Source organism: Vibrio sp. 2132-1 (assembly GCF_033344315.1).
This window is the reverse complement of the sequence record NZ_JAWPON010000026.1, coordinates 1-53,879: the sequence shown is the minus strand read 5'-3', so window position 1 is coordinate 53,879 and position 53,879 is coordinate 1. Positions and strand designations below refer to the sequence as shown.

The window sequence follows — 53,879 nt, the reverse complement described above, 5'->3', positions numbered from 1 at the left end:
GGGGTGTAGCTCCAATTGGCAGAGCAGCGGATTCCAAATCCGCGTGTTGGGAGTTCGAATCTCTCCACCCCTGCCATTTTCCCTTATGGGATATGAAAAGCCTCAACTTCGGTTGAGGCTTTTTGTCATCTAGTATTATGAAAAATAGAGATTTTCAAATCTCCTACCTATCAACCCCATCAAAAGCTCATCACAGCCGTTCATATAGCCTTTCCAAAACACTTCCGGTACATATCCTGAACTTTCAGCTTCAACCTCGTGGTGAGCTATACAGCTATGAATAGCGCTTGCGGCCACCTAGAGTGAATATTGCCAACGAACACCTTTCATAGAAATTCGAGGCTGGTATGGTCTATATCCGGTCTTGGAGATAACAGTAAGCTTAACTCTTCCAGTCACGATTTAAATCTGTTGTACTCCATTTGCTAGAAGCTTTCATTGCTTTACTGTACTCAAGTGCTTCTTTTCCAATTAGAGCTAATGTCTTAGCTTGGTTTTCCGCTGATGGTACATTTTTGTATTTTTTATCTTTCCAGTAAATCCAAGCGTCAAAGTATGGCCTGTCTCGCTCTTCAGTAATGTCGGATCTCAACTCTAGCACTTTGGCTGTGGACGGAACTTGTTCCTTGTATGCAGTTACAGGTAATTGTTTATTAAGTTGCTCAAGAAACGGGGCAGGCTTAAGGGCTATATTTGTATGACCGCCTCCTTTTAGTACTTCTAACAGATCACCAAACATGTCGCCAAAATATTCTTTTATCCAATATCCCTTAGTTACTTCGAATTTAAAGAACTTTGGATTTAAGCCTCTAGATGTTAATGCAAGTACAAACGGGCTTTCTCTTGTAGAGAAAAGACAGTCAAATGTAGCGATCCCAACCGTCACTTGAAATTGCTGAATATCTACATCTATTTCTAGCATGCTTTGATGCAGATGTTTTAGGGAGCTCATGTGCATGGAAATTTATCCTTATGATAGTGGGAGTTCTAAATTTTAAGGTAGTAGAGATATGGTTGCATGTGTATGTAGCCAGTACTGAATGCACATACAGTACAATAAAAGGACAATATGTGTCTATAGATTGTTCACTCTAATGAGCTCTTAAAGAAAGTGAGCCCAACGTGCGCTGACAATGACTCGTAAGCGGAGACAATTACAATCTCCAATTGCATAAGAGATTAGAGGAGTATCTCAAAGCTAGTTATAGTGGATAGCTGTGTTTCTGTGGGTTATAGAACTATGCATTCCTGTCGCGGTGTAGTTGTTGAAAATCGCCAACAAACAGCAATACATAGGCACTGAGGGGCTTTATGCTCTATATCCGGTCGGGTGGGAAGGGACAATAAACTTTACAGCTCCAATTTTTATCGATACCTTGTGAATTTCTTTAAAATCATACGGTTAGTGTTAATGCGAAAGAATGAACTAAAAAACAATGTGCAAAACATTATAGAGATACTTATATCTAGAGAGTCTGCGTTTTCAGGGCTTAAAAAGTATATTAAGGAGCATAAACTTGAGGCGTCTTTGTTCTCTCTTATCTTAATAATGATCTTGGCGACAATAATATCTGGTTATTTATACCCAAGTGTTGCTTATATATTTTTCATGCTCATTTATATATTTATAATCTTATATGGATTGTTATCGACAGCCACATCAGCGAAATTTTTTGTTAGTGCTACGAAATGGACTATGAAAAGTGTCAAAACAAGATTTTCAGATAACTATACTCTAGCTGAAAATCTTTCTAGATATGACGATAAATCCTTAGAGCATGTTATTACTCTATTTAATGACCGAATAGTTTTTTTACAAGGCAGAGTAGGATTTCTTGTAGGTGCACTTGATAAGTTAGGGGTCATCCCTGCGGTTATTATGCTTTATTTTAGTTACGCAAAGGTATTTACAGATAAAGATGTATTTGAAATGCCTCCTTTAGTATTAGGTATCGTATCTGGAGTTTATATTGGTGCTATTAGTGCTCGAATGGTTACTGACTCCCTATGTGAAAAAATTGCGACGCTAGAATTAGCAAGAAAGATTAGAAATAGTCACATGGATAGTAGGTTTAAAAATAGGTTGTCAAGTAATGAAACTAAAAATATCGACAACTAATGAAATAGAAAAATATTCTGAAATTGATAAAGAAATAATGAAGGATTTAAGAAAAATTCTGCATGAATGGAAGGGTGTTAACTCTGAATATTATAAAATTCATGACTGTAAAGAATCGTTGTTTGATTATACGGAAGTATCAGTTATCGGTTCTCTTATTGCAGCTATAGCAAGGTGTCCAGGTATGTTCTCACTAGCAGAATTCCAAACAGAAAAGGGGTCGTCTACTATTCAGACCTATAGAGGTCGAGGTGATCTCTATTTTGGAAGCAAAAACTACGGTGCAATTTTAGAAGCGAAGTATTTAAATAATATTGATACGTCTTCAAGACGAGCTATAGACGATATCAAACGCCATAAGCCTGATACCTATAATTACTATATAGCTCTAGGGATCTCAAAGACAACATCAAACAGGAATGTATGTTCTGCGATGGAAGAGATTCCAGAGCTTAAATTTGTTGAAGCTATCATTGCGGAACTTCAATATGGTAGTTCTAAATACTTAGCCTTGAGTTTTACCATTTATAAGGATAAGTAGTTCGAAATTCTACTGTTCTAGTAAGCTGAACGCTCTGTTGTTAGTAAACGGAACTACTCGCAAATAGATGTTAGAACTGGGAGTTGAGCTAAATTTCATATCTAGTTATAGCAATGTAGGAGTGTTGCCGATGTTTGTTTATTGATGCTGTGATGATAATTGATAGTGAGATCACAACGCTAAGCAAAACGAGAATGACGGCAATATACTATTGCTAAAGACTGCTTCTGAAATTTATCCCCGATTCCCACCATATCAACCCACCCCAACGACTTCCACATACTACCTCCCTCACATTCGAGTATAAGTGTCCCTTCAAACATATATAAAAATTAAGTGACTGATAGAAATGGGAGTATTTTGTCATGACGCTTAATAGAACAATCAACCTGACCAATTCGATAATGAAAACCTTATCTGGTCCCAGTGCTGATTCTCGCTCTAACGATTTGGAGTGGTCTGACGGTGGAGGAGATAACAGTGTAATTGGTTTAAAGGTGCTCGTTGGACGTACTCAAAATCGGCGTTTCCACCTACGTTATGTATCACCAGTGAGCCGGAAGAAATCAAGCATCACCATTGCTAGGTGGCCAGATCTCACGGTAGAAGAAGCAAGAGCTAAAGCGCGTAAGCTCAAGGTACAAATCGCTGAGGGTATTGATCCAAAAATTGAACGAGATTCTCGCTCTGCCGTTGTGATGCCTGATGTTTTCACCTTCTTCCACGAGACTTATTTACCGTGGGCTAAAACCCGTAAGAAGTCATGGAAAGATGATGAAACACGGTTCTTGCGATGTAAGTCTATCTATAAAATCCCCATGGATAGGCTCTCAGCACACGCCATCATGAAGCTTCAGTCCCTCCTCACGACTGAAACCTACAAGGGTAAACCTTACTCTGTTGGAACAAATAATCATGTTATCGCGTTAGTTAAGGTGATTTGCTCACTGTCTTCTAAGGTTCTTGATACCCCAAACCATGCGACTAAGGTTTCTTTGATGCCTGTTAATAATGCTCGGACTCGTTTTCTCGATGTAAACGAGACAGCTCTACTGATAAAGGTTGCTCGAACTTACTACTGTAAGGTGAAGGGCAATCTGATTGCGCTGTTGTGGCTAACAGGCTGTCGAATATCTGAGTTAATGGAGAGGCAATGGGATGACGTTGATTTTGATAATCGCACGCTTTTCATCAAAATGACCAAGAATAAGAAACCACATTTGGTCTATTTATCACCTCTAATGTTGGAGTTGTTTTCTGAGCTTTGGAAGTTGAAGCAGCCCGGTAATCCGCATGTCTTTCCCGGTAGTCGAGAAGGGACGCATATCTCACCACCACGTAAAGCTTTGAAGTTGATACTGGATCACGCTGGTATCGATCCTGAAGGTGTTGTTTTCCACACTGCGAGGCATTCGGTAGCGAGTAATCTACTGAACTCTGGGATGGATGTTACGTCGGTTCAGCGTGTTTTAAACCATGCTGATATGTCGAGTACCTTACATTACCGGAAATTTGATAAGACAGCATTAGAGCGTGGAGCGAATGCCTTGTCTGATATGGTCGAGAGAGCCAGTGAAAATCTAGTGTTACCTGAACCTAAGCCATCTGAAAATTAATATTAAATGAAACAGATAGCCCCTGAATAGTTAGTTCTATTCAGGGGCTTTTTTGTATCTGGAATTTAGATGGAGAAATTCAATGAAAGTTGTGAAAAGCCTTACTGATGCTGAACTGTTGAAGTTGCCTTTATCGATTAAAGAGCAACTGATGTATCAGCTATTGCTTCCTTGGTCTGGTAATCGTGATGAGGCTGGGAAATTTTGGGAGGAAGTTTCCACCTGCCTGATCTTGATTGAGCGAGGTGATACCGATCAAGACTTAGCTGACGTAGATGAAGATACCGAGGTCATTCTGTCATATGCGATAGAAAACCCCGAGTTTGTCATTTTGCTACCGAATGAGACTGAACCCTATGTCTTTGCGTGCTGTGTCCATGCTGACGATGGGAGTGGCAGTTTTGTTATGGGTTCCACGAGTAACGCTACCCAAGCGATTAAAACGTTAATTGAACTGGCTGAATAGGAGAATTTTGTATGAGCCAAAAAGTTGAAAAGGCAAACGAGGTCGATTCGTTCACCATTGTTAAAGAAGGTCAGAGTCCAAAGCTCAGTCCTAAGTCTGAGAGCTTTCTAGAGTATCAGATTGCCTACAAGGAAGATGATCAGGAGTTCTATATACGTGTTTCTAAAAACTCATCGTCGGGGTTGTTCTCGAACAGCTGGGTGCGTCTTGAAGCTATCTTTACGCTACTTGATGGTCAAGTTGGTAAAACTGTTAAGTCAGCAGCGTTGAAACCAGTAATAACAGGTGGAAGTAGTAATTCGTGTGGGTTCTTAGCGGCTATCCTGCGAACTATTTCTATCCTCGATCCTGTACCCGATAATGTGTTCTTACATCAGGTGTCTGGACGCTATGAAGTGGTGAAGACTGAGCTTCGAGCATTAGCCTCTAACCCTGACTAACCTTTCATACCTAGCTTCGTTCTGAGGCGGTTTGCTTAATTATTACAACGAGAATTTATTATGAACTTAACTCTTCAATTTGATGTTGAGCGATTTTTGCTACCGATTAGCATAGACCTTCAAAATGCTTTAAACCGTATTTGTAACGAGTCGGGAAAGGTGTCGTCTTCAACTCAAGCTGTAACCATCAACTTTCGAGAGCGTGCTTACTGTCCTGAAAATGGAGGATACCACCCTGTCGAGGTTCGTATCACTAGGCTTAATGATCAATGGGTTTTCGATTACATCACTGACTTTAGTTACTGTGGATTGATGCCTGAACTTGAGAAAGAAATCGACTTTGATTTTGGTCATGGTGTGGCTTACATCCGTTACATGGGTGAAGTTCCCATTACTGAATCCAGTGTCGCTGAGTTCTATTCGATGTGGGAAAGTAATTTCCTGTCGTATCTATCAATGGACTGCTTCGATGAAATTAAGGTAATGGCGGAAGATGCATAGCGCTTATTAGTGTTGTGATGAACAGGAACTTGACCGGAGCGAGTAAAGGAAAAATGCTCTGTGGTTTTGTCCTGTTCATCAATTCATGCAGATGAATGTGTGATGGGGTATTAGCACTTAATTGATAAACCTAACTCAAGGATTGTACATCCGTTGTACCGTGTTGGAACGTTTATGTACTGATGGAAACTCCCATTGCGTCGGTGGCAATGGGAGGGAATTTGGTGGTGCTAATTTGAAAAGTGTTATCTAGCGGATAATGATTTGGTGAGATCTTATCGGTGCCTCAGTTATAAAATTACTAATAAATATGTCATTAATAGTACCCAGCCCGGTGGCAGGTTATTATTCTGTTTAGTTACGTTTGGCGAAAAACAGCATCGTTTTGAGCCTTCCCTTAACTGGTATCGGTTCGAAGTTTCGTAAAATACCCCAGTTCCTATATCTAGCATCGAAAGCTTACAAACCTCTGCATAGTGGTTTCTTTATGAGATGGGGCGACTACAACAGAGAACCGAAACGACATTATGTCTTGGTGGTTGCATTTCATCTCAACGAACCATCAACAAACCCAACGGCGTACTTCAATCTGCTCACTGCCTTCTACTTGGTTGAGTCTAGATACGCTTGGAGCTCTTGTTTCAATAAGTAACGTATCCAGTCAGGTGATAGCACCTCTGCATGAGGTAGCCACGTTTTAAGTTGGCGTATTAACTCTGGAATGTTCTTGGTTTGGTGACTAATGAACACACCCCCTGAATCTAGTTCTTTTAACACCCTGAAGTCATCGGCATTACCTTCATTTAAGAAAGCTCCCACGCCTTTAGCGCTCATCTGTATAAGAACTTCAACGGGATTGAGTCGTTCATCTTCATATCCACAACCAGTTAGTTTCTGCTCAACGCTAGAGTCAGGAGAGTATTTATCCTCGTAGCGCACTAACTCACGAATCTTAGCCACTCTGAGTGACTCTAGGCGGTTTCTGTGTGTCCCGACAATGAACCACAATCCACGTTCATTCAACAGTTTGTAGCTGTGGAACTCATCGTAGGTTTTCCCTTCATGGCTAAAGCTAATCACGTTTCGTCGTTGTATTGATTCGATAAGCTTCTCGAACACCGAAGCACATTCACTAATGTCCTCGACTTGAGGGTTCTTGAAGAGAAAGGGCGGTGCGGTTTTGTTGTTCAATACACCATTGCTTAGATAGTGCTTACCCGAAAACAAAGTATCGAACCCCATGTTTAACAGCAGGAGAGATAGCTCATTATTGGTCTGTCTGCCCAAGAACTTAGGGTCTAACGAGTAACAAGCACCGTCACGTTGTATCGGTAAGTAGTTTAACCGTTCATTGAAGTCACGATTTAACGTCCTTCTTGTTACCCCAAATTCACGACTTAAATCTTCTAGATGCAACTTCTCACCCGTATTCAAACGGGTAAGGATGATGCCAAGTCGTTTCGCTAGTTTGTCATGCTCTTTCATTCTACGCATTGTAGATAGGTCACTCGTCAGGTGGTGTCGTGGTCGGAAAGAACCTGATTATTTCTAGCTGGTTTTCATAAGGTTACTGATATTGCTATAGCTTTCATAGGTTACTCCAAGGTATGTCTTATAAGGTATTCATCAATCATTTCAATATTTCTATATCTGAGCGACACACCCTGTCGTTCACCCTCTTTAAACTAATCATCAATCACGTTACCGCCGTCTCTTATAAGCGGTGTCATTACGTATTTAAGGAAAAACAATGAAAAAGGCAGCATTACAGCTTCTAACAGCAATCACTGTTTCAACTATGTCACTCAATGTTTTAGCTCAAGGTGGTGGCGGTGGTAGTCGCGGCGGTTCTCCATCTCTCACTAAAGAGCAACTAGAACAACACTGGAATGGTAAAGCGGGTCCACAATCCACACCAATCGCAGGCATTCTTGCTCATTGGACTGCGGATGCATGTGGAACTCTGAATGGTCAAGTGAGTGATGTCACTCAATGCGGCCCTGATACACCGAAAGGTAAAGCACAATAAGTTTTGTTGCGGAGCTTGGTTCACGACATCTCAGTTTCGAAATTGGAACTCTCTTGGCTGAGGTATCAATGAGCTCCGCAACACTCAATCAACTAACAAGAAGGAGCCTTTACATGGCGATTAAATCAATAACAACATTAGTTACAACCTGTCCTGCATGTGGTGAGCGTGCTTACGATGATGGTAGCTGTCAGGTGTGCGGTCACTCTCACTAAAGCTGCATTAACAAAACTCTAAAGGGTCATGTTCTTCATTGAGCATGGCCTTTTCATATCTATAGGAAAGGAGAATCATGATGAAAGCATATGAGCGAATCATGCCTCAACAACGATGGTTTAAGCCTAGCGTTTCAACCGGATTGAAAGGTGCACAATACGGAACGGCTCTAGGCGCTAGGTTTGGGGCTCAAGGTGTTGTTCTTGGTGGGGCTTTGGGTTTTATCAGTGGGGCATTAATCGGTGGTGTTCTGGATGATCTAGACGTTCTCTAGCTATTGAAGAAGTGGGGGTATCTCTGCTTCTTTTTTCTTACGTTGATGATTCAGAGTTCGTATTGACGACGGCTTCGATAGGTCGAGTTACGAAGATATTAAAGATAAATTTCACAACCAGTATTAGCAATGTAGAAGTGTTGCTGATGTTCGTTTCTTTATCTAGTCACGATGATTCACTTTGTCATTGCTGTGCTCATTCTGTTCTAAATTCAGCACTGTCCCATTGCACTAAAAACAATGTTTGAAATTTAGTGTAGCAGGGTTGGGTTTTGTCCCTTCTAAGTAGTACAGCTTTACGTTGTTCAGATATATCCAGTTTATAAGAAGAGATTTGTTGGTTAACATTTGTTCGATCAGACAAGAAAGAAAAATTATTTTAACGAGTGGTATCTTGTTTATGCATTCAGAACTGTTTCGTATGTTTTTTGTTCGAAGAAGTTTTACGGTAAGAAGAAGGCGCAAACCGTCTTGATTAAAATATCGCTATTCATTTTTTTGGTTTTTTAGTCATTGTATGTTTTTTTTATTGTAATTAAATCAGTGATTTAGATTTGTGTTGAGTGTTGATTATATTAATTTGGAGTATTAATGTGTGCTTTCTTTAAACAATATAGGTACTGAAAAAATGACACGTAAGAAGACCCAAAAAGAGCTCATCCTGACCCTTGATAAACATACTTTGGTATGTAAACAAATCGCTTCGATGATCCGACTTAAAGACTTGTTTATTCTTCTGGATGCAAAGGGACGACAAATCTCCCATGCCAAACTGACAGGGGAAGAAGGTAAGACGGTTGCTGATGCTAATGCATGTACTGTTGAAGTGATTAAGACGGACAGTTTTATCAATTTAAGTAAAGGTAATTACGTTCGTTGCGCTCATGTTGAAGCCGTTGAGATCTGTAATGGTCAAAAACGCAAAGGCATTTTGATTCGTGGAGAGGGTGATGCGATCCTAAGTTTCTTGCCTATCTCCAAATCGGAAATCCGCGAGAAGGTAGCTGACGCATTGCATGATGCTCTGGTTTCTTATGAAGCAGGTAAGTTTGTACAACCAGATCTAACTGAAATCCTATCAACTCACTAATCGTAAGAAGGTAATACAATGAACACTCTAAAACTGAAAGACTTAATTGAAATGATCAGAAAATGTGGTCAAGACTGTCCCCAAGGTAACCGAAAGACAATGGGAGGACTGCTCGCTCACTGTATCGAGAGTTGCGAAGATGAACACGGAACAATGCAGCAATCTGCTTATTTAATGAAGTATGTGCGTACCTGTATGAATAACAACGTTGAAAAGAAAGGTGTCGATAGCATTGGCTATTTGCAACTAATCAAGTTTGTTAAGTCATGGGCTCGCACAGCAAAGTTTAAGTAAGGGTAACATCGCTGTAATACGGTCTAGCAAACCACAGCCTTCGTGCGCACCATTCTATACCAGTCTTTTCTAAACTAGTCTCATCTCCGAGCACCTCTTTATTACCAATCTTTCTATATCCGATAACCGACGAAGTATGTCCGGTAATGGATGTACTTCGTCTTTTTTATTTTAACGAATGGATAAACAAAAGATGAAAGAGTTAGAAACGTTTCCGAAAACAGCCTATCAATTGATGCGAGAAACTGAGCGTGAGTTAGAAGACTTCCTGCAGTCAACATTCTTCGATACCAAATCATTGCTTTTAGATGATCAAGTTAGCAAGTTCGAAGTCGAGCTGCGAGGGCGTGAAGAAGCTAAAAAAGAAATAGATAAACGTATTAATCGATACTTAGAGGGGATTAAATCTGCTCCATGGGCGGCGATACGTGGTGAAGGTAAAGCTATCCACATATCGATAGATTCTGAGTGGGTCTTTAACCAAGAGACAGGTAAGAACGATATTCTTTGCTACTCATACAGTGTTCGCATTGGTGATAAGTCGTTTAGCGGTGTGAAACATACCGATATGGCGAAACTGATTAAGCAGTGTCGTGATCAAGGTCTGTCGAAAGAAGATGAAATGGATAAGCGTAAACAGCTTGCTAAGAAAGGTTATAAGAACAGCTTCGACAAATTCATCCAAGAGTTGCTGATAAAAGCTAAAGCACGTGGTTTCATCGAAGAATGGCCTGATCAGACGTTTATCTACGCCCACTTTTTACGTTCCGATGTTGCTTCGTTTGAGGAGTTTTGGAAAATCGGCACAAGTAATAAGAACCATAAAAACTCGCTAACAGTCGTTCAAGGTACTGTAACTTCAGGTCGTGGTGCTTACGGAATCGATCTGGACTCAATCGGTCGCAGTAAATACAAAATAGAAAACACCAAGTTCTACTCTTCATCAAATAACGCTTTCGAAACCAAAGTTCGCTTCATTGATACCATGTTGCTGAGTAGCAAGGCGTCGCTTGATGAGATCGGTGAGTTGGTTGGTTTTCCTAAGATGACTTTACCAGACAATATGATAGAACGAATGGATGACCTGTATTGTAAGGATACTAGTCTGTTTAATCGTTATGCTATTCGTGATGCTGATATTGCCTTGGAATATGGTTTACAGATGCAGAAGTTCGCATTGGTTGACCTTCGTGAAGATATCGGTCTGGAGCTGAATAGCCTGCCTTCGACATTAGGCAATCTTGGTGTGTCGTTGTTCCGTGATTCATGTGGTGGTGCGGCTGAGATGCATCAGTTCTTAGGGTATGAGAAGCGCAAGAATCAGTACTACCATGCTAAAAGTAATTCTATCCGCAATTCCGTTGAACTGGCGAAGACAGTGAGCCGTGAGTATACCGATGCACTAGCTGTGTCCGCATTTTATGGTGGCGCTAATTTTGGCGCGTACTTTGGCCCCACGGAGGTCGGTGATTACAACGATTTCGACCTTTCCGGAGCTTACACCACGGCTCTCGTCGATATTCTCGAAGCAGACTATTTGAATTCGTTTGAGTCTAAGGATATTGAAGATTATCTCGGTCATAAGATGGGCTTTGCTTATGTTCGCTTCAAGCATGGTGACAAGGAAAATTTTGGACTTTTGCCTTGCCGCACTTCACTTCGAGGGATTTATTATCCACTTGAAGGTGAAACGTACGTAACTGCGCCGGAACTACAATTAGCCCATGATGCTGGCGTAGAGATCGAGATACTCCATGGTCAGGTGATTCCGTGGAAGAAAGGCTCTACATCTAAGTTTAAAGAATTTACCAAGACGATTCGTAAGCAACGAGCCAAGTATAAAGAAGAGGGTAATGAGCTGTACGAGAAGCTTTGGAAGCTCATTGGTAACACTCTTTACGGTAAGGTTGGACAAGGCTTGCGTGATAAGTCAGGTTTCGATTTAGCCTCAGGTTTAAGTAGTAAAATTCCTTATTCACCAGTGACTAATGCGCACTATGCGGCACATGCCACGGGTTTTGTTCGCGCAACCATGTTAGAAGTTATACGTAAGCTCAATGAGCGTTACGGCGATGACATCAAGATAATTTCAGCCACAACAGACGGCTGGCTTTGCAATGCCACAGAAGAGCAGTTAGAGCAATGTTTAGATGGCCCATTAGCACAACGCTTCCAGCAAATCTGTACTGAAGTCAGTGGCGAAGACATGATGCAACTAAAGCACCATGCTAAACAGATAATCTCTATGAAGACTCGTGGACAATTGACTGCTGAATTGGGTGATACAAAACCGGTATGTGCTAAAGCAGGGATAAAAGCACCGAAAGGCGTAGATGAAAATGAGTGGATGGTTGAGCTGTTCTTAGATCGTTATCCGGGTCAGAAGGTTGCACGTAAACACTTAGCATCAGCACGTGACCAATGGCTAAAAGAGCTCGACCTTATTTCTATCCATACCGAACAGACACTTAACCTCGAATATGACTTTAAGCGTCGTCCTGTAAACCCTCGTATGGTGGAAGTTCGTCACCCTAAAAGCGGTGAAATGGTAGAGCATCTATCGTTCGATACGGTTCCATGGAATACCGTTGATGAGGGTTTAGATGCTCGTACCTACTTTGACGAGTGGCGTGTAAACAACTGCCTAAAAACGATGGAAGATTGGGACAATTGGATGGACTTCTATAAGGTTCGTAGTTATCTCAAGGGTACAGGTGTGAAATACCTTGAGGATGGCTCAGAGGGCATTTTCAAGGTACAGATGTTACGAGCTATCACTCAGGGTAAATGGGGACTACCAGAAGCGCCGAAACGTGCACCTCGTGGTCATTACGATAAGATGGTCGCTACGTTTGAAGCTCATGGTATTGAAGGTATCACTAAACAAGATTTAGCAAATGCTAAGGGACGTAAGCTACTGGAATCCAAACTGCCTGTAACGCCACGTATGCTGCCACTCCTATCATGGTTCGTGCGTAAGTACCCAATGGTTGATATGACATTGATTTTCCATTCTGACGAGTTTCAGGAGGCGACAACAATGCTTGAAGAATACAATCTTAACCACACTGAAAAACTTGCTGCTTAGTATCGCGTAACGCTTACAGAGCCAGATTCCGAAAGGGGTCTGGCTTTTCTTTCAATCATTGGTTGTAGCAATGTAGTGGAGCGATTGCTGTTATTTATCTGGCATGTGCTAGTGGATTGCCCGATTAGAGCAGGTTAACAGTTTGTTGAATTAATCATGCGACCTATGATTGTCGCCTTCAGGGTTTGAGATTGATATGCATCTTCTTTTTGATGACTAGTACTTGTTGTTTTCGTTATAGAATTAGATACTCAGCACAAATTAATAGACAAAAACTAACAATACGTAACAAGGTGTGTCAGTGGCTGGAACCGAGTATTACTTATATAGAGTGAAGTTTATAAAGCCGGCTCAAATGCCGCTTTTATTCCCTAATCTTTCTCCTTCCCAAATATTTCTTGAAGCTATTAACGAGAAACCCGAATTGATGTTGTCTTCAGGTAGTGAATGGCATTTGGGAAATGTTGATTTTTTTGATCAGCTGACAGGATCGTTTGCTATCGGTCGAACAACCAAGACTACTCTGGAAAAGTTCGATAAAGAAAGCGGTAATTTTATAGACAAACTGGATGATTCTAGCCCCTATACAACGGTAGTGTTTGATTGTCGTATAGGTTTGTTAGGTATTGCTAAGAAATCTAAACTAGCTCCAGATGCTGAAACGGTTGCTCGCAGAATTCGAGGACTGTTCGAAAAGTCTGAAACCGTTATCAATACTGGAGCAGAAGTAAAGGTTAACTTTATCCCTGACCCTCAAGGTTTTATTCAAAAGATTCGAGGTGCGTATGCTATCAAGAGTTTTAAAGCTACGTTTACTGGTCCCAACCCTGTGGATGCGGATGAATTATTTCAAAAACCTTTATCTGTATATGCGCAACAAATTGGTGCACGAACTGGAGCACTGGAGGTTAAGGGTGAAGCATTGAATGAAGAGGTGGTTGAAAGTGTAGCGAAATCAACAGCCGCAACAGCTAACACGGCATCCGCAAGAATTATCCCCGAAGAAGGTAAAAAGGTTATACCTATCAAAATGAAAGGTGATGCAGTTTCCGTTGTTGTCAATTTAGACGCATCATACCGCGATGTTTTAGAGCGGATCCAAGAAGAGTATTCGAGGGTCCGAGGATGATAACCGAAAAAAAAATTAGTACGGTCGAGGATCTATTGACTGCGTTGAATGAGCTCCCTAACCATTATATTTACAGAGGTCACGCAGATTCCACTTGGAAGTTAGAGTCCACATTGGAGCGTACGTTAGGTACTTCATGGGGTGGTAATGTTAAACAGGTTGAAGAGCACTACTTGAACCTGTTTAAGTCAAAGTATCATATTTACAATGACTCTAACCATGAACCCAAAAGTAAGCTCGCTTGGTTGTCGGTTATGCAGCATTACGGCGCACCTACACGCCTAATCGATTTTACAGAGAGTCCTTACATTGCATTGTATTTTGCGTTGGAAGCCTATGACCCTCAAAGTAAGAAAGATTTAGCTATATTTGCGCTTGACTATCATGCTGTATTAGATGCTTCTGTTGCGCATATTTCTAGCAAAGATGGTAGTTTCAATAAGCGTCGCCAAGATATTCATGGAATTCAAGATCAGATATTTGATGAAGTAGTTGATAGGTTTTCTTACGATATTGTATGGATAACTGAACCATTGGAAATGAATGTTAGGATTGATAGACAAGCAGGAACGTTTCTAATTTCTGGAAATAGAGAACAGAAAATCGAAGACCTGCTTTCATTGGGTGTGTATAGCTCTACTCCAATGCTGAAGCTTGTTATTTCGAGTGATTTATATGAAGGAATTTATGCTTTACTGCGGAAAATGAACATCAATGCTAAGTCGATATATGGTGACTTATCTGGTTTAGCTAAGTCAATCAAAATGGATATGCAAGCCCACACTAGTTAACTGTGGCGGTATTTTATTGCAGCGAAACTATTTATTCCCAATTCGCGGTTCTAGTATAGGCTGTAGCTAATGTATTACGGCCATTGATAGGCGTTGCCTATGCAGTGGTTTTAGATTAGTGGACTGACTAACGTTGCTGATTCCTTTAACGGGTGACTCGATGAGTTGTTGCTGGCCTGCAATTCATAGCCGCTTAACATGTTTCACCTACAACAGTTGATAAAAAATAATAGATTTATAGTTTAAGGTTTATATGTTCGCTCAAACTTGTATAGATAGCAGTTTTCTGGCTTCTCTAGGATACTCTTCGTTTATGCTGTTCTTAGTAACAGAATTGGAAAAAAAGTCTGGTCAGAAAACTGGCCTTAAAGACGTGTTTAGTACACCCGTCTTGAGTGCCTTATTTTTGGCATTTTTGTTTTTCTTGTTTACTTTTGACTTCCCAGACAAAGGCTCAGTTAAATCATTCGGAACAATGGCTTCAAATATCACCTCCAACGTTTATACCTTTATTTGCACCTTTGTTCTCGTTTTGAACTATTGGGGACAGTTACTAATGTATTGGGCTTTTTATCAGTTTCTAAAACGTTGGTTTCCGAATCAGATAGAGGCCTTTGAAAACAAAATCAAATCCATATTCTGAAAGTAAAAAAAATCGCTCTTTAGAGTGTATACCTTATCAGGCATTGGCTTGCGATACTTCCATACGCCTTAAGCCAACATAGTTAGGTTGGTCGCTTTGTTATGTCTTTAATGCAGCGAAATATTATATTCCAAATCCGCGGTTCTATCATAGGCAAGGGCTAATGAGTTTGTGGTGGTGATAGGTTTTAGCTATTAGCTTGCGAGATTTCCATATAGGCCACGCCAACATAACTGACTAGTGATGTTGATTATATCTTTAATGCAGCGAAATATTATATTCCAAATCCGCGGTTCTATCATAGGCAAGGGCTAATGAGTTTGTGGTGGTGATAGGTTTTAGCTATTAGCTTGCGAGATTTCCATATAGGCCACGCCAACATAACTGACTAGTGATGTTGATTATATCTTTAATGCAGCGAAATATTATATTCCAAATCCGCGTGTTGGGAGTTCGAATCTCTCCACCCCTGCCACATATCAGGCTCTGACTTAGGTCAGAGCCTTTTTTGTATCTGGTTTCTTCTCATTATTACAGCTTATTTCTACTCTTATCCCGTAAGTATGGCTTTCTGCTGTACTTTGGCAGCATTTAATCTACTGAACGAACGAAACTACAGTTAGCTGTAATGATCAGTGGCCCGAAATTTTAATAATAAAGGGGAATCACTATTTATATTTAGTTACACTCAACCGATCTGGATTAATGAGTAACTATGTATGGATATATCTCGTCGACGCTTTCTTCAATCATCCTTAGCAATCTCCGCGCTTGCCGTTCTACCTGCATGTTCTCTATCTAGGAGCACTAATAAGCAGGGGCAATATATATACGATATCACTGCAGAGCCTTCTACTGCAGAATTAGTCCCTGGGTTTAACACAGACGTACTCGCATTTAATGGTTCGATTCCAGCGCCTGTGATTCGTTGTCGCCAAGGCGAGAAAGTTATAATTCGGTTTACTAACAAGCTTTCAGAGCCGACTACAATCCACTGGCATGGCTTGCGAATCCCTATTGAAATGGATGGTGTACCTTTCTTGAGCCAGCAGCCTATCATGCCAGGTGAAACATTCGTTTATGAATTTACACCACCAGATGCGGGCACATTTTGGTATCACCCACATATGAATAGTGTGAAGCAGCTTGGTAAGGGCTTAGTCGGGCTAATTGTCGTTGAAGAGGCAGAGCCTGTTCAGTTTGATGAAGAGCATGAAGTCGTCCTCAAGCATTGGCACTTAGACAAACAAGGTCAGTGGAAGAACCTTATGGTGCCGCGCTTGAGCGCTCGTATGGGGACTCCCGGAGAGTGGAGTAGCGTCAATGGTGTGCATGAACCTGTTTATACGCTGAAGCAGAATGCTACCACACGATTAAGAATTGCTAATGTCGATAACACCATTACTTACCCGATCGCTATAGAAGGCGCAGAGGCTTGGGTTATTGCTATTGATGGTAACCCTGTTAAAACGCCTTATAAGCTCACTCAGCACAAAATTGGTCCGGGAATGAGGTTAGATATCGGATTGATTGCTCCAAAGGCTGGAAAACGTGTTTATGTGCGTCAAATGAAAGGACGCTTCCCATTCCTTTTGTGCGAGTTTGACGTTGTTGAGTCTGACCTGTCGAACAACCAGAAACTGCCTTTATTACCTCTCAACCCTGTGCCAGCTCTCGATTTGAAAAATGCAGAGCAAATCGATTATGTGTTTGAGTGGGAGGGGGCGATCACTCCTGCTGATAAATCGGGCAAAGCGATACCTAAATTCTGGCTGATGAACAAACGGGCTTGGGAGGGAATGAGCAAAGATAATATTCCAGCGCCCCTTTCAACATTGGAGATGGGAAAAACCTATATCTTCAACCTAAAGAACGTCACCCAATATCATCATCCTATTCACCTTCATGGACACACATTTACGGTTCTTGAGTTAGATGGAAAAAAACTCGACGAACCGTTTCATACCGATACGGTCTTGCTTGGAAAAAACGGCAGTGCGAAAGCGGCATTTGTTGCAGATAACCCTGGACGTTGGATGTACCATTGTCATGTGATCGAACACATGAAGACGGGGTTGATGGGTTATATTGAAGTAAAGTGACTCCTGTAACTTTTTAAATCTTGATAAGTTTTAAGCGCTATAATTTGCTGAATTCTAAGATTGTATAATCACTATTGCCGTAAATTTGATTACAATGTCTCCATTAACTTTTCTGGGGGAATTATGGGACAACTATCCGTTTTGGGTTTTATTGCATTGGGTGGTGCATTTGGTGCATGTTCTCGTTACTTAATTTCTGAACTTTGTGTCATTTTATTGGGGCGTGGTTTTCCATATGGTACGTTAACCGTTAACGTTGTTGGCTCATTTATGATGGGCTTATTGATAGCAGCTTTCGATAATGAACTTTTGGCAACGGAACCTTGGCGACAAGTGATTGGCTTGGGTTTTTTAGGCGCACTAACGACGTTTTCCACCTTCTCGATGGATAATGTTTTGCTTATGCAGCAGGGCGCTTTCTTTAAGATGGGGTTGAACGTATTGTTGAATGTCGTGTTAAGTATTTCAGCGGCGTGGATAGGCTTTCAATTATTGATGCGCAGCTAGCAAAGTAGTTAAAAATTGAACAGGTCGGCTTGGTTTCACCAAGCCGTTTTTATATACTGACATCACTTGTCGGAGTGCCATAAGGCTGAGACCGTTAATTCGGGATCCGTTGAACCTGATCAGATTAGAATCTGCGAAGGGAACAAGAGAAGATATTCACACCGGAGTTCTTTCTGGTTGATCTATCAAAAGTCGAATGTTGTTACAGGCAAATATCGTAAGCTTTAACTAGCCTTAATTTGACTCCTCTTGTCGCATCTATCCGCCAAGCATTTTTATCCAATTACTTTTTATCTAGTATAACAAAGCAAGGAAAAATGCTATGTCGAGTCGCAAACAAGCGAGACTGGAAGCAAAACAGTTCATTGATACACTCTCGGTACAACCGTACCCCAATTCAAGCAAAGTCTACGTAGAAGGCTCACGTCCAGATATTCGTGTGCCAATGCGTGAAATATCACTCGCTGATAGCCTTATTGGAGGCACAAAAGAAGCGCCTATATTCGAACCTAATGAGCCAGTACGCGTTTACGATACGTCGGGTGTATACACAGATCCAGAGCACACCATAGACCTCTATAACGGCTTACCTAAGCTGAGAGAAGGGTGGATTGAAGAGCGCGCCGATACTGAGCTACTTGATGAAGTAAGCTCGGTGTACACCAAAGAACGCTTAGAAGACGAAACACTAGACGGTCTTCGTTACGGTAATCTACCACGTATTCGACGTGCCAAAGATGGCCATTGTGTGACTCAATTGCACTATGCTCGCAAAGGTATTATTACCCCAGAAATGGAATATATCGCGCTGCGTGAAAACATGGGGCGTGCCAAGTATCGCGATGAAGTGCTGAATCAACAGCATCCGGGTCAAAGCTTCGGAGCGAACCTACCAAAAGATATTACCGCCGAATTCGTGCGTAAAGAAGTCGCCGAAGGTCGCGCTATTATCCCTTCAAATATTAACCACCCAGAATCCGAACCAATGATCATTGGACGTAACTTTTTGGTCAAAGTGAACGCCAACATCGGTAACTCATCGGTCACTTCTTCGATTGAGGAAGAAGTAGAAAAGTTAGTATGGGCAACGCGTTGGGGTGGAGATACCGTAATGGATCTTTCTACTGGACGTAACATCCACGAAACTCGCGAGTGGATTCTACGTAACAGTCCGGTTCCGATCGGTACCGTGCCAATGTACCAAGCGCTTGAGAAAGTGAATGGTGTTGCTGAAAACCTTAACTGGGAAGTGATGCGCGATACCCTGATTGAGCAAGCAGAGCAGGGCGTTGACTACTTTACTATCCATGCCGGTTTACTACTTCGTTATGTGCCAATGACTGCAAAACGCGTTACTGGTATCGTCTCTCGTGGTGGTTCTATCATTGCGAAATGGTGTTTAGCGCATCACCAAGAAAGCTTCTTATATACCCACTTCCGAGAGATCTGTGAAATCTGTGCTAAGTATGATGTGGCACTTTCTCTCGGTGATGGTCTGCGTCCTGGCTCGGTGGCCGATGCTAACGACGAAGCGCAATTTGCAGAGCTTCGTACCCTTGGTGAGTTAACCAAGATTGCGTGGGAATACGACGTACAAGTAATTATCGAAGGTCCTGGTCATGTTCCAATGCATATGATCAAAGAGAACATGGAAGAGCAGTTAGAGCACTGTCATGAGGCTCCTTTCTATACCCTTGGTCCATTGACGACAGACGTCGCTCCTGGTTACGACCATATTACTTCAGGCATCGGCGCTGCCATGATTGGTTGGTATGGCTGTGCAATGCTTTGCTACGTAACTCCGAAAGAGCACCTCGGTTTACCAAACAAAGAAGACGTGAAAGTAGGCATGATCACTTACAAGCTTGCTGCGCACGCCGCTGATTTAGCGAAGGGACACCCTGGTGCACAAGTTCGTGATAACGCGCTTTCTAAAGCTCGCTTCGAGTTCCGTTGGGAAGACCAATTCAACTTGTCGCTCGACCCAGATACCGCGCGTGCTTTCCATGATGAAACCTTGCCTCAAGAGTCTGGAAAAGTCGCTCACTTCTGTTCGATGTGCGGACCAAAGTTCTGCTCGATGAAGATTTCGCAAGAGGTTCGAGAATATGCGAAAGACACTGAGCAAGTTGCTGCGGACCAAGCTATCTCGATCAAAATGCTGGATGATCCTCTTGAGGGGATGCGTCAGAAATCGCAAGAATTTAGAGAGTCAGGCTCCGAGCTATACCACCCAGCAGCACATGCCGAGGTAAGTGACTAATGAGCAAAATCCTTATTCCGTCATCATTGATTGAACTGACAGGTTTAGTTCAGCAATGTTTGTTGTTGGCGAAAGAACAGGGTTTTAGCATCGAAGACATTGAGTTGGGTGTGAGCCCAACTCAATCTATTCAGCTTGTTCGCGACCAACAGATTACACATATAACGACTGACCTTATTGGTGGACATAACTTTGAGCCTGAGTGTTCATTTACTCTCTATTACCGTTCTGCTTTGTCGGTAGAAGCGTGTGCTAAGCAACCGTCGAAAGCGATTTATATTGGCATTGCTGATACGCAGGTTTCCGATGAAAAGGAGAAAGTGCTTCAGCTTGATATCTGGCGTCACCCAATCAACGACGAAGTGAGAGCGCTTTCTGTTAAGTCCAAACTCAACGCAATGTTCGATCCCGAACATCACCTTGCTTGGACAGTAACGCTGACAGTACTCGATTTTCCTATCGAAGATGCGTTAACACTTGCTCGAGGAATGCTAACTCAACAAGCGAATGTTTCACGTGAAACACTGTTGAGTGACAACCTTGATGAGGGACGACCTACTCAGTGGGCTGACCAATTTGATGATTTCCCCACACCTGTACTGGAGGATAACCGACTAGGTATTCAAGTTGGTTGGTCTGCACAAGGTGAGAGCGTTAGCTTTCCAACTCTAACTAAGCAAAGTCTAGGGCTCTATCCAGTCGTTGATGATGTTGCTTGGATTGAGCGTCTACTGCCACTAGGCATCAACACTATTCAACTGCGAATAAAGAACCCACAACAAGCCGATTTAGAACAACAGATCATTCGAGCAATTGAGCTAGGTCGTCAGTATCAAGCACAAGTGTTCATCAATGACTATTGGCAGTTGGCAATCAAGCATGGCGCTTATGGTGTTCACCTAGGACAAGAAGACATAGAAGAATCGAATTTGGCTCAGCTAACTAAAGCCGGCATTTGTCTTGGTCTTTCTACTCATGGTTATTATGAGCTACTGCGCATCGTACAAATTCATCCTAGTTACATCGCGCTAGGGCATATTTTCCCAACCACCACAAAACAGATGCCATCGAAACCACAAGGTTTGGTGCGCTTGTCTCTTTATCAAAAGCTGATTGATAGCATTCCTTACGGAAACACAGAGTTGGTTTTCCGTCCCGCAAAAGACAAAGCAGGTAGTGACTATGTGCTTGGCTTTCCGACGGTCGCGATTGGTGGCATTGACCAATCTAATGCTGACCAAGTTTGGCAAACAGGTGTTTCTAGCTTAGCAGTAGTGCGTGCTATTACGTTGGCAGAATCACCTCAATCGGTCATCGAGTTCTTCGCACAACTGATGAAGGAAAGACAGCTAACGTTCACTGATCAGAATAGTGAGTTGGCGGATACCAAGAGAGGCGAGCATGCTCACGGATAAGCAGTTCCTTCGCTATCAGCGCCAAGTCGCTCTGCCTGAAATTGCCGAAATTGGGCAAAAGCGTTTGAGCAAATCGCATGTGCTGATCATCGGTTGTGGTGGGTTAGGGAGCGCAGCGAGTTTGTACTTGGCATCAGCGGGTGTTGGTAAATTGGTAGTGGTCGATGACGATGAAGTTGATAGCAGTAACCTACAACGTCAGATCATTTATCGTGAACAAGACCTACAAGTTGCGAAAACAAAAGCGACTGTAAAGCAACTGACTGACCTTAATTCTATGGTTCAAATTCGTGCCCTCAATAAGCGATTAGACAAAGCACAGCTTCAGCTTGAGGTGATACTAGCGGATGTGGTGCTCGACTGCACCGATAACATGCCAACGCGTCAGCTCATTAACCAAGTTTGTTTCGAGCAAAATACGCCGCTCATCTCGGCGGCGGCAATTGGTTGGCAAGGGCAATTCGCTGTCTTTGATTATCAAACGCAGATTGAACAAGAAGCAGAGAGTACAGCCTGTTACCGCTGTTTGTATCCGTTCGACGAATTACCGCAAACGCAAAAGTGCAGTGAGAGTGGTGTCGTCGGTCCGGTGGTGGGCACACTTGGCAACTACCAAGCGATAGCGGCAATTCAAAAACTGGCGACGGGAAAGTTTCATGTCGAGGCTGCCAAGTTGCATCTGTTTGATGGGTTGAAACTGCAATGGCAAACCATGGCGATAAGCAAAGACAAACAGTGCCAAGTGTGTGCTCAGATTTAGCTTACGAGTAATAGGCAGAATTAAGAGAGTTGGAAGCAATGACGTTATCAGAACAACAAACAACACAAATGACCGCTGCTGACTTAGATGTGATCACTATTGTCATCAATGACCAGTCACATCAAGTTGCCAGTGAGTCGAATCTACAGCAAATCATTAGTCAATTTGCGCTGCCTGAAATTGGCTGTGTTTTTGCAATTAATAACAATGTTGTGCCGTGCAGTGAGTGGGCTAGCACAGTTCTTTCACAGGGAGATAGCATCTCTTTGTTTCAAGCGATCGCAGGGGGTTAAAGTCGATGCTTAAAATTGGTGATAAACAATTCGAATCAAGACTGTTCACGGGAACAGGGAAGTTTGCCAACAGCCGATTAATGGCAGAAGCGATTCAAGTATCGGGTTCTCAACTTGCGACCATGGCGTTGAAGCGTGTGGATGTGAACGACCAACAAGACGATATTTTGCTACCGTTAGTACAAGCGGGTGTGAACTTATTGCCGAACACCTCAGGTGCAAAGAATGCTAAAGATGCTGTGTTTGCAGCACAATTGGCGAGAGAAGCGTTGGGTACTAACTGGTTAAAACTAGAAATTCATCCAGACCCGAAGTACTTGATGCCCGATCCAATTGAAACACTTGCAGCTGCTGAACAGCTGGTTCGTGAAGGCTTCATTGTCCTTCCTTATTGTCATGCTGACCCGGTTCTGTGTAAACGATTGGAAGAAGTAGGCTGTGCTGCAGTCATGCCATTAGGTGCGCCGATCGGTTCTAACAAAGGGATAGTTTCTCACGATTTCCTAGAGATCATCATCGACCAAGCTAATGTTCCTGTCGTTGTTGATGCGGGTATTGGTGCTCCTTCACATGCCGCGCGTGCGATGGAAATGGGCGCGGATGCCGTGCTCGTCAATACAGCGATTGCAGCTTCGAGCGATCCCGTTGCGATGGCGAAGGCATTTAAGTTGGCAGTAGAGTCCGGGCGTATGGCTTATGAAGCTGGACTTGCCGGTAAGGTTTCTCATGCGGTTGCGTCGAGTCCACTGACGTCATTCCTAGATGAGCTTTAGTCCTAGATTGGTTTAGCTATTAAGCGAGGAAAACATGAGCTTCGTTGAACAATTTAAGCAGCTTAATTGGGATGACATCTCGATGTCGATCTACGCGAAAACGGCACAAGATGTCGAGCGAGCATTGAATAAACCCAAGCGTGATTTGGAAGACTTTAAAGCGCTAATTTCACCAGCGGCTGAAGCGTACTTAGAGCAAATGGCGCAGCTGTCATACTCGGCAACTCGCAAGCGTTTTGGTAATACCATGTCGCTTTACATTCCACTGTACCTTTCTAACTTGTGCGCCAATGCTTGTACTTATTGTGGCTTTTCTATGGAGAACAGAATCAAGCGTCGTACTTTGAATAGGGACGAAGTGGCTGCAGAAGTTGAAGCCATTAAACGCATGAAGTTTGATAGCGTATTGCTGGTGACTGGCGAGCACGAAACTAAAGTGGGTATGAAATACTTCCGCGAAATGGTGCCTATGATTAAGAAGCGCTTTAACTATTTGGCGATGGAAGTACAGCCACTTGATCAAGACGAATACGCTGAGCTCAAGACATTGGGTTTGGATGCGGTGATGGTCTATCAAGAAACGTATCATCCTTCGACTTACGCCGAGCACCATTTGCGTGGCAACAAGATGGATTTCGAATACCGATTGGATACACCCGATCGTCTTGCAAAGGCGGGCATCGATAAGATCGGTATTGGTGCTTTAATAGGGTTGGAAGAGTGGCGTACCGACTGTTTTTATGTGGCAGCGCACTTGGACTATCTTGAGCGCACGTATTGGCAGACTCGTTACTCGATTTCTTTCCCGCGTTTGCGTCCTTGTGAGGGTGCGCTCCAACCCAAATCAGTCATGACGGATAAGCAACTTGTTCAGCTGATTTGCGCTTATCGTTTGTTGAATCCAGAAGTGGAGTTGTCATTATCGACTCGTGAGTCACCGAAGTTTAGAGATAACGCATTGCCTTTAGGCATTACCAGTATGTCTGCTGCATCGAAAACTCAGCCGGGTGGTTATGCGATGGATGATGTTGAACTCGAGCAGTTTGAGATCAGTGATGAGCGAAGCGCAGGTTCTGTGGAAGATATGATTCGAGCCAAAGGGTTTGACCCTGTATGGCGAGATTGGCACTCGGCGTATTCTGGTTAAGTAGCAAAGAAAGCCACTGGTCATCGTTATGTTTCACGTGAAACATAGGCAAAAAAAGAGGGTTGATGCAAAACATCAACCCTCTACTTTTTTCTAGCTTCTAGCTTCTAGCTTCTAGCTTCTAGCTTCTAGCTTCTAGCTTCTAGCTGTGTGCTACTGGTAGCGTTGCTTGACGAAGCCACTCTTTCACATCACCCTCAACAAGTGGGCTGATCTCATCCCATACCTTCTGATGGTAATCATTCAACCAAGCAAGCTCTGGACGAGTTAGCATATCAACGTTGATATTACGCTTGTCGATTGGACAGCGTGTTAGCGACTCAAATGACAAAACAGGGAAGTCACCGTTAGTTGGGGTTTCAACAACAAGCTCTAGGTTCTCGATACGGATACCAAACGCATCCGCACGGTAGTAACCTGGCTCGTTGGATAGCACCATACCTTCTGTTAGAGGCACGTCGATTTGCTTCTTAGAAATGCTCGCCGGACCTTCATGAACACTTAGGAAGTGACCAACACCGTGACCAGTACCGTGGTCGTAATCGTAGCCTTCCGCCCATAGGTGCTGACGAGCTAGCGTATCGATTTGGTAACCACGTGTGCCTTTCGGGAAACGTGCACGTGCAACACCGATGTGACCTTTTAGCGCGAGAGTGAATTGTTTAATCATCTCTTGTGAAGGCTGACCAATCGCAATTGTACGCGTGATGTCTGTCGTGCCATCTAGGTACTGACCGCCTGAATCCACTAGGTAAAGCGTGTTCAGTTCTAGCTTGCCAGGTTCAGGTTGGTTCTCGTGGTTGTAGTGACACATCGCCGCGTTGCCACCTGCTGCCGAGATAGTATCGAAGCTAAGATCCATAAGTGTCGGGTCTTCGCTACGGAACGCTTCCAGTTTGTCTGCCAGCGTCGCTTCATCATGCAGGTTACCCGCAACGACTTCAGCATCTAACCAAGAAAGGAACTTACTCATCGCTACGCCATCGCGGATATGACATGCTTTCATGCCTGCGATTTCAACTGCGTTCTTTGCTGCTTTTGGCATTAGGCATGGATCAGCTTTACTCACCACAGATACGCCAGCGTTTTGTAGAACCAATTTAAACCACGCGTTACTTGTCGCAGGGTCAACCAGTACATTCTTGCCAGTTAGGTTTTCTAGTCGTGCTTGCAATGCTTCTGGGTGATGAACCGTCACGCCGGCACCAACATGAGCGTCAAACTCAGCAGGTAGGCGAGCAGGATCTAGGAAGTATTCCACGCTTGAGTCTGAGTGCAGAATCGCGTGAGAAAGCAGAACTGGTAGACGTGAGACATCTAGACCACGAACGTTGAGCAACCAACAGATAGAATCAAGTGCTGTGATCACTGCGCTGTCTGCACCGGTTTTTTTCACGAGCTCTGCGATTTCTTGGCGTTTGCTTTCACTTGACTGACCAAATGCTTCTGTTGCCATTAGGCGAACATCAGAAACCACAGGAGCAGGGCGGTCGTGCCACAGTTCATCAATTGGGTTGCTATCGAGAATCTTAAGCTCAAGTGCGCCAGCAAGTTTTGCTTGTGCCATGTCTAGCCAAGCAGCGTTGTGCATGCGAGGGTCGATTGCCACAGACGCGCCATTTGCAAGATGGTCTTTAATCCAATCTAGTGCAGGCTCTTCAATCAAGTGACGGTATTCGAATAGATCAGCAGGAACCTGCTTTGTTACTTGTACTGTGTAGCGACCATCAACAAAGATAGCGGCTTTGTCTTTGGTGATTACCGCAGCACCAGCAGAACCAGTAAAGCCAGTTAGCCAATGTAAACGCTCGTTGTGCGCTGGTACGTATTCACCCAAGTACTCGTCTTCATGAGGGACAAGTAGGGCATCAATATTATGTTGTGCTAGCCATTCGCGAATTGCATTCACGCGGCTTTGGGTATCGTTGTGCATCTGTGTTATTCCTTCAAATTACCGCTCCTTCATGCTCAGGTGTGGGAGCTGTTTCCATCTGCTTCATGCAGTTTACGATTCCATTGAGGTTCGCAATCACTTCAATAGAGTCGGAGTACAACTAGGCCATAGATGAGCCAAAAAGGACTACGACAGTTAAGCTACTCATTTTAGCCGCTAAGCGCAAATTGAGTGCGGTGTTTTTATCTAAGGTGATCGGTTTTTTGTGTGATCATCGTACGTAGCCAGCCTAATGCAGGGTCGTTTTCTCTATCTCGGTGCCAGAATAAAGTGTAAGCCATAGGTGGGAATTCTAACGGTAGTGGCAGCACGACCAAATCAAGCTGTTTGGCCGCAAGTTGCACAAAATGACTTGGCGCAGTAAAGATAAAGTCGGTGTATGAACATAAACTTGCGGCACTGTTAAAGTCGGGCACAGTGACGGCAATATCGCGGTCGGCGCCAATATCTGCAAGGCGATAATCTAGCAACCAACGGTCGTTGCCATCACAACGCACCTGTACATGGCGTAGGGCGAGATAGGCTTCCAGATTCCAAGGTTGTTTTAGCGCAGGGTGGTTTTTGCGAATAATGCACATTTGGTAATCACGATAAATTTCCAACTCGCAAATGTCATCGGGTGGTTGAAGAGTCAGCTTGGCATCGTTTATATCGATATCTTTTCCAGTTAAGCCTAAATCCAGTTCGCCGCGTTGAAGCATTTTAAATGTATTATCCGACCACGGGTGTGTGCTAATTGTCACGCCAGGTGCTTGTTGAAAAATCGCCGGTAAGAAATGGGGTAGAATGAGAGGGTAGACACTCTCTACCGCTGCTATTTGAAAACGGTATTCACTGCTTTGCGGAGAAAACTCTTCGGGTTGAGTCAGCACTTCTAACTGATTTATCAACAGATCCAGTTTCGGTTTAAGAAACAATGCGCGCGGCGTAGGTGTTAATCCATGTGAGTTTCGAGTGAAAAGAGGGTCATCAAATTGAATGCGCAGTTTAGCCAGTGATTTACTTACGGCGGACTGGCTTAAGCACAATCGGTGGGCCGCACGAGTAACATTTAACTCTTCAATCAGCACTTTAAAGCAGACCAATAGATTTAAATCGATACGAGCCAGTTTTTCGACGTTCACAGTGAATTTCCTCTGAGGAATAATGCTCATGATTATACATCATTTCCATTCATATCATCAGATGATTAAGCTTTACCCAAAGTTCTTTATCCAATTCGGAGTGTTGTGTGTCTAGCCAGTTTTCTAATAGTAAAAAACAGATGGCGTTATTGACCCTTTTGGTTCTTTTCAGTCCTTTAGCGATTGATATTTATCTACCTGCTTTACCTCTTATTGCTTCCACTTTTCAGGTCGATAATGCGCTAGCACAAGACACGATCACTTGGTTCTTATTTGCTATGGGTGTTGGTCAGCTATTCGCAGGTCCCTTAGCAGATAAACTCGGACGTCGAACTGTTGCATTGGGCGGTATCACCATTTACGCGATGAGCGCTTTATTGGCGTGGAGTGCTCAAAATATTGAGTGGATGTTGGTTTCCCGACTGCTACAAGGCTTAGGTGCGTGTGCGACATCGGTAGCAGCCTTTGCAACAGTTCGCGATATCTTTGGCCCGGAAAAAAGCGGCAAAATGATCAGCTACCTTAACGGTGCGATTTGTTTCATTCCGGCTTTAGCTCCAATTCTAGGTAGCTGGTTAACTCAGCAATTTGACTGGCGTGCTAACTTTAGCTTTATGGCGGGTTTTGCTGTGGTGTCTGGATCATTGATGTTTTTCATGATGAAAGAGACTAACCCGTCAACAGAAAAGCAAGCGGTGTTTAAGCTTAGTCGGTATTGGGCAGTGCTTAGCACACCATCTTTTGTTTTCCATGCGTCATTATGCTTGATGGCGATGGCGGTTATTCTTGCTTACGTTACCTCAGCACCGTCGGTATTGATGACGGGGATGGGGCTGTCGATGAATGAATTCACTTTCTGGTTTGGTGTAAATGCGGTGATAAACATTGCGGCATGTATGCTGGCGCCTAAGTTTATGGAGCGCGTTGGAACTCACAACACCTTGGTCACCGGGATCTCAACTCTGGGTCTCGCAGGTGTGATCATGCTAGTGATGAATGGTCAGAATACCGCGCTTTCTTTCATGCTACCTATCTTCATGTCTTCTGTAGGTTTTGCATTCATTCTGGGTGCAGCGGCAGGGAAAGCGTTAGAACCGTTTGGTGATAAGGCGGGCACGGCAGCTGCACTGCTTGGATTGTTCCAAATGAGTGGCTCTGGTTTGTTGGTGGGTACACTGCAACGCTTATCTCTGGATCCACAAACCTTGATCGCAATTCATATGTGGGTCCTATTACCTGCGTTGGTCGTTCTGTTTACAAAAGCAGGGAAGAACTGGCACTCGAGCTTTGCGAAAGCGTAAATCAGTGTAATTTAGTATTTTCCAATGTAAGTAAGGCGTGTATATTTGTCACTCAGACTTTTCCTGACACCATAACGGAACTCAAAAAGTAATGTCGTTAACCACGTATGAAATGGCTCGTATTCTAGAGCAAATGGAAGATTCACCAGAAAAGGTGATGTTTGGCAAGTTGCTTAATGAGCTGGGTAATCAAAGCTCCGAGCGTATTCGTAGTGCGGCTAAACAAGTACCTCTGCCAATTTTGCGTGATATCGTGTACCAATTTCAGCAAGTGATTGAGTCACGCAAAGATGAACAAGTCGAGCAGATGGCAAAAGACCTCGCTCAGCAAGGTATCTCAGCAGAAGAGCTACTGGCTTACTTGAATAAATAATAAAAAATCCCCGCATGATGCGGGGATTTTTTTAGCTCGTCATTTTCTTTTTCAGGATGTGGTCCAAAGACAGCGGTCCTGGCCCCCATACGATTACGATAAGAATCATCAATCCCCAAAGTTGGTGATCATAAAAACCTTTCTCCCACAACAGTGGGTAAGAGATCACTGCGATGATGTTGAACACAAACAGCATTGCTGCCATCGGGCGGGTAATCAATCCTAGTGCCAAGAACACCGGTAGAACCAACTCCGCAGCCGTACCTAAATAAGCCGCCAATTCCCATGGCAAGATTGGCACTTGGTATTCCAGCTCAAATAAGTACAACGTGCTATCCCAAGACGAGATTTTGATTAGTCCTGAATTGAAGAACACCCAAGCAACCCAAAAGCGGCAAAAGAGAAGTAGTAAAGGGACAAAGCCAGCTTGTAAGGTACTGATTAAATCGTCATACCGATTCACTAAGTTTTTAACCGTATCCTTCATAGAGTGCTCCTTAGATTGATTGCAATGTAAAGCCGTCAACAATATCGAGTGCCATGATGCGATTGAGATGAGCGAGTAAAACTTCAGGTATTTCGCTCAAACTCTGCTTCTGCTCTAAACATTGCAGCAGTTGGAACACATCAGCATCGAGTGCGTGACACAAGGCTTCTCCATTGGCTTGAATCGAGATGACACCTTGCTGTAATTGGTTGATATTAAGTTGTTCGAATTGCCCAGTTTGAATCGCGCTAAATAGATCGAATACTGCGTAGTTGGAGTCAAAGCTGCGGCAGCCCTTTTTAAGGTGTAAGACTAAAGTGGGTTGTTGCTCTTCACTCACTTCGCCAAGTAACGCAAGCGGTTTTAATTCCGCTGCATTGGATTGCTCATACTGTGCTTGACGAGCTAGGTCGATATGCCACTCGAAGCGGGCGACTTCAGGGCTGTAAGGTGCTTGTGCAATCACCTGACTGAACTGCATGATGGTGTCTTGAAAGCCTTCGCCATAATGCACCACATTTCCTTCTTCTAATGGGTAAGAAAGAACATGCTGGCGAGCTATCTGTTCAAAGCATTCTTCACCAAGCAGCGCTTCAACCATCGGGTAGGTCGCGGATAACACCTCGCTTAAGCTGACGATAAAGTTATTGCGGTAAATCTGCATGCGTTCATCAGCGGTAAACGTATCACTGGCAATATCGCAATCTTCACCGAGTGCTTGATAGTGTAGGGCTTTAGCAAACTGGCTTTGTAAGGTGGCTAGATTCATGATGCCTTCCTTGGTTCGCTTTGTTCACTTGGAAGTGTGCCTTGCAACAGTAGTTGCGATGCTTTCTGTGCTTCTCCTAATAAGACTTCTGGCGCGGGGATATCCAAATCCCATTCAATCAACGTATGACGTGGACCGTGTTTTTTTGTCCACTGTGAAAACAACTGCCAAACTTCATCGCTAACTGGGCGGCTATGGGTATCAATCCATATCTCACCTTTGTCGAGTTGTTTAATGGTAAAACCTGCCAAGTGAATCTCATCCACTTTGTCGGCTGGAATCGCATCTAGGTATGTGTCGCAATCAAAACCGTGGTTGAACGCCGAAACATAAACATTGTTTAAATCGAGCAATAAACGACAGTCAGTGCGCTTTTGCACTTCGGTAAGAAACTCCCATTCGCTGATGGTCGAATGTTGAAACTTCACATAACTAGATGGGTTCTCTATCAAGATCTCGCGTTGCAAATATTCCTGCACTTCATTCACGTTACGAGTGAACACGTTGAGCGCTTCTTCCGTATACGGAAGTGGAAGCAGGTCATTAAAGTAGTGACCGCCGTTTTCACTCCAACTTAAATGGTCAGAAACAAGAATTGGGTCGATTGAGTCAATCAGTGATTTAAGTTGCGCAAGATGCTTTTGACTAACACGTTCCACCGAGCCCAGCGACAAACCAATACCGTGGCAGCTAATTTGATATTGCTCGCGAAGCGTTTGTAGCTGATGGCGCTCTGCAGCGTTGGGTTGGAAATAGTTTTCACTGTGGATTTCTAACCAAGACAACTCGGGTTGGTTTTGGCTAAAGTAATCGAGGTGAGGGGTTCTTAATCCAACTCCAACAAGGTCGTGGAAGGTGTGGTGTTTCACGTGAAACTCCTTTTCAAATCGTGCGGGAAGAGAAGGATGCGTCTTGGCTTTGCGTTGGTTGAGCGTCAACGCATCCTCACAATAGCTAGCGATAAAAGATTATGAAGAAGAAGTGCTACCGCCAGCGAGTTTGTCACAAAGACCTTTTGGTACGACTACGAATGCGTCTTTTTGGTTATCTTCTTTAGAAGTACCAGCGCATGAGCTGCTTTTTGTTGCACAGTCGTTTTTACCTGCTTTAGAAACGCCATAGCACTTTTCTTTTTCAGCAGCGACAGCTGGAGCTGCAGTTAGCATTGTGCCACCAAGAGCTAGAAGACCAGTAACAGCAGCAGTAACAGCTAGATTCGACTTTTTCATAATAAATTCCTCTGAATGATTTCCTTTACTTTAAGTTGGCAAGATGAATCACCTGTTTTGGCGTTTTTGTTATCAACTTGCTTAACTTAAAAGATAGGAAACTGGCTAAAAAACTTTCAGAAAAATTTCCGAAGTAAATGGGTTTGCAGGGTCAAATAGGTATAACTAATTGATGTGTTGGGCAAAAAAACATCGATTTTTTTATCAAGTTTTGTCTAAACAGCACCCGGTTGTTTAGGTTATAATCGGTTTTTATGTATAAATAACCAGTAGCTCTCATCATGATGGATCCATCTCTATTACTCGACGGTTTGAACGATAAACAACGTGAAGCCGTTGCAGCACCTCTAGAAAACTTGCTCGTTCTTGCTGGCGCAGGAAGTGGTAAGACACGCGTTCTTGTTCACCGTATCGCTTGGCTGATGTCGGTCGAGCAAGCTTCTCCGTTCTCAATTATGTCGGTAACCTTTACCAATAAGGCGGCGGCAGAGATGCGTGGACGTATCGAAGAGCTAATGATGGGCAGTGCAGGCGGTATGTGGAATGGTACTTTCCACGGCATTTGTCACCGTATTCTGCGAGCACACTATCTTGATGCGAAGCTACCGGAAGATTTCCAAATCATTGACAGTGACGACCAGCAGCGTCTGCTAAAGCGTTTGATCAAAGCGCAAAACCTCGATGAGAAGCAATGGCCTGCACGCCAAGTGGCATGGTGGATTAACGGTAAGAAAGACGAAGGTCTGCGTCCGTCGCACATTGATGCGTACCATGATCCAGTAACCAAGACATATCTGCAGTTGTACACCGCTTACCAAGAAGCGTGTGATCGTGCTGGTTTAGTCGATTTTGCGGAAATCTTGCTGCGCGCACATGAGCTACTGCGTGATAACAAGTTCGTCCGTGAACACTACCAAGCACGCTTTAAGCATATCTTGGTGGACGAGTTCCAAGATACCAACAACATTCAATATGCTTGGCTACGTATGATGGCGGGTCCTGAGTGTCACGTGATGATCGTAGGTGATGACGACCAGTCGATTTATGGTTGGCGTGGTGCAAAAGTCGAGAATATTGAGAAGTTTACGCTCGAATTCCCAAGCGTAAATACCATTCGTCTTGAGCAAAACTACCGTTCAACCAAGACCATTCTGGAAGCATCTAACACCCTGATTGCGAATAACACCGAGCGTATGGGTAAAGAGTTGTGGACGGATGGCGTGGTCGGTGAGCCTATCTCGGTTTACAGCGCTTACAACGAATTAGATGAAGCCCGTTTTGCGGTGAACAAAATCAAAGAGTGGCAAGACAAGGGCGGTGCTCTGAATGACGCTGCGATGCTTTACCGTAACAACGCCCAGTCGCGTGTTCTGGAAGAAGCGTTAATTCAAGCCGGTCTGCCTTACCGTATCTACGGCGGCATGCGATTCTTCGAACGTCAGGAAATCAAAGATGCCTTGAGCTACATGCGTCTGATTGCCAACCGTAACGATGATGCGGCGTTTGAACGTGTGGTGAATACGCCAACGCGTGGTTTGGGCGATAAGACGCTTGAAACCATCCGCTTTGCGGCTCGTGATCGTGGTTGCACCATGTGGGAAGCGAGTGTGGCAATGTTGGACGAGAAGGTGCTTGCTGGTCGCGCTGCTGGTGCTCTGAGCCGTTTTATCGAGCTTGTCACCGCGCTAGAAGACGACACCTTAGAGATGCCGCTGCATCACCAAACTGACCATGTGATTAAATACTCGGGCTTGTTCGCGATGTACGAGCAAGAGAAGGGCGAAAAGTCTAAGGCACGTATTGAGAACTTGGAGGAATTGGTGACCGCAACTCGCCAATTCGAGAAACCAGAAGAAGCCGAAGACATGTCACTGCTGACGGCATTCCTAACCCACGCAGCACTAGAAGCGGGCGAAGGACAAGCGGACGAATTTGAAGATGCGGTTCAGCTCATGACATTACACAGTGCGAAAGGTCTAGAGTTTCCATTGGTGTTTATGGTCGGTGTGGAAGAAGGCATGTTCCCAAGCCAAATGTCGGCAGAAGAAGCAGGGCGCTTAGAAGAAGAACGCCGTCTGTGTTACGTAGGCATGACCCGTGCGATGCAGAAACTGTACATCACTTATGCTGAAATGCGTCGTTTGTACGGTCAGGATAAATACCATAAACCGTCTCGCTTTATCCGTGAACTGCCAGAAACTTGTTTAGATGAAGTACGAATGAAGGCGCAAGTTAGCCGTCCTTCAAGCAGTGGTCGATTTAGCCAAACTGTTGTGAAAGAGAGCTTTAATGAAACCGGCTTTACGCTAGGTTCTCGTGTGATGCATCCAAAGTTTGGTGAAGGCACCATCATCAACTTCGAAGGCAGTGGTCCACAAAGCCGTGTACAGATTGCCTTTAACGGTGAAGGCATCAAATGGTTGGTAACTGCTTACGCACGACTAGAGAAACTGTAAGGCTTGACCAAAACTCATACCAATCGTAGTAAATAACTGGTCATTCTAGCTTGTTAAAATACTCGATAACTGCGTTGCAATTTTTGATTGTAGAATAACTACTTATCGAAAAATTGCGCCTTGTTCTCAAGCATTTTCCCTACGCTACTTCTGATCACTTATTTACTGTGATTGGTATCATCAACTTAAGAGCTGCTTCGGCGGCTCTTTTTGTTTGTGCGGTTTTGGCGTCGATAAAGCAGTAAAAAAATGGAATTCGAAAGCGCGATTTAACGGTGCAGATGAGAAAAACTTTAGGCAAAGAAAAACCCCGAGGGCTTGCGCCCATCGGGGTTATAGTCTTACTCGCAGCAATCCAGCTACTAAGAGTGCTCCATGCATCTAATCCATGATAGTGTGCTGAATCCGTCAGCTTAATCCTTACGTCGCCTTCCTAGCGGTGTCCTTAATGACCTTATCCTGGTCTGCTAACTATCCTCGTTAGCTCTCATCACTTGTTCCCTGAGCGGTGTCCCTGACATCATCCTGATGTTCAAATCCTTGCCTCGTCCAGAGGTGTCCATTTCCCGTCCTTAGTAGCAACCATCCTAGTCACTATTGATTCCGTTCAATGTCCAATTTTGCAATCCATGCCCGACTATTCATCCTGAATAACCGTTTCTTCTTCCTGAAGTTCACCAAGTTCGTGGTGTTTCCTGTTCCGTGTCAGCATCCTTCCGACAGGTTTAATATTACGTGTTTAACGATTTCCAACAACGGGCTAATCTCACATTTTTTAACTCTCTTAGCGTTCAAAAAAGATACATGAGTATTAAATTCAATGGCTTATGCTCTTTTCTGTACGGTTTTACCATTAAAAAAGAGAGGTTTGCTCAACCCTTTGTGAGAGATCTCGCACAAGGGGTCGAGCGAAAGACTCTTACTGCCCGATAGCGGCACCTTCACGTCTTGGATCCGCAGCGCCTTCAAGACCGTCTTTTGTTATTCGTATCGCATGCAGACCAGAGTTCAAATCCCGAACATCGGTTTTAAAGCCCATCTTCTCCAGAGCAGGCTGTAAGCCCTCTGCGGCGGTACCTTGCTCAATATCTAAGGTGCCAAAACGGTTCAGCAATCGTGGCTGATTAATCGCGCTTTGGATGTCCATATCCCATTGCGTGTGGGCGATAATGGCTTGTGCGACGTAACCAATAATGCGGCTGCCACCCGGTGAGCCAATTGCCATGTAAGGCTTGTCATCCTTCATCATAATGGTTGGTGCCATAGATGAACGTGGGCGTTTGCCCGGTTCTAATCGGTTTGCGATTGGCACACCATCTTGATGCGTGCGGAAAGAGAAATCGGTCAGTTCGTTATTGAGCAAGAAGCCGCGCACCATCAAGCGTGAGCCAAAGGCGTTCTCGATGGTTGTTGTCATTGAAACCACATTGCCTTGCTTATCGACGATATTGAAATGGCTGGTGGAAGGCAACTCGATCGATTGGTCCATGCTTAAGTTCATGGCGTGCGACCAAGGAGGATTACCGGCTTCAGCCTTACTCAAGGCTTTACCGACTTGAATGAGCTCAGCACGTTGTTTGAGATAATCTTTATCAAGCAAGCCTTCGGTTGGCATTGGCACATAATCTTGGTCAGCCATGTATTTACCACGATCCGCGAACGCAAGGCGCGATGCATCGGCGATCACTTGCCATGATTTCGCGCTTTCGGCTCCCCAACCTTTAAGATCGTATTGCTCGGTGATCGCGAGAATCTGTCCAACCGTCAATGCGCCAGAGCTAGGTGGTCCCATGCCGCAGATATCATAGCTTTGGTAAGCCGCACAAACCGGTTCACGTTGCTTGATTTGGAACGCATCAAAGTCAGGTTGTGCCAATACGCCAGGATTGCCCGGTGCATTTTGTACGGTCTTGATGATGTCTGTGGCGATATCGCCTTGATAGAAAGCTTTTGCCCCTTGCTCTGCAATTGCCGTCAGAGTTTGCGCGTATTCAGGGTTCTTCAACAACGTGCCTTCGGCTTTTGGTGAGCCGTCTGGATTGAAGAAGTAAGCCTTAGTCGCAGGGAAGCGTGATAGGCGCTTAGCATCTTTCTCAATCAGACTCGCGAGGCGAGGACTGACTTCGAAACCTTGCTCAGCCAAGGTAATCACGGGTTGGATTATCTTCTTCCATTCCAACTTGCCGTATTTCTGGTGCGTGTCCCACAGCAGTTTCACTGTACCAGGAGTGGCAACGGAACGCCCACCGACAACCGCATCGTAAAATTGCAGTGGTTGTCCTTTGTCATCTAGGAAGAGTTTCGGCGTTGCGGCGAGCGGTGCGGTTTCGCGTCCATCATACGTAGTCAGTTTTTGTTTCTCACTGTCCCAATACACTAAGAAGGCGCCACCACCAATGCCTGATGATTGCGGTTCTACCAAGCCCAGCATCAGCTGCACGGCAACCATAGCATCAATAGCATTACCACCTTGGGCAATAACATCCGCACCAGCTTGGGTTGCAATTGGGTTAGCAGCGGTAACCATATAATCTTTCGCTTTGATCAATTGTTTTTGCTCGAAGCCAGTGCTGTGCTCCGGCGCAACCGCATCTGCTGCTTGGTTAGCAAAGACTGAGGTAGATAAGATTAGTGGGGAAGTAAGAAAAAGACCCGTGGTCACGAGTCGGTTGAACGTCCAATGCATGATGACTCTCCATGTTGCCAGTTTTGTGCTTTGAGCTTGGCAGTTATGGAGAGTCACGTCGAGTCAGCAATCTTAGAAATGTCGATTGTGCTACGCTTTTAAATCAGTACTTTATCCGATAAAAGTATTGATAGTTTGGTATAGAATACTGCCGCCCACTAGAGTAAATACCACGCCGCATAGACCGTCGATGTAGATACCCGCTTGTTGCAATTTACGCTGTAAGCGCTGTGTCGACAGCATCCATGCAAGGCTAGAGAACCAGAATAGCGACAAGCCAAACAGGATGACCAGTGCAATACCTTTGCCAGTAATCGACATACCTGCTGGGACTAAACTCGACATCAAACTGACAAAGAACACCAGGGCTTTTGGGTTAAGAATGTTGGTCGCAAACCCTTTAGCAAACGCTTGACGCTTATTGCTGATCACTAGGTTATTTTGCTTCTTAGGTTGATCCGTCAGTGGGTTTTGGATCATCGAGATCACGGCACGCAATGCGCCAATTCCTAAGTAGAGCAGGTAACTACCACCGAGCAGTTGTACCACGGAATACAGCACTGGGTGCTGGTGGACGACAAAACTCACACCTGTCAGGCTGAACAAAGAGTGCAGCAAAATACCGACGGACAATCCCAACGCAATGTACAAGCCAGTTTGACGACCATGACGCGTCGCATTTTGTACGACCAGCGCAAAGTCCGGACCTGGACTCATTAGGGCAATAAAGTGAATGCTGGCGAGTGTCAGCAATATGGTGGATTCATTCATAACACATCTCAAATTTAACCAATGCGGCTATTGTCGTGGTAAGTCACCTGTGGCGCTTGTAAAAAACTGACAGCTTTCTCGGTAAATGAAATTAACGAGCCACTTGAGAAGGGGAAACGCCGTAGGTCTGTTTAAACGCTTTGCTGAAATGCGCTTGATCATAGAAACCGATTTGATGAGCGACGTCGGTACCACATTGACCAGCTTGCAGTAACTTCATGCCTTGTTCAAGGCGCAGGCGTGCGAACCATGCATAAGGCGTCATGCCAGTTTGCGCTTTAAAGTGACGCTGGAACTGAGTTGGGCTCAGTTGGCACAGCTCTGAAAGTGAATCCAAACGCACCGCTTGGTCAAGGTTAGCCATTAGATAATCTTTTAACGTCCCAAGCGATTGGTTTCCTAGCGGCACCACTTTTTGTCGCTCAAGCGATCCGTAGCGATCAAAAAGTTGGTTAAATCCTTCAAAAGGAAGGCAATCTTTGGTGAGTTGGCTGAGGTTTTCACGACGAAGCAGCCCGTGTAAGTTACTAAGTTGTGAAAATATCTGCGGATCCGAGATGATCAGTTCGTTGAAGTGTATTATTTGACCGTTTTGCTTAAGATCAGCCAGATCGCTCAATAGATGAGGTTCGATCGCAAACACATTTACTTCGTAGCCACTTTCGAGCTTAGATTGCCCGTCGTGCAGCTCATCCGGCGGCATAATCACAATTTGCCCGTGACCAACTTGGTGGCTGTTACCTTGGTATTGGAACTTCTGCGCACCATGCGTGATCAGGCCGAGATGAAAATCCAGATGGTAATGCCTTTGAAAAGCAAATTTCTGGTATTTCGCCTCTATTAGACTCAAGTTGTCATGGTCGGTTGCGTAGTACTGAATATGTTCCATTAAATAAAAAAGCTTGGTCACATTATGACCAAGCTTATCTGGCAATTTCTAACTTGTCTTGTAAAAAACGATCACTGTGGCTGAACGATTCGGCGTGAGCGACGGTTATTACGTAATCCATCAAAGCTAAACACGACTAGTGCTCCCCAAATAAAGACGAAAGTGATCGCTTTATCCATGGTAAAGGGTTCGCCATACATCAATACTGCAAGTAAAAACATTAAGCTTGGGCCTATATATTGGAAAAAGCCCAAAGTCGATAATTTGAGTCTTGTTGCTGCACCCGTAAAGCACAGCAGTGGCAGGGTTGTTATAACCCCAGCTGCGATCAACAAACTATTTAACGTAAGTGGATTCGTAAACATATTTGAGGTTGGTGTATCGGCAATGAAAAGCAAATAAACAGCGGCCACCGGCAGCAGAAGTAATGTCTCGATAAACAAGCCAGTTTTTGCATCGACACTGACTTTCTTTCTTAATAAGCCATAAAAGCCGAAGCTCATTGCTAACGCCATCGCAACAACAGGTACGGAGCCAAATACAATCAGTTGAACGAGTACGCCACAACCTGCCAATACAACCGCGAACCACTGAAGCTTACGTAGACGCTCGCCAAGGAAGACCATCCCGAGTAACACATTGATTAACGGGTTGATGTAATAGCCGAGACTGGCATCGAGCATGTGATTCGAGTTTACCGCCCAAATGAAAATCAACCAATTGCCGCCAATTAGCATGGAACTTGCGATCAGGTAAGCGATTTTCGTTTTGTCTTTCGCGATGTGGTAAGCCGAGCGCCAGTGACGGCCAAAATGGAGGAGTGCAGCAAGCAAAAAGAAAGACCATATCACTCGGTGGCTTAGAATTTCCAAAGGAGATACTTGTGCGATGGACTTAAAGTACATCGGCGCAATGCCCCACATGGTGTACGCACCAATCGCTAGCAAGATACCTTGCCGCGCGCGTTGTTGTTCGTCTTCTGGTGTCATGAAGTGTCACCTAATTGTGTGTTTTATAGAGCAGAAAATCAGTATACGAGTCGTGATGCGAAACACCTAACAATTTGCGGTTTTATTCACCATGAAACCCCATTACAATGTGCCCTCACTTTGTGTGCCAGTGGTATGCATAAGCACCTCTTTTTTAAGACCCAATCTGAGACTTTTCATGACCTCGACCTTGTTAGCCGAACAATCTGATTCGCCTGTAACGCCTCAACGTGTGTTGGAGGATGTGTTTGGTTACCAAGAGTTCCGTGATGGTCAGCAGTTGGTGATTGATGCTGCGGTAGAAGGTCGCGACAGCTTAGTTATCCTGCCTACGGGTGGCGGTAAGTCGCTGTGTTATCAAATTCCTGCTTTGGTTCGCTCTGGCATTACTTTGGTCATTTCTCCGCTTATCTCGCTGATGAAGGACCAAGTGGACCAGCTTAAAGCCAACGGTGTAGCGGCTGAGTGCATTAACTCGACCATGCCTCGTGAAGAGCTGCTCAGCGTGTATAACCGCATGCACACTGGTCATCTTAAGTTGGTGTACGTCTCGCCAGAACGCGTATTGATGCGTGATTTCATTGAGCGCTTGGAAAACTTGCCGCTATCGATGATTGCTGTCGATGAAGCGCATTGTATTTCCCAGTGGGGACACGATTTCCGTCCAGAATATGCCGCGCTTGGTCAACTTAAGCAGCAGTTTTCCCATGTGCCATTTATGGCGCTGACGGCGACGGCGGATGATGCAACGCGCCGAGATATTCTTGAGCGTCTGCAACTGAATAATCCAGAGGTTTACCTAGGCAGCTTCGACCGTCCTAACATTCGCTACAACTTAGTTGAGAAGCACAAGCCGGTTTCGCAAATCGTTCGTTATCTGGAAACCCAAAAGGGTAACTGCGGCATCATCTATTGTGGTAGCCGTAAGAAAGTTGAGATGGTGACCGAGAAGCTGTGCAACAACCACATTCGTGCTGCTGGTTATCACGCAGGTATGGACGCTGATGAGCGCGCTTACGTTCAAGAAGCTTTCCAACGTGATGACATCCAAATTGTCGTGGCGACCGTGGCATTCGGTATGGGCATCAACAAACCAAACGTGCGTTTTGTGGTTCACTTTGATATCCCGCGCAACATCGAGTCTTACTACCAGGAAACGGGTCGTGCAGGGCGTGATGGTTTACCTGCAGAAGCGATGATGTTGTATGACCCAGCGGACATCAGTTGGCTGCGCCGTATGTTGGATGAGAAAGACGATGGTCCACAGAAGCAGGTGGAAACCCACAAACTGAATGCGATGAGTGCCTTTGCTGAGGCGCAGACTTGTCGTCGTCAGGTGCTATTGAATTACTTTGGTGAGTATCGTGAGAAGCCATGTGGCAACTGCGATATTTGCTTAGATCCACCGAAGCACTTTGATGCAACAGAAGAAGCACGTAAGGCGTTGTCTTGTGTGTACCGTGTTAATCAGAGCTTTGGTATGGGCTACGTGGTAGAAGTGTTACGTGGCATGCAAAACATTCGTGTACGTGAAAACGGGCACGATAAGATTTCTACCTACGCGATAGGGCGCGACCACAGCCACGATTACTGGGTGAGTATCTTCCGTCAGTTAATCCACAAAGGGCTGTTGTTTCAAAACATCACGCGTAACTCAACGCTGCAATTAACCGAAGAGGCACGTCCGCTTTTGCGTGGCGATGTGACCCTAGAGTTAGCGGTTCCACGTTTAGACACCGCAGCACGTGCGGCGAAGTCAGATAAATTGACCAGCAAGAACTACGATAAGAAGCTGTTTGCTAAGTTACGTAAGTTGCGTAAGTCGATTGCTGATGAAGATGGTTTGCCACCATACGTGGTCTTCAGTGACGCGACTTTGATTGATATGGCGGAAATTCTGCCAACGTCTTACGGCGAAATGCTGGCAGTCAGCGGTGTTGGTCAACGCAAACTGGAGAAGTACGCCGACCCATTCCTTGATTTGATTCAAGAACACATTACTCACCATGGATAAGGAACCAAGATGCAAAAGGAATTTGGCTTAGCGGACTACATGGCACAAGAAGGGCGCTTAATCATTACCGCGCCGAGCTTTGACCTTGATAGCTTTCCTGCTTTAGGTGAGCGTTTAGTCGGCTTGCTTTCTGCTACTGTGGTTGAAAAACAATGGGATGCGGATATTCACTCTTGGCTGATCGACTTTGAAGGTTGCCGACTGTTTATGAAAGCAGAGCATTACAGCGAAGCGATTTGGTTTGAAGCGTTAGCGATTGAAGAGAGCAGGGAAGAGTTGGATTATCTTGCAGGATTGTTCCAGCGCGGCTTCTAAAAATAGAGTTTTTTTAGAAAGGGTGTTTCACATGAAACACCCTTTTTTATGCTCAAACGTTTGCGTAAGACAGATGACTTGCGGCGAAAAGTGGTTAATGTATAATCGCCCACCGCTTCGCTCAGAAAGAGCCAAGCCAGTTTATTTTTCATTTTACATTGTTGGTAAGAGCCACTTTATTCAGTGACTCGATTTGGGTTCCCTCACCCCCAAACCAAACTAAAAAGGTATCGCATGAGTAACTTTACCCCTGCGCAGCAGCGCAACGCCCTTATCTATCTGGTTCTATTCCACCTAGTCATTATTGCATCTAGCAATTACCTAGTTCAGCTACCGTTTACTATTTTCGGTTTCCATACCACTTGGGGCGCATTCACTTTCCCATTTATATTCCTAGCGACTGACTTAACTGTGCGTATTTTCGGTGCTCAGTTGGCGCGTAAGATCATCTTCTTAGTGATGTTGCCTGCTTTGGCAGTGTCTTACTTCTTATCGGTGGTGTTCTTCGAAGGTCAATTCCAAGGTTTTGGTCACCTAGGGGAATTTAACTTATTCGTTGCTCGTATCGCGATTGCTAGCTTCATGGCGTACCTACTTGGTCAGATCATGGATGTGCACGTGTTCAACCGCCTACGTCAAATGAAGCAATGGTGGGTGGCACCAACGTGTTCAACGCTTTTCGGTAATGCACTTGATACTATCGCTTTCTTCGCCATTGCGTTCTATCAAAGCCCAGATCCATTTATGGCAGAGCATTGGACGGAAATCGCGTTGGTGGATTACGGCTTCAAACTGATTATCAGTCTTGGTTTGTTCGTTCCGATGTACGGCGTATTACTGAATTACCTAATTAAGAAGCTGACTGCGGTGAACCCTGACTTTAAGGTGACGACAAGCGTTCAGTCTTAATATCAGTGGGAACCCCGAAAGCCGCTTGCTTAAATCAAGCGGCTTTTTTGTACCTGCTTACTGGGATTTAGAGGGTTTTGTACAGCGTGGGGAGCAATTAGATCATGGGTGTCCAAAAGCTCCCTGAGCTGTACGAAGGTAAAAATGAGCAGTAAAAAGGTCCCGAGTGAGACCTTTTAATCGAAGGTACGGCACGTAGAGGAAGCTCGCTGGTGAAATGGCTAACAGAGCATCTTCTCAATCAAAATGGCTTTTTGCGCATCGAAGGCGCCAAGTTGCAGGCCGTTATCCCAGCTGATGCTTTGATTGAACATCGCCAACATCAAACCGACACTGCGTTGATTGGCGTCCTGCCAGCAATCAGACTCGCTGTACTCTCCATCATTTATCGCGTTGCCATTAACGAGAATGGGCTCGAAACGCCATTTTTCTCCGACACGGTAGTAGCCTTTGCTGGTTAAGGTCTGGTTGGATTGAATCGTTAGATTGTGCTCGATGCCCGGTTCACCTGTTAGTTCAAATACAAACCTTAGCTGGTGGTCGCCACATTGCAGATCAACGATCAGTTGGCCGTTTTCCTCAACCAGTGTCGATTGATAATAGTCTCCAAAGCAGTGCAGCAACCAAGATATAGGGTGACTGGCAGTTTCAAGAAACCACTCTTTGAGCGTGAAGGTGCCCGGTAGGTTAACTTGGGTGACTAGATTGACCACACAAGGTTGGGTTTGCGAAGTGAGCCACTTCTCTATCGTCTTGGCGGTATTAAGCTGAGCAAAGGCGTAATTAACCAATAGGTTGGCGTTCGGTTGCTGCCAGTGAGTTATGTCAGAATTCAATCCCACCAATGGCTTTTCACAGATAAGCTTGGTTGAACCTAACGTCTTTATGATCTCTGCATGAGTATGCGCAGGTGTCGCGATGGTCACGACATCAAGTAGTTTGAGTGCGCTGATGTTCGTTTCTGCCTTTGGGATTGCTTCTTCACTGCACGCTTGCTGAAGCGGTTCTATTTGGTTGGCGCATAACGTTGTGACCGATACACCATTGTTTCGATAGTGGGGAATGTGCGTGCGTCCCCAGTTGATTCCTATGATGCCGGCTTGCTGGATTTGCTCTGGCTTGTTGAAACGTTCACTCAATGGCGGCAAGGCAATTCGTTCATCGGTTAGACGTTGGTCATGGTGATAGTCATTGCTTGGCAGCACTTGCCATGGTTTGTTGTAATGCTGTTTGAGTGCACAAACGAGTTCGTAGAAATTCCACTTATCTTTTAAGTTGCTATCAAGGTGATATAAACCGGCTTCGTTCCGCTCAATAAGCTGCAAAAAGGCGAGTGCAGTATCGTCCATATGAGAAGTCGCAGGATACCAAGCCGTGCTAGCGGTAATAACGCCGTTCTCTTCATATTGGCGGTCGAGATGCGCCAACATGTTATTGCCTTCTGCTTGGTGATGGAGCTGCCAACCAATTCGAGCAACCATCGCATCTGGATTTGCTTGCCAGATTGCATCTTCACAACGAACTTTGTATTTGCCGTAATCATCTTGGGTGTTTCTTTCTTCAAAGATGCCATAAGGCCCGTTTTTTGTGGCATCAAATACCATTGCTGTGCTGACAAAGAGGTAAGGAATATTGTGGCGTTTGCATTGCTCACCAAGCCACGCTGCCCACTCTTCACTTCCCATCGCCATATGGCACACCGCATTGATGTGGTGTTGCTGCCAAAATTGTTCACTTTGCTCTGGATCATCTGGTGAGATTTGGTGGTGATTCCACTCCAATATGTTCCAGCCGCGTAGGTGAAACTGATGAGCGACTTTTGGGGCGAGGGTACCAGTTAAGCCAGTCATTAAAACGGTTTTCATGATGGTGCATCTTGGTTGGCTAAATTGTGTTTATCAATAAAGCATGGCTGTTTTTCGATGTAGAGCGGAGAAGCTGAGATTTTTGCTGGGCAGCACGTTTTGTAGGGGAAGTAGAAGCAGAAAAGCCCAAGCGAACGCCTGGGCTTTAGTATTGTAAGGCAGTGATATTCGCTTATTTTGCTACGATATTTAATGGCCAGCCGATGTCTGTCTGACGGTTGGATTCAATTTCCAACTCAGCCGCAGTCAGTGGGTTTTTCTCTAGCCATTGCGCATCAATGTGTAACGTTAGATTGTCGCCTTCAACCGTTAGAGTCACATTTGGCTCTAGATCAGGATTGCGACGATGGCTGAGCAGAACCGCAAGACGCAACAATCTCAATACTCGTTTTGCACTCGAGCCTGATAATGCATGCTGCTCAGGTAAAGAAGTGAGTTGTTCGCGATAGCGACGAGCCACTTCACCAATAAAGAACTTCTGCGCGCGCGTGTAACCAGGCAGATCCAAATTCTGCAGCAAGTAAGCACTATGCTCTCCGCCTTTTTTGAAATCGATAGTTAAGCCAATTTCATGCAGTTTTGCGGCGGTCTCGAGTAATATCTTGCCCTGAGGCTCTGTAATCCACTCATCGCCCCCAGCTTGCTGTAAAAGCGTGTGTGCCAGACTAGCGACTTGTTCACCGTATTGGTGATCGAGCTGATAACGATTTTGTACGCTAGCGATAGTGCGGGCACGAATGTCTTCTTGACGAAGCTCTTCAACCATCTCATACACTAAGCCTTCGCGTAGTGCGCCGCCAGCCAGTGTCATAGCATCGATTTCAAGCAATTCAAAAACGGCAATCAAAATAGAGAGGCCACTAGGGAACACTAATGCACGCTCAAGTGTTAAGCCTTCAATATCGAGCTCTTCTAAATGGTCGGCCAACATGGCTTGCTTCTGTAGACGCTTGAGTTTGGAGTGAGTGATTACTTCGTCCATGCCTTGCGCCAGCATTATCTCTTGCAATGCCTGAACAGTGCCTGATGCACCAACACACACATCCCAACCAATTTCTGTATAACGTTCTAAAATCGGCTGGATGGTCTGTTTCGCTCCTTCAATTGCCGCGTCAAAGTTACGAGCATTCAATTGGCGATCTTTAAAGAAGTTTTCAAGCCAAGTCACGCAGCCCATTTTTAAGCTGGTCAGTGCTTTGGCTTCGAAACCTTCACCGATAATCAGTTCGGTACTTGCTCCACCGATATCGACTACAAGGCGACGACCACTACCGCCAGAGGTGTGAGCGACACCTTTATAGATAGTGGCAGCTTCTTCTTCACCAGTAATCACTTCGATAGGCTGGCCTAGAATTTGGTTAGCCTTTTCTAAAAACACATCTACATTGGTCGCGGTACGTAATGTTGCAGTACCGACGATGCGAATGTTTTGTTTAGGAATGTCCTGCAAGCGTTCCGCAAATAGACTTAAGCAGTCCCATCCTCGCTGCATAGCTTCCATACTAAGAGAATTATGTTCATCTAAGCCCGCTGCTAGACGAACTTTGCGCTTAATTTTAGCCATTGTTTGAACGCTGCCATCGATGTGACGCACAACGAGCATGTGAAAACTGTTCGACCCGAGGTCGATGGCGGCATATAGCGGTGATGATCCTGCTTGACTCATAAAACGAACTCAGTTTCCTATTACGATTGTTTTGGTGCCGATTGACGCGGTTGGCGTGGACGACGTCCCTGCGGCTTACGGTTACCAGAACCAGAACGGGTACCGCCAGTATTCGTGCGGCGCTGTTGGTTGCGTGGTGCACGCATACGAATCGGAGCTGGTAGATCTTGAATCAGTGCCGACGAATCGTACTCTGAAACTGGGATTGTATGCTCAATGTATTCTTCGATTGCTGGTAGGTTAACCGCGTACTCTTCACAAGCAAAACTGATCGAATGACCGCTCGCACCAGCGCGACCAGTACGGCCAATACGGTGAACATAATCTTCACAGTCGTCAGGAAGGTCGTAGTTGAAAACGTGCGTTACCTGAGGAATATGCAAACCACGCGCTGCAACGTCAGTTGCAACTAAGATGTCGACATCACCTTTGGTGAATTGCTCAAGAATCTTCTCACGCTTCTTCTGCGGTACATCACCAGTAAGAAGGCCTACACGGTGTCCATCGGCAGCCAAATGACCCCAAACCGATTCACACTTATGCTTGGTATTGGCAAAAATGATAGCGCGATCTGGCCACTCTTCTTCAATTAGTGTTTGAAGCAGCGCCATTTTGTCTTCATTCGAAGGATAGAAAAGCTCTTCCTGGATACGGTGGCCAGTTTTTTGTTCTGGTTCGACAACGACATGCTCAGGAGTATTCATGTGTTCGAATGCCAGTTCTTGAACGCGGTAAGACAGCGTTGCTGAGAACAGCATGTTCAAACGCTCTTTTGGCTCAGGCATACGACGGAACAAGAAGCGAATGTCTTTAATAAAGCCAAGATCGAACATGCGGTCGGCTTCGTCCAGAACAACAGCTTGAATGTTGTTGAGGTTAAATACGCGCTGTTTGTAGAAATCGATGATACGGCCTGTTGTTCCGATCAGAATATCTACGCCGTCTTGCAGTTTCGCAAGTTGCTTGTCGTAGCTTTCACCACCGTAAGCTAGAGCGGTTTTTAGACCTGTGCTTTCAGTTAATGATTCTGCATCATTGTAAATCTGAATAGCGAGCTCACGTGTAGGCGCCATAATAATTGCGCGTGGCTGTGTAGGCTTACGACCTTCATGTTCCGGAGTCGTCAGAAGGTGGTTGAACGTAGCAGTAAGAAACGCGAGCGTTTTACCAGTACCCGTTTGGGCCTGGCCTGCGATGTCTTGGCCGGTGAGCAGGACCGGCAACGCCAAGGCTTGGATAGGGGTACAAAATTCGAACCCTTTTTTGTCCAATCCTTCAATAACTTGGGGCTTTAAGCCCAAATCGGCGAACTTTTGCTCTGTGATATGCGTCTTTTTCATGGCTATAGAATATCAGCTAAAGCTTGCAATACGAAAGTAAATACATTCCAATAGGGCATCTAATTACTGGTTATCATCCAACCAGTTTCGAAAAACACATTGGAGTGGAAGATGAGTGATAAGATTTTGCAGCTAACTGATGACGGTTTTGAAAACGATGTAATCAACGCTGCAGGCCCGGTTCTAGTGGATTTTTGGGCAGAATGGTGTGGTCCTTGTAAAATGATCGCTCCTATTTTGGACGAAATCGCAGACGAGTACGAAGGCAAACTCACTATCGGTAAACTAAACATCGACCATAACGCAGGTACACCACCTAAGTTTGGTATTCGCGGCATTCCAACGCTATTACTATTTAAAGATGGTAACGTAGCGGCAACGAAAGTAGGTGCTCTGTCTAAAACTCAACTAAAAGAGTTCCTAGACGCAAACTTATAATCACCAAGTGATTACAGATAAAACCGTGCAAAGTTACAATGCACGGTTTTGTTTTTCTAACTCTGGACTAGAATACTAATTAGTGCTAACTTATCGCGCGTTAATTGAACAAATTTCTCTTCTTGGTCGATCCTGAGACCAAATCCATCTTAACTAGAAAACAGATCTTATTTTGACTAAACAAGAATCCACCACCATGAACCTTACCGAACTGAAGAACAGACCTGTGTCTGACCTTGTAAAACTGGGCGAAAGCTTAGGATTAGAGAACCTAGCTCGCTTAAGAAAACAAGACATCATCTTCGCGATTTTAAAAGCGCACGCTAAAGGCGGCGAAGACATCTTTGGAGATGGGGTTCTGGAAATTCTGCAAGACGGCTTTGGTTTCCTACGCAGTGCAGATAGTTCATACCTTGCGGGTCCGGACGATATCTACGTATCACCAAGTCAGATTCGTCGCTTTAACCTACGTACTGGTGACTCTATCGCTGGCAAAATTCGTCCACCAAAAGACGGTGAACGTTACTTTGCCCTTCTAAAAGTCAATACCGTTAACGACGATAAACCAGACAACGCCCGTAACAAGATCCTATTTGAAAACCTTACCCCTCTACATGCGAATGAGCGCATGGTTATGGAGCGTGGTAACGGTTCAACAGAAGACATTACAGCACGTGTTTTAGACTTGGCATCGCCAATCGGTAAAGGTCAACGTGGTCTGATTGTTGCTCCGCCTAAAGCGGGTAAAACAATGCTTCTGCAAAACATCGCGCAAAGCATCGCGTACAACCACCCTGAGTGTGAGTTGATGGTTCTTCTTATCGACGAACGTCCAGAAGAAGTAACCGAGATGCAACGCCTAGTTAAAGGTGAAGTGGTTGCGTCGACTTTCGATGAGCCAGCATCTCGTCACGTACAAGTAGCGGAAATGGTAATCGAGAAAGCAAAACGTCTTGTTGAACATAAGAAAGACGTGGTTATCTTGCTTGACTCTATCACTCGTCTAGCACGTGCTTACAACACCGTAGTGCCTTCATCAGGTAAAGTACTAACAGGTGGTGTGGATGCAAACGCATTACATCGTCCTAAGCGTTTCTTCGGTGCTGCACGTAACGTAGAAGAAGGCGGCAGCCTAACTATCATCGCAACGGCACTAGTAGATACTGGTTCTAAAATGGATGAAGTTATCTACGAAGAGTTCAAGGGTACAGGTAACATGGAACTGCACTTGAACCGTAAGATTGCTGAGAAGCGTGTATTCCCTGCGATTGACTTCAACCGCTCAGGTACACGTCGTGAAGAGCTACTGACGAAGACTGACGAACTACAGAAGATGTGGATTCTGCGTAAGATCGTTCACCCAATGGGTGAAATCGACGCAATGGAATTCCTAATCGATAAGCTAGCGATGACGAAGACCAACGATGAGTTCTTCGATGCGATGCGTCGTCAATAGTCTCAAATAAGTGATTCTGCGAAAAGCCACTGTATATCGGTGGCTTTTTTATTGCTTTCTCCCGATAGAAGTATCAGAATGAAGGAAATGTTATCGGGAGGTTAACATGCAACAAGGAATGTTGTCGTCATTACTCCTGAGCTTGTCACTTATCACTCTACCTGCGACATTATCTGCCAAGGAAATGCATGAGTCTGTAGTAGAGCAGTGGCTTCAGGATACTCAAATACAGGCTAAAGTCTCTGAACTGCTTGATTACGCTGTCAGAGATGAAGTCGACTCGCTTAAATTTGCCCTTGATCGACTTGCTTTGCCTCAACAAGAGGTGGTGCGCTTTCAATTGTTGGAAAAGCTTGAAAAGCAAGATGTGATTCTCACGCCTCGAATGGCTCTGTTTGTTGAGTCCCAGATCCGTATGACCCCGACTTATCAAGTGTTAGAGCGAGGTGATGGGTATGAATTTAGTGTACCCGCTTTTAACTTTCCCGTTATTGCGAGTCGCTTGATTAAGCGTTGGAAACAAGACCAAAGTACCTTGGACTTTGTCTTACAAGCTGAACGAAGAGAGCTTAACTTAAAGCAATGGCTTACAGGGCCATCTCAACAAGCTCAAGCACGTGAAGCGCTTTTGATTCGAGAGTTAGACAGCTTATCACCCAATGCGCTTGCTGCATTAACGGCCCAGTTAACCAAAGCAAATGTGACCAGTTGGTTACCCTCGACGGCCGTGATAGTCAGGTTGGCACAAGTTAGTCAGGATGAGGAAGTGTACAACTTACTCTGGCGGATGAAAGCCGATTACAACAGCCAGTCCGAACTTGAGCGTTTAGCTGCGGTTGGAGACGTTTTTTCCATTCAGCAATTGATGAATGCCACAGTTAACCCATCACTCAAGCCAGAAGCTATTAGTCTACTTACAAAATCTAACCCTCTATCTCCGCAAGTAAAGCAGTTTCTAGTTAGAAAAATGGCGTTATCAGAAGAAGCAACCATGGTTGCTCGAGAGCTTGCTCAACAAGGGCATCAAACCTGGTTGGAAGAGTTAGTATCTTCGAACCATCAGATAAAGACTCGGCAGATTGAACAAGTATTAAAGTAATCTTGCTCACATACCCACACAAAATAGGAGGATCTTAGAGTCCTCCTATTTGTTATACTGCGGACAGTTTAATCAGCCAGCATGAAGGCCTATGAGTTTTAAGGATTTACGCGAATTTATCGACCACCTAGAACAGAAAGGTCGACTTAAACGCATCACTCACCCTGTCGATCCCGCTTATGAAATGACAGAAATCAGCGACCGCACCTTGCGTGCTGGTGGACCTGCGCTGTTGTTTGAGAACCCAATCGGCTACGACGTACCTGTTTTGACTAACCTGTTTGGTACACCAGAGCGTGTCGCAATCGGTATGGGACGTGAAGATGTTAAGGAATTAAGAGAAGTCGGTAAGCTGCTGGCTTATTTAAAAGAACCTGAGCCACCAAAAGGCTTCAAAGACGCTTTAGAAAAACTGCCTGTGTTCAAACAAGTATTGAACATGCCGGCTAAGCGTTTACGTAAAGCACCATGCCAAGACATTGTTTGGCAAGGTGATGAAGTCGACTTGGATAAAATTCCGGTAATGAGCTGCTGGGCAGAAGATGTAGCGCCGCTGCTTACTTGGGGCTTAACCGTAACCAAAGGTCCAAGTAAGAAACGTCAGAACCTAGGCATTTACCGTCAGCAGAAAATTGCCAAGAACAAAATCATCATGCGTTGGTTAGCCCATCGTGGTGGTGCGCTTGATCTGCGCGATTGGATGGAAACCAACCCAGGTAAACCTTTCCCAGTTTCGGTCGCGTTTGGTGCAGACCCAGCAACCATTCTTGGTGCAGTAACACCAGTGCCAGATACGCTATCGGAATACGCATTTGCAGGTTTGCTACGTGGAAGCAAAACGGAAGTCGTGAAGTCAGTCAGCAACGATTTGGAAGTGCCAGCGAGCGCGGAAATCGTGATGGAAGGCTATATCGACCCGAACGAGTTTGCTGATGAAGGTCCTTACGGTGACCACACTGGCTACTATAACGAAAAAGAAAAGCACCACGTATTTACTATTACGCACATTACTATGCATAAAGACCCTATTTATCACAGCACCTACACAGGTCGTCCGCCAGATGAACCAGCTGTATTGGGTGTGGCATTAAACGAAGTGTTTGTGCCTATTCTGCAAAAGCAATTCCCAGAGATTGAAGACTTCTATCTACCGCCAGAAGGTTGTTCGTACCGAATGGCCGTCGTCACCATGAAGAAGCAGTACCCAGGACATGCCAAGCGCGTAATGATGGGCGTGTGGTCTTTCTTACGTCAATTCATGTATACCAAGTTTGTTATTGTGTGCGATGAATCGGTAAACGCACGAGATTGGAATGATGTCGTTAAAGCCATGTCAGAGCATATGGACCCTGTACATGATACTTTGATGATAGATAACACGCCAATCGACTCGCTCGACTTTGCTTCACCTGTGGTTGGGCTTGGCTCCAAAATGGGCTTAGATGCGACCATTAAATGGGATGCCGAGCTGGCGACGCGAACCGAGGTCACTGAGCGAGACAGCAAAGCGATTACCGAAGCAGAACTGAATGAGTTGAAACAGCAACGCCCTGAGATTGTTGACGTCTATCTTCCAGTTACAGCAAACAACCAATTTGCTGTCGTGACTATGAAGAAAGACCAAGCCGGTCAATCTCAAGCATTGATGGAATACTTGTGGGACTTCTTTGCTCAGTACACGGATAACAAATTCATTATTTTGTGCGACGATGACGTCAACGCACGAGATTGGAATGACATCATTTGGGCGGTGACAACTCGAATGGACCCAGATAGAGACACGATTCAAGTGCTTGGTAAGACTGAGAGTTCATCCAAATTAGGACTGGATGCGACCAACAAGTTCGAATCTGAAGTCACGCGCGAGTGGGGCACGCCTATCAAAAAAGATCCTAAACTTGTGGCTAAAGTCGATGAGATTTGGGACCAGTTAGGTATTCTATGAGTCATCAAGTCCACCTTCTACCAATGGACGTTACGTTCCAAGTAAAAGAAGGGGAGACGGTGTTGGAAGCTGCGCTCAACAACAATATTCGCTTCCCGCACCGTTGCCAAGTTGGCGCTTGCGCCATGTGCATGTGTAAAAAGCTAACGGGCGAGGTGAGCTATCACCTCGAACCGATGCTAACCGAAAAAGAGCAACAGCAAGGCTGGATATTCCCTTGCCAAGCCTATACAGAAAGTAATTTAGTGCTTACTTTTGACGAGTAAGCGAGAGGAACACCATGACCATCCAATGTAAAGTAAAGTCTATTCAGCCGTTAGCTTGTAATACTTACCAAATCCTTCTTCATCCAGAATCACCAGTGCCTTTTAAAGCGGGTCAGTACCTAATGGTGGTGATGGGTGAAAAAGACAAACGTCCTTTCTCTATCGCAAGCAGCCCTTGTCGTCATGAAGGTGAACTTGAACTGCACATCGGTGCGGCGGAACACAACGCTTATGCACAAGAAGTTGTCGAAGCAATGCAAGCGGCGCTTGAAACTGATGGTCAGATTGAAATTGATGCGCCACATGGCGATGCTTGGGTTCAAGAAGAAAGCGAACGCCCATTATTATTAATTGCTGGTGGTACAGGCTTCAGTTACGTTCGCTCGATTCTGGATCACTGCGTAGCGCAGAATAAAACCAATCCTATCTATTTATATTGGGGGGCGCGCGATAACTGCCAGCTTTATGCTAAAGACGAACTGGTCGAGATTGCCGACAAGTTTGCCAATGTTCACTTTGTGCCAGTAGTAGAAGAAGCTCCTGCAGACTGGCAAGGTAAAGTTGGTAACGTGCTACAAGCTGTAGCTGAAGATTTCGAAAGCTTAGAAAACTACGATATCTATATTGCAGGTCGTTTTGAAATGGCTGGCGCAGCACGTGAACAGTTCACTCAGAACAAGAAAGCGAAGAGCGAACGTATGTTCGCAGACGCGTACGCATTCATTTAAATACGGCTTTTAAGGCAGAAAAAGAGGGTTTTTTACCCTCTTTTTTGCTTTTTTGATGAAATAGTCATCGAACAGTCATTTTTTTCCATTTTTTTTCAAAAAAGGGTTGCGAACGGATCTGAGTTCCCTATAATGCGCATCCACCGACACGGCAGACGCGATAAGGCTTCAGCAGGGTCGGAGAGGTGAAAGCTTCTACGAAAAATAAAATTGAAAAAGTGTTTGACACTGTCAATTAAATCGCTAGAATGCACCTCCGCTTTGAGAGAAAAACTTCTCGCAAAGCAAGCTCTTTAACAATATAGACCTATCA

The 53,879-nt window shown here is 44.7% G+C and carries 48 protein-coding genes and 1 riboswitch; of the genes, 33 read left to right on the top strand and 15 right to left on the bottom strand.

From position 1 onward, the window contains the following. Positions 1–382: 382 nt before the first annotated feature. The gene (locus R8N47_RS21795; protein ID WP_318070415.1) at positions 383–952 is read right to left on the bottom strand and encodes a DUF6037 family protein; all 570 of its coding nucleotides are present in this window, start codon (positions 950–952) and stop codon (positions 383–385) included. A 459-nt stretch (positions 953–1,411) separates the two neighbouring features. Between R8N47_RS21795 and R8N47_RS21790 the strand changes: the two genes are divergently transcribed. The 6 genes from R8N47_RS21790 to R8N47_RS21765 all read left to right on the top strand — a co-directional run bounded on the left by R8N47_RS21790 (position 1,412) and on the right by R8N47_RS21765 (position 5,683). Beyond that, positions 1,412–2,119 (top strand): hypothetical protein, encoded by a 708-nt coding sequence (locus tag R8N47_RS21790; protein ID WP_318070414.1) that lies wholly within the window; start codon positions 1,412–1,414, stop codon positions 2,117–2,119. After that, positions 2,094–2,660, top strand: coding sequence for a hypothetical protein (locus tag R8N47_RS21785; protein ID WP_318070413.1), 567 nt, complete (start codon positions 2,094–2,096; stop codon positions 2,658–2,660). The genes R8N47_RS21790 and R8N47_RS21785 overlap by 26 nt, the downstream gene beginning before the upstream one ends. Positions 2,661–3,025: 365 nt before the next feature. Then, positions 3,026–4,276, top strand: a complete 1,251-nt coding sequence (locus tag R8N47_RS21780) for a tyrosine-type recombinase/integrase (RefSeq protein WP_318070412.1) — start codon at positions 3,026–3,028, stop codon at positions 4,274–4,276. 82 nt (positions 4,277–4,358) lie between these two features. Then, positions 4,359–4,742: a hypothetical protein gene (locus R8N47_RS21775; protein ID WP_318070411.1), complete on the top strand. Its 384-nt coding sequence runs from the start codon at positions 4,359–4,361 to the stop codon at positions 4,740–4,742. Positions 4,743–4,753: 11 nt separating this feature from the next. Further along, complete coding sequence (locus R8N47_RS21770) at positions 4,754–5,182, top strand: hypothetical protein (RefSeq protein WP_318070410.1); 429 nt, start codon at positions 4,754–4,756, stop codon at positions 5,180–5,182. 60 nt (positions 5,183–5,242) lie between these two features. Next, positions 5,243–5,683 (top strand): DUF2787 family protein, encoded by a 441-nt coding sequence (locus R8N47_RS21765; protein ID WP_318070409.1) that lies wholly within the window; start codon positions 5,243–5,245, stop codon positions 5,681–5,683. Positions 5,684–6,286: 603 nt separating this feature from the next. Here the strand turns inward: R8N47_RS21765 and R8N47_RS21760 are convergent. Continuing rightward, complete coding sequence (locus R8N47_RS21760; RefSeq protein WP_318070417.1) at positions 6,287–7,168, bottom strand: helix-turn-helix transcriptional regulator; 882 nt, start codon at positions 7,166–7,168, stop codon at positions 6,287–6,289. Positions 7,169–7,433: 265 nt separating this feature from the next. Between R8N47_RS21760 and R8N47_RS21755 the strand changes: the two genes are divergently transcribed. From R8N47_RS21755 to thiH, 15 genes are all read left to right on the top strand, one after another. Further along, complete coding sequence (locus tag R8N47_RS21755; RefSeq protein ID WP_318070408.1) at positions 7,434–7,712, top strand: hypothetical protein; 279 nt, start codon at positions 7,434–7,436, stop codon at positions 7,710–7,712. 295 nt (positions 7,713–8,007) lie between these two features. Further along, positions 8,008–8,202 (top strand): hypothetical protein, encoded by a 195-nt coding sequence (locus R8N47_RS21750; protein ID WP_318070416.1) that lies wholly within the window; start codon positions 8,008–8,010, stop codon positions 8,200–8,202. A gap of 628 nt (positions 8,203–8,830) precedes the next feature. After that, entirely contained in the window at positions 8,831–9,292 is a 462-nt protein-coding gene (locus R8N47_RS21745) for a hypothetical protein (RefSeq protein WP_318070407.1), read from the top strand. 18 nt (positions 9,293–9,310) lie between these two features. Beyond that, positions 9,311–9,586 (top strand): hypothetical protein, encoded by a 276-nt coding sequence (locus R8N47_RS21740; RefSeq protein ID WP_318070406.1) that lies wholly within the window; start codon positions 9,311–9,313, stop codon positions 9,584–9,586. 193 nt (positions 9,587–9,779) lie between these two features. After that, complete coding sequence (locus R8N47_RS21735; RefSeq protein ID WP_318070405.1) at positions 9,780–12,674, top strand: DNA polymerase; 2,895 nt, start codon at positions 9,780–9,782, stop codon at positions 12,672–12,674. Between the two features lie 301 nt (positions 12,675–12,975). Continuing rightward, complete coding sequence (locus R8N47_RS21730; RefSeq protein WP_318070404.1) at positions 12,976–13,803, top strand: hypothetical protein; 828 nt, start codon at positions 12,976–12,978, stop codon at positions 13,801–13,803. Beyond that, positions 13,800–14,594: an FRG domain-containing protein gene (locus R8N47_RS21725; protein WP_318070403.1), complete on the top strand. Its 795-nt coding sequence runs from the start codon at positions 13,800–13,802 to the stop codon at positions 14,592–14,594. The genes R8N47_RS21730 and R8N47_RS21725 overlap by 4 nt, the downstream gene beginning before the upstream one ends. 1,362 nt (positions 14,595–15,956) lie before the next feature. Further along, on the top strand, positions 15,957–17,339 hold the full coding sequence (locus R8N47_RS21720) for a multicopper oxidase family protein (RefSeq protein ID WP_064354419.1): 1,383 nt from the start codon (positions 15,957–15,959) through the stop codon (positions 17,337–17,339). 123 nt (positions 17,340–17,462) lie between these two features. Continuing rightward, positions 17,463–17,846 (top strand): fluoride efflux transporter CrcB, encoded by a 384-nt coding sequence (crcB, locus tag R8N47_RS21715; RefSeq protein ID WP_005378811.1) that lies wholly within the window; start codon positions 17,463–17,465, stop codon positions 17,844–17,846. A gap of 60 nt (positions 17,847–17,906) precedes the next feature. Then, a riboswitch (TPP riboswitch) is annotated at positions 17,907–18,005 on the top strand. Between the two features lie 163 nt (positions 18,006–18,168). Continuing rightward, a complete protein-coding gene (gene thiC / locus R8N47_RS21710) occupies positions 18,169–20,109 on the top strand; it encodes a phosphomethylpyrimidine synthase ThiC (protein ID WP_064354418.1) in 1,941 nt (646 codons plus the stop codon). Beyond that, positions 20,109–21,524 (top strand): thiamine phosphate synthase, encoded by a 1,416-nt coding sequence (locus tag R8N47_RS21705; RefSeq protein ID WP_064354417.1) that lies wholly within the window; start codon positions 20,109–20,111, stop codon positions 21,522–21,524. Before thiC ends, R8N47_RS21705 begins: the two co-directional genes overlap by 1 nt. Then, complete coding sequence (locus tag R8N47_RS21700; RefSeq protein ID WP_064354416.1) at positions 21,511–22,284, top strand: HesA/MoeB/ThiF family protein; 774 nt, start codon at positions 21,511–21,513, stop codon at positions 22,282–22,284. The genes R8N47_RS21705 and R8N47_RS21700 overlap by 14 nt, the downstream gene beginning before the upstream one ends. 38 nt (positions 22,285–22,322) lie before the next feature. Continuing rightward, complete coding sequence (gene thiS, locus R8N47_RS21695) at positions 22,323–22,577, top strand: sulfur carrier protein ThiS (RefSeq protein WP_064354415.1); 255 nt, start codon at positions 22,323–22,325, stop codon at positions 22,575–22,577. Positions 22,578–22,582: 5 nt separating this feature from the next. Further along, entirely contained in the window at positions 22,583–23,350 is a 768-nt protein-coding gene (locus tag R8N47_RS21690) for a thiazole synthase (RefSeq protein ID WP_005397059.1), read from the top strand. Positions 23,351–23,384: 34 nt separating this feature from the next. Then, on the top strand, positions 23,385–24,497 hold the full coding sequence (gene thiH, locus R8N47_RS21685; RefSeq protein WP_039988745.1) for a 2-iminoacetate synthase ThiH: 1,113 nt from the start codon (positions 23,385–23,387) through the stop codon (positions 24,495–24,497). A gap of 142 nt (positions 24,498–24,639) precedes the next feature. On the opposite strand, the gene R8N47_RS21680 is transcribed toward thiH, so the two are convergent. After that, positions 24,640–26,430: an aminopeptidase P family protein gene (locus R8N47_RS21680; protein WP_064354414.1), complete on the bottom strand. Its 1,791-nt coding sequence runs from the start codon at positions 26,428–26,430 to the stop codon at positions 24,640–24,642. 203 nt (positions 26,431–26,633) lie between these two features. Continuing rightward, the gene (locus R8N47_RS21675) at positions 26,634–27,575 is read right to left on the bottom strand and encodes a LysR family transcriptional regulator (RefSeq protein ID WP_005378791.1); all 942 of its coding nucleotides are present in this window, start codon (positions 27,573–27,575) and stop codon (positions 26,634–26,636) included. A 107-nt stretch (positions 27,576–27,682) separates the two neighbouring features. Between R8N47_RS21675 and R8N47_RS21670 the strand changes: the two genes are divergently transcribed. Next, positions 27,683–28,876 carry a multidrug effflux MFS transporter gene (locus R8N47_RS21670; RefSeq protein WP_005382927.1) on the top strand — a complete coding sequence of 398 codons (1,194 nt, stop codon included), beginning with the start codon at positions 27,683–27,685 and terminating at the stop codon, positions 28,874–28,876. Positions 28,877–28,967: 91 nt separating this feature from the next. Beyond that, on the top strand, positions 28,968–29,249 hold the full coding sequence (locus R8N47_RS21665; protein ID WP_005378786.1) for a hypothetical protein: 282 nt from the start codon (positions 28,968–28,970) through the stop codon (positions 29,247–29,249). Positions 29,250–29,280: 31 nt separating this feature from the next. On the opposite strand, the gene R8N47_RS21660 is transcribed toward R8N47_RS21665, so the two are convergent. The 4 genes from R8N47_RS21660 to R8N47_RS21645 all read right to left on the bottom strand — a co-directional run bounded on the left by R8N47_RS21660 (position 29,281) and on the right by R8N47_RS21645 (position 31,734). Beyond that, positions 29,281–29,736, bottom strand: coding sequence for a DoxX family protein (locus tag R8N47_RS21660; protein ID WP_005382925.1), 456 nt, complete (start codon positions 29,734–29,736; stop codon positions 29,281–29,283). 10 nt (positions 29,737–29,746) lie between these two features. After that, positions 29,747–30,505, bottom strand: a complete 759-nt coding sequence (locus R8N47_RS21655; RefSeq protein WP_062730800.1) for a DNA-binding domain-containing protein — start codon at positions 30,503–30,505, stop codon at positions 29,747–29,749. Beyond that, positions 30,502–31,374, bottom strand: a complete 873-nt coding sequence (locus R8N47_RS21650; protein WP_053350788.1) for a DUF692 domain-containing protein — start codon at positions 31,372–31,374, stop codon at positions 30,502–30,504. Before R8N47_RS21650 ends, R8N47_RS21655 begins: the two co-directional genes overlap by 4 nt. A 99-nt stretch (positions 31,375–31,473) precedes the next feature. Beyond that, a complete protein-coding gene (locus R8N47_RS21645) occupies positions 31,474–31,734 on the bottom strand; it encodes a DUF2282 domain-containing protein (RefSeq protein ID WP_005378779.1) in 261 nt (86 codons plus the stop codon). A 281-nt stretch (positions 31,735–32,015) separates the two neighbouring features. Here R8N47_RS21645 and uvrD point away from each other — a divergent pair, with 281 nt between their 5' ends. Further along, a complete protein-coding gene (gene uvrD / locus R8N47_RS21640) occupies positions 32,016–34,190 on the top strand; it encodes a DNA helicase II (protein WP_005378778.1) in 2,175 nt (724 codons plus the stop codon). A 919-nt stretch (positions 34,191–35,109) separates the two neighbouring features. Here the strand turns inward: uvrD and ggt are convergent. From ggt to rarD, 4 genes are all read right to left on the bottom strand, one after another. Beyond that, the gene (ggt, locus tag R8N47_RS21635; RefSeq protein WP_064354413.1) at positions 35,110–36,876 is read right to left on the bottom strand and encodes a gamma-glutamyltransferase; all 1,767 of its coding nucleotides are present in this window, start codon (positions 36,874–36,876) and stop codon (positions 35,110–35,112) included. Positions 36,877–36,987: 111 nt separating this feature from the next. Further along, positions 36,988–37,647, bottom strand: coding sequence for a LysE family translocator (locus R8N47_RS21630; protein ID WP_005378776.1), 660 nt, complete (start codon positions 37,645–37,647; stop codon positions 36,988–36,990). Positions 37,648–37,738: 91 nt separating this feature from the next. After that, a complete protein-coding gene (locus R8N47_RS21625) occupies positions 37,739–38,536 on the bottom strand; it encodes an AraC family transcriptional regulator (RefSeq protein WP_005382915.1) in 798 nt (265 codons plus the stop codon). A gap of 71 nt (positions 38,537–38,607) precedes the next feature. Further along, entirely contained in the window at positions 38,608–39,525 is a 918-nt protein-coding gene (gene rarD, locus R8N47_RS21620; RefSeq protein WP_047102542.1) for an EamA family transporter RarD, read from the bottom strand. A gap of 178 nt (positions 39,526–39,703) precedes the next feature. Between rarD and recQ the strand changes: the two genes are divergently transcribed. The 3 genes from recQ (at position 39,704) to R8N47_RS21605 (ending at position 42,763) form a co-directional block, all read left to right on the top strand. After that, a complete protein-coding gene (recQ, locus tag R8N47_RS21615; RefSeq protein ID WP_005451195.1) occupies positions 39,704–41,539 on the top strand; it encodes an ATP-dependent DNA helicase RecQ in 1,836 nt (611 codons plus the stop codon). Positions 41,540–41,548: 9 nt separating this feature from the next. Next, positions 41,549–41,854 (top strand): DUF3630 family protein, encoded by a 306-nt coding sequence (locus R8N47_RS21610; RefSeq protein ID WP_005378772.1) that lies wholly within the window; start codon positions 41,549–41,551, stop codon positions 41,852–41,854. Between the two features lie 234 nt (positions 41,855–42,088). Further along, a complete protein-coding gene (locus R8N47_RS21605; protein WP_005378770.1) occupies positions 42,089–42,763 on the top strand; it encodes a 7-cyano-7-deazaguanine/7-aminomethyl-7-deazaguanine transporter in 675 nt (224 codons plus the stop codon). Between the two features lie 221 nt (positions 42,764–42,984). Here the strand turns inward: R8N47_RS21605 and R8N47_RS21600 are convergent, their stop codons facing one another. The 3 genes from R8N47_RS21600 to rhlB all read right to left on the bottom strand — a co-directional run bounded on the left by R8N47_RS21600 (position 42,985) and on the right by rhlB (position 47,634). Then, positions 42,985–44,628 carry a sugar nucleotide-binding protein gene (locus tag R8N47_RS21600; protein ID WP_064354412.1) on the bottom strand — a complete coding sequence of 548 codons (1,644 nt, stop codon included), beginning with the start codon at positions 44,626–44,628 and terminating at the stop codon, positions 42,985–42,987. A 172-nt stretch (positions 44,629–44,800) separates the two neighbouring features. Beyond that, a complete protein-coding gene (gene gppA / locus R8N47_RS21595) occupies positions 44,801–46,294 on the bottom strand; it encodes a guanosine-5'-triphosphate,3'-diphosphate diphosphatase (protein ID WP_053306516.1) in 1,494 nt (497 codons plus the stop codon). 20 nt (positions 46,295–46,314) lie between these two features. Next, positions 46,315–47,634 carry an ATP-dependent RNA helicase RhlB gene (gene rhlB / locus R8N47_RS21590; protein ID WP_005378764.1) on the bottom strand — a complete coding sequence of 440 codons (1,320 nt, stop codon included), beginning with the start codon at positions 47,632–47,634 and terminating at the stop codon, positions 46,315–46,317. Positions 47,635–47,745: 111 nt separating this feature from the next. Between rhlB and trxA the strand changes: the two genes are divergently transcribed. From trxA to fre, 6 genes are all read left to right on the top strand, one after another. Beyond that, the gene (gene trxA / locus R8N47_RS21585) at positions 47,746–48,072 is read left to right on the top strand and encodes a thioredoxin TrxA (protein WP_004745500.1); all 327 of its coding nucleotides are present in this window, start codon (positions 47,746–47,748) and stop codon (positions 48,070–48,072) included. A 196-nt stretch (positions 48,073–48,268) separates the two neighbouring features. Then, on the top strand, positions 48,269–49,528 hold the full coding sequence (rho, locus tag R8N47_RS21580; RefSeq protein ID WP_005378757.1) for a transcription termination factor Rho: 1,260 nt from the start codon (positions 48,269–48,271) through the stop codon (positions 49,526–49,528). A 106-nt stretch (positions 49,529–49,634) separates the two neighbouring features. Then, positions 49,635–50,627 carry a hypothetical protein gene (locus R8N47_RS21575; RefSeq protein WP_017821790.1) on the top strand — a complete coding sequence of 331 codons (993 nt, stop codon included), beginning with the start codon at positions 49,635–49,637 and terminating at the stop codon, positions 50,625–50,627. A 91-nt stretch (positions 50,628–50,718) separates the two neighbouring features. Then, positions 50,719–52,572, top strand: coding sequence for a 4-hydroxy-3-polyprenylbenzoate decarboxylase (gene ubiD, locus R8N47_RS21570; protein ID WP_054575529.1), 1,854 nt, complete (start codon positions 50,719–50,721; stop codon positions 52,570–52,572). Next, on the top strand, positions 52,569–52,838 hold the full coding sequence (locus tag R8N47_RS21565) for a 2Fe-2S iron-sulfur cluster-binding protein (RefSeq protein WP_009696789.1): 270 nt from the start codon (positions 52,569–52,571) through the stop codon (positions 52,836–52,838). The genes ubiD and R8N47_RS21565 overlap by 4 nt, the downstream gene beginning before the upstream one ends. 14 nt (positions 52,839–52,852) lie before the next feature. Beyond that, positions 52,853–53,566, top strand: a complete 714-nt coding sequence (gene fre, locus R8N47_RS21560; RefSeq protein WP_005382872.1) for an NAD(P)H-flavin reductase — start codon at positions 52,853–52,855, stop codon at positions 53,564–53,566. Positions 53,567–53,879: the final 313 nt, after the last annotated feature.

What these genes read in the sequence shown, in the direction of transcription:
- R8N47_RS21780 (WP_318070412.1), top strand. Translation starts at nt 3,026, where the DNA reads ATGACGCTTAATAGAACAATCAACCTGACCAATTCGATAATGAAAACC.
- R8N47_RS21660 (WP_005382925.1), bottom strand. Translation starts at nt 29,736, where the DNA reads ATGAAGGATACGGTTAAAAACTTAGTGAATCGGTATGACGATTTAATC.
- rho (WP_005378757.1), top strand. Translation starts at nt 48,269, where the DNA reads ATGAACCTTACCGAACTGAAGAACAGACCTGTGTCTGACCTTGTAAAA.
- R8N47_RS21630 (WP_005378776.1), bottom strand. Translation starts at nt 37,647, where the DNA reads ATGAATGAATCCACCATATTGCTGACACTCGCCAGCATTCACTTTATT.
- R8N47_RS21790 (WP_318070414.1), top strand. Translation starts at nt 1,412, where the DNA reads ATGCGAAAGAATGAACTAAAAAACAATGTGCAAAACATTATAGAGATA.
- R8N47_RS21610 (WP_005378772.1), top strand. Translation starts at nt 41,549, where the DNA reads ATGCAAAAGGAATTTGGCTTAGCGGACTACATGGCACAAGAAGGGCGC.
- R8N47_RS21735 (WP_318070405.1), top strand. Translation starts at nt 9,780, where the DNA reads ATGAAAGAGTTAGAAACGTTTCCGAAAACAGCCTATCAATTGATGCGA.
- R8N47_RS21680 (WP_064354414.1), bottom strand. Translation starts at nt 26,430, where the DNA reads ATGCACAACGATACCCAAAGCCGCGTGAATGCAATTCGCGAATGGCTA.
- thiH (WP_039988745.1), top strand. Translation starts at nt 23,385, where the DNA reads ATGAGCTTCGTTGAACAATTTAAGCAGCTTAATTGGGATGACATCTCG.
- R8N47_RS21785 (WP_318070413.1), top strand. Translation starts at nt 2,094, where the DNA reads ATGAAACTAAAAATATCGACAACTAATGAAATAGAAAAATATTCTGAA.
- R8N47_RS21600 (WP_064354412.1), bottom strand. Translation starts at nt 44,628, where the DNA reads ATGAAAACCGTTTTAATGACTGGCTTAACTGGTACCCTCGCCCCAAAA.
- R8N47_RS21750 (WP_318070416.1), top strand. Translation starts at nt 8,008, where the DNA reads ATGAAAGCATATGAGCGAATCATGCCTCAACAACGATGGTTTAAGCCT.
- trxA (WP_004745500.1), top strand. Translation starts at nt 47,746, where the DNA reads ATGAGTGATAAGATTTTGCAGCTAACTGATGACGGTTTTGAAAACGAT.
- R8N47_RS21720 (WP_064354419.1), top strand. Translation starts at nt 15,957, where the DNA reads ATGGATATATCTCGTCGACGCTTTCTTCAATCATCCTTAGCAATCTCC.
- R8N47_RS21690 (WP_005397059.1), top strand. Translation starts at nt 22,583, where the DNA reads ATGCTTAAAATTGGTGATAAACAATTCGAATCAAGACTGTTCACGGGA.
- thiS (WP_064354415.1), top strand. Translation starts at nt 22,323, where the DNA reads ATGACGTTATCAGAACAACAAACAACACAAATGACCGCTGCTGACTTA.
- R8N47_RS21775 (WP_318070411.1), top strand. Translation starts at nt 4,359, where the DNA reads ATGAAAGTTGTGAAAAGCCTTACTGATGCTGAACTGTTGAAGTTGCCT.
- crcB (WP_005378811.1), top strand. Translation starts at nt 17,463, where the DNA reads ATGGGACAACTATCCGTTTTGGGTTTTATTGCATTGGGTGGTGCATTT.
- ggt (WP_064354413.1), bottom strand. Translation starts at nt 36,876, where the DNA reads ATGCATTGGACGTTCAACCGACTCGTGACCACGGGTCTTTTTCTTACT.
- R8N47_RS21765 (WP_318070409.1), top strand. Translation starts at nt 5,243, where the DNA reads ATGAACTTAACTCTTCAATTTGATGTTGAGCGATTTTTGCTACCGATT.
- R8N47_RS21645 (WP_005378779.1), bottom strand. Translation starts at nt 31,734, where the DNA reads ATGAAAAAGTCGAATCTAGCTGTTACTGCTGCTGTTACTGGTCTTCTA.
- R8N47_RS21605 (WP_005378770.1), top strand. Translation starts at nt 42,089, where the DNA reads ATGAGTAACTTTACCCCTGCGCAGCAGCGCAACGCCCTTATCTATCTG.
- R8N47_RS21705 (WP_064354417.1), top strand. Translation starts at nt 20,109, where the DNA reads ATGAGCAAAATCCTTATTCCGTCATCATTGATTGAACTGACAGGTTTA.
- thiC (WP_064354418.1), top strand. Translation starts at nt 18,169, where the DNA reads ATGTCGAGTCGCAAACAAGCGAGACTGGAAGCAAAACAGTTCATTGAT.
- R8N47_RS21770 (WP_318070410.1), top strand. Translation starts at nt 4,754, where the DNA reads ATGAGCCAAAAAGTTGAAAAGGCAAACGAGGTCGATTCGTTCACCATT.
- R8N47_RS21575 (WP_017821790.1), top strand. Translation starts at nt 49,635, where the DNA reads ATGCAACAAGGAATGTTGTCGTCATTACTCCTGAGCTTGTCACTTATC.
- R8N47_RS21755 (WP_318070408.1), top strand. Translation starts at nt 7,434, where the DNA reads ATGAAAAAGGCAGCATTACAGCTTCTAACAGCAATCACTGTTTCAACT.
- uvrD (WP_005378778.1), top strand. Translation starts at nt 32,016, where the DNA reads ATGATGGATCCATCTCTATTACTCGACGGTTTGAACGATAAACAACGT.
- recQ (WP_005451195.1), top strand. Translation starts at nt 39,704, where the DNA reads ATGACCTCGACCTTGTTAGCCGAACAATCTGATTCGCCTGTAACGCCT.
- R8N47_RS21745 (WP_318070407.1), top strand. Translation starts at nt 8,831, where the DNA reads ATGACACGTAAGAAGACCCAAAAAGAGCTCATCCTGACCCTTGATAAA.
- R8N47_RS21625 (WP_005382915.1), bottom strand. Translation starts at nt 38,536, where the DNA reads ATGGAACATATTCAGTACTACGCAACCGACCATGACAACTTGAGTCTA.
- ubiD (WP_054575529.1), top strand. Translation starts at nt 50,719, where the DNA reads ATGAGTTTTAAGGATTTACGCGAATTTATCGACCACCTAGAACAGAAA.
- R8N47_RS21725 (WP_318070403.1), top strand. Translation starts at nt 13,800, where the DNA reads ATGATAACCGAAAAAAAAATTAGTACGGTCGAGGATCTATTGACTGCG.
- rhlB (WP_005378764.1), bottom strand. Translation starts at nt 47,634, where the DNA reads ATGAAAAAGACGCATATCACAGAGCAAAAGTTCGCCGATTTGGGCTTA.
- gppA (WP_053306516.1), bottom strand. Translation starts at nt 46,294, where the DNA reads ATGAGTCAAGCAGGATCATCACCGCTATATGCCGCCATCGACCTCGGG.
- R8N47_RS21740 (WP_318070406.1), top strand. Translation starts at nt 9,311, where the DNA reads ATGAACACTCTAAAACTGAAAGACTTAATTGAAATGATCAGAAAATGT.
- R8N47_RS21655 (WP_062730800.1), bottom strand. Translation starts at nt 30,505, where the DNA reads ATGAATCTAGCCACCTTACAAAGCCAGTTTGCTAAAGCCCTACACTAT.
- R8N47_RS21565 (WP_009696789.1), top strand. Translation starts at nt 52,569, where the DNA reads ATGAGTCATCAAGTCCACCTTCTACCAATGGACGTTACGTTCCAAGTA.
- R8N47_RS21665 (WP_005378786.1), top strand. Translation starts at nt 28,968, where the DNA reads ATGTCGTTAACCACGTATGAAATGGCTCGTATTCTAGAGCAAATGGAA.
- R8N47_RS21700 (WP_064354416.1), top strand. Translation starts at nt 21,511, where the DNA reads ATGCTCACGGATAAGCAGTTCCTTCGCTATCAGCGCCAAGTCGCTCTG.
- fre (WP_005382872.1), top strand. Translation starts at nt 52,853, where the DNA reads ATGACCATCCAATGTAAAGTAAAGTCTATTCAGCCGTTAGCTTGTAAT.
- rarD (WP_047102542.1), bottom strand. Translation starts at nt 39,525, where the DNA reads ATGACACCAGAAGACGAACAACAACGCGCGCGGCAAGGTATCTTGCTA.
- R8N47_RS21760 (WP_318070417.1), bottom strand. Translation starts at nt 7,168, where the DNA reads ATGAAAGAGCATGACAAACTAGCGAAACGACTTGGCATCATCCTTACC.
- R8N47_RS21795 (WP_318070415.1), bottom strand. Translation starts at nt 952, where the DNA reads ATGAGCTCCCTAAAACATCTGCATCAAAGCATGCTAGAAATAGATGTA.